The organism is Paenibacillus sp. FSL K6-1217 (assembly GCF_045040735.1).
Taxonomy (GTDB): domain Bacteria; phylum Bacillota; class Bacilli; order Paenibacillales; family Paenibacillaceae; genus Paenibacillus_AQ.
Genome location: NZ_CP150271.1, coordinates 3,628,029 through 3,685,699 on the forward strand (window position 1 = coordinate 3,628,029; position 57,671 = coordinate 3,685,699).

Below are 57,671 nucleotides of genomic sequence, written 5' to 3' on the forward strand. Positions count from 1 at the left end.
GATATCGCGCGCATTTTGTTGAAAAAAATCGAATGCCCCCGCACCTAATTCCCGCTTCACCACCCCGTAAGCTTCGCTTAATCCAAAGGGACGGTGCACAGAATCATGCGCATCTGATGCAACAATATGCACGGCATGCTGCCGGCATAATTCGAGCGACAGCTTCTGCAGCTTACTCCCGAAGACGCCGGCTATACTCTGTGCGGTAACCTGTCCCAGGGCACCAAGCTCAATTAACCGCAGCAGCCTGGATGGGTCAGCGGCAATCTCTGCGTTGCGCTCCGGGTGGGCGATAACCGGCACCAGTCCCTGGATCACCAGCTCATGGCAGGTCTCTTCCATACTGCGGGGCACCCGCGAGGAGGGCATCTCCAGCAGAATATACCGGGAGCCGGCCAGCGTCAGCAGTTGTCCCCGCTCCAGATCATCGAGCAGATCTCCATAGATCCGGATCTCTTGTCCCGGCAGCACGACCAGCGGATTGCCTGCCTCCTGCAGCTTCGCATTCAGCACCCGCACCGCCGCTTCAATCTCCGGGGCCGGATTCAGGTAGGCTCCGTTCGCATGGTGGGGGGTTGCTACTACAGTGGAAATACCATCGTTATGGGCGTCAAGCGCCATGGCGAGAGCGGCGTCGTAATCAGCGGCTCCGTCATCCATGAAGGGTAGAATGTGGCTATGGATATCTATCATATGTTGTTTATCGGTCCTTTCGTAGAGGATATGTATAGTTTTCGCAAAAAAATACAACCATTTCACTAGGAAATGATTGCCATATTTTAAAACATTATCGTTTACGCTTCCAGCCGGAACAGCCGGTAGGCCGCCTCTGCAAGTCTCTCATCTACTTCCTGAATCACAGCTTCTTGCTGACTCCGGTTGCGCATATCGAGCAGTCTATTAATCTCTTGACGGAGCTGCTCAATCTCACATTCTACCGTCTGACGCTTGAATACAACCAGCATCTCTGCCAGTGAATATTTATGCTGATAGATCAGCTTGGTGCCGCCCGGCCTCACTTCCGAGATCCGGCGCACCGAGCCGCCTTCATAGTAATACATCATCGTAAGATCCTTATAAATCCGGTTTACGGTCCCTGTGCCCTTATACGTGAAGAATAATTTGCGGACTGCATTAATCAGATGAGGATTCACCACCCTGCAGGACAAGGAACCCATATAGATGCCGCCTTTGCGTTCAAAAGACAGATGGACCTCCTCGCCTCCGGCCTCCTCCAGCACAATCTCCTGTTCACCCGCGCCAAGTACCTTCACACGGTGACTGATATAGCTGGTATCGGCAGTCAGCAGAAACTGGTTCAGCTGAAATTCGGTCATTTGCATCGTTGCATTCACATATTCCATCGCCAGACGCTGAGCCATAAACATCCCTCAATTCTTAATGACTAACCCCTAAGTCTCGGAAGGCGCTTCGTGCTGCGGTTCATCCCCGGAATCCTGACCATCCGGTTCTGCCGGAAGCTCTTCTTCGGTGGGTAGAGTATGTCTATCGATAAGTTCCCATAATTCGTCTTTGCCAAGTCCAATCTCCGATGAATACGCAATGAAGCTGTCTCCCGGCAGCACACCGAGCTCCTGCTTCATTACCTTGATATGCTTCGGCCAGCGGGTCTTCGGAATTTTGTCCGCTTTGGTGGCCACAACGCAGAGCGGCAGATCATAGTGCTTCAGCCAGTCAAACATCATTTTGTCATTGGCGGTCGGCGGGTGGCGCAGATCCACGACCAGCAGGACCATCTTCAGCGTCTCGCGCTCCGCCATGTACTTCTCGACCATTTTGCCCCATGAAGCGCGCTGCGTCTTCGAGACCTTGGCGTAGCCATACCCCGGGAAGTCAACGAAATACATGCTCTCATTCACTAGGTAATAGTTCATATGCTGCGTCTTGCCCGGCGTCGAGCTGGTGCGGGCCAGATTCTTGCGGTTAATCATCCGGTTGATCAGAGAGGACTTCCCTACATTGGAGCGCCCTGCCAGAGCAATCTCCGGCAAGGCATCCACAGGGTATTGGTCAGGGCCTACGGCACTGATAATAAATTCGGCGTTGTTAACTTTCATAAGACTTCCTTTCTAATGCACACTACTGGGCGCTTCAATGCTTATTTCTGTATCTGAATCTGAATCTGAATCGCTGTTGATTCCTTCTGCATGGTCTACAAGCGCGTGCTTCAGCACCTGATCCATGTGGGCCACCGGCACGAACTCAACGTCATTACGGACACTCTCAGGAATGTCCTTCAGGTCGCGTTCATTGTCCTTCGGCATAAGAATCTTCTTATAGCCTGCGCGGTGGGCGGCCAGGGACTTCTCCTTAAGGCCTCCGATAGGTAACACGCGTCCGCGCAGCGTGATCTCACCGGTCATCGCAACATGCTTGGAGACATAACGCTTGGTGAGCGCAGAGATCAGCGCCGTGGCAATCGTAATCCCTGCGGACGGGCCGTCCTTGGGAATTGCACCTTCAGGAATATGGATGTGAATATCGTTCTTCTCGTGAAAATCAGGGGCAAGCCCCAGCTCTTCCGCCTTCGAGCGGGTATAGCTGAAGGCGGCCTGCGCCGACTCCTTCATCACATCGCCGAGCTGTCCGGTCAGTGTCAGCTTCCCGGTGCCCTGGACTACAGTCACTTCGATCAGCAGCGTATCGCCGCCGACCTCCGTCCAGGCCAGCCCAGTGACGGTACCGATCTGATCCTCCAGCTCTGCCATGCCATAGCGGAACTTGGAGGCCCCCAGATAATCCTTGATCTCCTCCGGAAGAATGCTGACGCGCTCCTTCTCATCCGAGACAATCTGCTTGGCCGCCTTGCGACAGAGGGCAGCGATCTGCTGCTCCAGATTCCGCACCCCGGATTCGCGGGTGTACTCGCGGACAATCTTCAGCAGCGTATCATCTTCGATGGACAGCTGCTCTTCCGCAAGGCCATGGCTCTTGCGCTGCTTCGGCAGCAAATACCGGCTGGCAATCTGCAGCTTCTCCAGCTCCGTATAACCGGGAATGAACAGCATCTCCATCCGGTCCAGGAGCGGACGCGGAATGTTGTGCACAGCATTCGCCGTGGTGACGAACATGACGTTCGACAGGTCGAACGGCAGCTCTACGAAGTGATCGCTGAACGTATTGTTCTGTTCCGGGTCCAGCACCTCCAGCAGGGCCGCCGACGGGTCGCCGCGGAAGTCCGCTGCCATCTTGTCGATCTCATCCAGCAGGAACACCGGATTGATGCTCCCTGCTGTCTTCATGCCCTGGATGATCCGGCCCGGCATTGCGCCGACATACGTACGTCGGTGACCCCGGATCTCGGCTTCATCCCGCACACCGCCCAGCGAGATGCGGACGAACTTGCGGTTCAGGGAGCGGGCGATGGAGCGGGCGAGCGAGGTTTTGCCGACGCCCGGAGGACCTACCAGACACAGAATCGGCCCCTTCAGACCCTTGACCAGCTTCTGCACAGCCAGGTATTCCAGCACACGTTCCTTCGGCTTCTCCAGACCGTAGTGGTCTGCGTCCAGCACCTCTTCCGCCTTGCGGATATCGAGGTCGTCTTCCGTAGCTTCACTCCAGGGCAGACCGAGCAGCCAATCCACATAGTTGCGGATGACGCTGCCTTCGGCCGAGCTTGCCGGCATCTTCTCCAGACGGTCGATCTCCTTCAGGATCTTCTCCTGCACCCGCTCCGGAAGATTCTTCTCTTCCATCTGAATGCGCAGCTCATCGGCTTCCCCGGCCCGGCCTTCCTTCTCGCCAAGCTCCTTCTGGATCGCCTTCATCTGCTCGCGCAGATAATATTCCTTCTGGGTCTTCTCCATCTGCTTCTTCACGCGCTGGCTGATCTTGCGTTCCAGCTCCAGCACTTCACGCTCATTATTGAGGATATCGAGCAGCTTCTCCAGACGCTTGCTGACGTCAATGGTCTCCAGGATCTCCTGTTTGTCCTTGATCTTCAGCGCCAGATGACTGGTGATGACATCCGCCAGCCGCCCAGGCTCCTCTATATCGGAGACCGCAGCGAGTGTCTCTGGCGTCACTTTTTTGGACAATGTGATGTAGTGTTCGAACTGGCTCAGCACGCTGCGCATCAGGGCATCGCTCTCCTGGTCCACATCCTCCTGCTCCGGCAGCACACGCGCCATCACCTCGTAGTACTCCTCGTTATCCGTATAATGAATAATCTCGGCACGCTCCACGCCCTCTACCAGCACACGAATCGTGCCGTTGGGAAGCTTCAGCATCTGCCGGACATTCGCAACCGTACCCACGCGGAAAATATCCTCTTGCCCCGGCTCCTCAATATTCACTTCCGACTGGGAGCAGAGCAGAATCAGATTATCTTCAACCATAGCTTTCTCTAGTGCCCGGACGGACTTCTCACGGCCTACATCCAGATGCAGAACCATACTGGGATATACAAGAAGACCTCTAAGCGGTAATAAAGGAAAACGACGACCTTTGGATTTACTTTGTATCATCGCTTTCGCACCTCCCATGGTTCATAAGTAGTGTCATATGCATTCATTCTAACAAAAGCCGCATGAAAACACCAACAACCCGTGTCCGCAATTGGCGTTATTGGTACGCTCACCCATCCGATTGTAGTATTCGCTGAACCTCCGTGTCCTATGCCGTGCGGCGGGGTTCGGTTTTTCGCATACATTTGGCACGCGCGCATCCAGAGACCCCGCCCCCTCCACTCAAAAAAATCCCCCGGCCGTTACCCGCCGGGGGATTCCAACACGCTATGTCTGCCTATCCGGGCATACTCTCGCCCGAAGCATCCGCCTTCAGCAGTGAAGGCGAGGAAGAGAAGGTCTCGCCGGACACGGCGGGCATTCTGATGTCTGCCGTATCCGCGCCGAACAGGTGGCGGAAGACTTCCTCCACGGTGTCTACCGGAATGACCCGCAGCGCGCCGAGATCGGCGAACAGCGACTGCCAATTCTCCTTCGGGATCAGCACGGTAGTCGCCCCAGCCTGGAAGGCCGCCTCCACTTTGGCGACCACGCCGCCGACCGGCTTCACGCGGCCATGGATGCCGACCTCCCCGGTGATCGCCACCGTGTTGTCCACCGGCAGCTGCCGGATGGCGGAGACAATGGCCACCGCCATGGCAACCCCGGCGGACGGGCCGTCAATCGGCGTCCCGCCCGGGAAGTTGATGTGCAGGTCATACCGGTCCGGCTCCAGCTTCATGGTGCGCAGGACCGTCAGCACATTCTCAATCGAGCCCCGGGCCATGCTCTTGCGCCGCACGGTGCGCGAGCCTCCGCGGGTCTCCTCTTCATCGACTACGCCGGTGATATTCAGCCTGCCCGGGCCGTTAGTGGCGGGCGCGGCTGAGACCTCAATCTCAAGCAGGGTGCCCATGCCGGGCCCATAGACGGCAAGACCGTTCACCAGCCCGACCTGCGGGGCGGAAGGGATCTTGCGCTCCGTCCGCAGCGGCAGCTGGCTGCTGCTGGCGACCCACTCCACTTCCGCTGCGCTCAGGGTATCCCGGCCTTCGGTCAGCGCGAGACCGGCGGCCAGCTGAATCATATTCACCGCCTCGCGGCCATTCGTGGCGTATTGCTGCACGACTTCCACTGCTTCGGGGCTTGGCTTCAGCCCGATCTTCTGGACGGCATCCCGGCCGATTACAGCAATCTCCTCCGGCAGCAGCGGACGGAAATAAATCTCCATGCAACGCGAACGCAGCGCCGGCGAGATCTCGTCCGGCGAGCGTGTCGTGGCTCCGACCAGCCGGAAATCGGCAGGCAGGCCATTCTGGAAAATATCGTGGATATACGCCGGTGTATTGCTGTCCTCCGAGTTATAATAGGCGCTCTCCAGCAGCACCTTGCGGTCCTCCAGCACCTTCAGCAGCTTGTTCATCTGAATGGGATGCAGCTCGCCAATCTCATCAAGGAACAGAATGCCGCCATGCGCCTTGGTTACCGCGCCCGGCTTCGGCTGCGGGACTCCGGCCACTCCCATGGCCCCCGCTCCCTGATAGATCGGATCATGCACGGAGCCGATCAACGGATCGGCAATCCCGCGCTCATCGAAGCGCGCCGTAGTGGCATCGATCTCAGTGAACTTAGCATCACGCTTGAACGGAGAGAGTGCATTCTTCTTCGCTTCCTCCATGACCACCCGTGCCGCCGCCGTCTTGCCCACACCAGGCGGTCCATAGATAATGACATGCTGCGGATTGGCGCTGCAAAGCGCGGCCTTCAAGGCGCGCAGTCCGTCCTTCTGTCCGACAATATCATCGATGGAGGCCGGACGCGTCTTTTCCGAGAGCGGCTTGGTCAGTGAGATCATCCGCATCTTGCGCAGCTTGTCCAGCTCCTTACGCGATTCCCGGTCCACCGCTGTCTTGTTCGTCTTCTGTCCCCGCAGCAGATTCCAAAAATAAACGCCGATGACCAGCGCGAAAAAGAGCTGCACGACCATCAGCAATATACTTAGTTCCATAGGTCACCCTCCTGTATCCTTGCGTCTACCTGCTTCTGTATTCAACTACTACTAGGTAGTATAGCCGTTTCAATCATTCGTAAACTCCTGCGGCAAAAAAACAGAGCCCGCGCCGCCCTGCCGTGCCGTCTATTGCATATGATTTTCCACAACCGGAGAGACTATACGCGATGACAGGAGGCGAATTCATATGACACAACTAGAGAACGCAGGCTCGCCGCAGGAGAAATTGCCGGACTCTCTGTCCACTTTTATAGAGGGAATCCAAGTCCGTCTGGGTACAAGCACAGATATCATCTACCGGTTCATTACACTGGGGACCTTGTCCGCAGTAGTTATCTATATTGAAGGAATGGCTGATCCGCAAGCCCTGATGATGGCCATTCATGAAGATGCCGGCTATTTCAATGCCCTCAGCGAACCTCAGCCGGAGGTCTGCCTGAAGCTGCTGCAGGAACGAACACTCTCCCTAGGCAAGGTTGGGGGGATCACGAATTATACGGAGATCGAGACGGAGCTCCTGGCCGGCAACTCTATCGTATACATTAACGGAAATGCACAGGCGCTGTCTGCCGGTACAGAAGCGCTGAAGCAGCGTGCGGTGGAGGATGCCGTCTCCCAATCCGTGGTCCGGGGCCCCCGTGAAGGCTTCACCGAATCTCTCCGGGAGAACAGCGCTCTGATCCGCCGGAGAATCCAGAATCCCAAGCTGCGGGTGGAACAGCGTAAGCTTGGAACGCAGACCCAGACCAACGTCGCGGTGATGTATATCGAAGGCAATGCCGATCCCGAAGTGCTCCAGGAGCTGCGCAGACGGCTCGATGAGGCGAAGCTCGATAGTGTGCTGGAGAGTAACTACGTTGAAGAGATGATTCAGGACCGGCGCTATAGCCCCTTCCCAACCGTTTATAATACAGAACGCCCCGATGCTACCGCCTCCGCACTGCTGGAAGGCCGGATCGCCATTCTGGTAGAGGGCACCCCGTTTGTCCTGGTGGTTCCGGCACTAATGGTTCAGTTCTTTCAGTCCAGTGAGGATTATTACCAGCGGAGTGATTTTGCAAGTCTGGTCCGGCTGCTCCGGTTCTTCTGCTTTGCCATCGCTCTGCTGACCCCTTCCTTCTATATTGCGATCACTACCTTCCACCAGGAGATGATTCCCACCACCCTGCTGATCAGTCTGATCGGACAGCGCGAGGGGATTCCTTTTCCGGCCTTTCTGGAAGCCTTCATCATGGAGATTACGTTCGAGATTCTGCGTGAGGCCGGCATTCGTCTGCCCAAATCCATCGGCCAGTCTGTGTCCATCGTCGGTACACTGGTAATCGGACAAGCGGCGGTGGATGCAGGACTCGTCTCGGCGGCCATGGTCATTGTCGTATCCATTACAGCGATTGCCAATTTCGCCCTGCCTGCCTTCAATGTAGGAATCTCCGTGCGGATGCTGCGGTTTGTCCTGATGGTGATTGCGGCCTCTTTCGGCTTGTTCGGGATGATTATTGCGCTCATTATTCTGGCCTTACATCTATGCAGCCTTGAGTCTATGGGCATTCCTTATATGACCTCCTTCGCCCCCATCCGCTGGCAGAGCCAGAAGGATACGTTCATCCGCTTGTCCCGGCGCACTATGAAAAAGTATTTCGGGCAGAATTAGCAGGGTGACATGAACTCTCTTAACGAAAGGAGTGCTCGCCATGTGGAGAAGATTCCTGTGTATCCTTCTGATCATAAGTCTTATCCCGCTCAGCGGATGCTGGAGCCGTAAAGAACTGAACGATCTGGCCCTCGTCATGGCACTCGGCATTGATCTCGTGCCGGAAGGCTATGCCGTGACTGTCCAGGTGATGAATCCCGGGGAGAGCGGCAACCAGAAAGGAGGTGCCTCCGGGGGGATGCCCGTTGTTACGTACCAGGCTATGGGCAGAACCGTTCCCGATGCGCTGCAGCGTATGCTAAGCGTGACTCCGCGTATACTGTATCTGGCTCATATCCGTGTGTTGGTGATCGGGGAAGCGCTGGCCCGCAGCGGGGTCAGTGATGCGCTGGACTTCATCTCACGGGACCATCAGCTGCGTACAGATTTCTTCCTGCTGGTGGCCAAGGATTCCAAAGCTTCGAAGATACTGGAAATCATCACTCCCTTCGAGCATATTCCTGCGAACTCCCTGTATTCTTCTATATTGGCCTCCCACAAGAAATGGGCTGCTACCGGAAAGGTTACTCTACAGCAGTTCATTACCGAGCTGGAACGCGGCGGCTCCAACCCCGTGATGTCCGGCGTGCAGTTGAACGGGGACTTGCAGGACGGAGGCTCCGTGAACAATGTGGATAGCATCCGCCCGAAGACCCTGGTCCAGCATGCGGGAATCGCTGTATTCAAAAAAGACAAGCTGGTCGGCTGGCTGGGCGAATCCGTCAGCAAGACGGTCAACTATGTTCTGGATGAGGTAGACTCTACCGTCAGCAATGCGCCCATCCCCGGAGGCGGGCTTGCAGGCTTCATACTCACCGGCTCAGACAGCACGCTGGATGTCCGGATTAATGCACAGGGCAAGCCTGAATTTACGGTGAAACTCAATATGCAAGCCAATCTGACCACGATTCAGGGCAGGATTGATATGAACAATCCGGCCAGCATCGAAGACCTCCAGAAGAATATAGAGGAGCGCTTTGACCTCAGGCTTACACAGAATATCCGGGAAGTTCAACAAAAGTACGGTACTGACATCTTCGGCTTCGGCGAAGCCCTGCACCGGAAGTATCCCCGGCAGTGGCGTACGTACCGGGAGCATTGGGATGACAGCTTCAGAACCGCCAAGGTTAATGTACGCTCTAACGTTGTGATCCAGCGCATTGGTTCGGTCATCCAACCTATGAAACGGGAGATGGAGGAAAAATGAATTGGAACCTGATTCTGCTGTTCTTCCTGTTGTTTGTATTGATCCTGAAGACACCTGCTGTAATTAAGCTACGTTCACCGCGGGATGCGGCTGCTTTCTATGGCGTCTGGAGCCTTACTGTTGCGGTGACCATACTTGACATGGCAGACCTGCCCCAGTTCAGGCCGCTCGACTGGGTACGCAGCCTTATGCAGCTTCTGACCTGAATAACTTCAACAAGAGAGGGAGTGCATCATCAGTGAAGGATCGTTCGGGGATTTCCTTACGGCAGTTCTATATCATGACCTTTGGACTCACCATCGGGACCTCCATTCTGGTTATCCCGAGCGGACTTGCGCATACCGCCAGAGAGGATGCCTGGATCGCCGCACTGTGCAGCCTCCTGATCAATCTGGTTATGGTCGTACTGTATCTCGCGGTGGCCCGGCTGTATCCCGGCAAAAACCTCTATGAAATGCTTGAAGCCGCCTTCGGCCGGTGGCTGGGCAAACTCATCTCGCTGCTGTATCTGTTCTATTTCCTGATTCTCACCGGCACACTGCTCGGCGATCTCGGGTTCTTCATGACCAGCGAGATTCTGCCTGAAACCCCGGTTGAGGCGATTCAGATCGTCTTCCTGACCGCTGCCGTAGTGAGTGCCAGCCTGGGGATCGTCGTACTTGCCAGAGTAGGGGAATTACTATTTCCGTGGGTGCTGTTTCTGTTCCTGATTCTTGTTCTGGCCCTGATCCCGAAGATCGAATGGAATCATATCAAGCCTGTCCTGGAAGGGGGCTTCCGCCCCGTGCTGCTTGCCGCCTATCAATCTTCCATGTATCAGGAGCTTATTGTGCTTTTGACATTCCTCCCCCTAGTCAAGAAGCCGCGAAGCGGAGAGCGGGCCTTTCTGCTCGGTACGTTCGGAGGCGGCGTGATCCTTACCGTCATCGTGCTGCTCAGCCTGCTTATTCTTGGTATTGAACAGACGGAGAATAGCACCTTCCCCGCCTATGCACTCGCCAAAACGATTAATATCGGGAATATTCTGCAGCGGGTTGAAGGGATTCTGATTACGATTTGGGTGCTGACCTTTTTTATCAAAATCTCTTTGCTCTACCTCTCGATCCTGAAAGGACTGCAATCCGTCTTCCATCTGAAGAAGCAGGATTATCTAATCTATCCCCTGGCTGTATTGTTCGTCATCATCGCCTGGAATACCTATATCAACACCGTGTACGTCAATGAAATTATTGCAAAGGTATGGGGGAATTTCTCGTTCATCTATCTGCTGTTGCTTCCCTTTCTGCTCTATGTACTGACTTTGCTGAAAAAGGCCATCCGCCGGATTCGCCACAAAAAACGCCCCGGTGCAAACGTCTGATCGGACAGACTTCTGCATCGGGGCGCTTCAAACTTAGATTATTAAGATTAATTAGTGCAGGATTCGCTAACGTATTCGCACGTTCTGTTAATTCCCGCTGTCCGAATTGCTGAGCGCAACAGCCGGAGCCAGTCCGGCGTGCTTACGCCCGGGAATCTCACCCGTCTCCTCAAAGTGGGCCACAATGATGTCGATTTCCTTCTTCAACTCGTTGACCAGCTCAGCCTCGGGCACCTTGCGGATCATCTGACCGTAACGGAACAGCAGCCCTTCTCCGCGCGCACCGGCGATGCCGATGTCCGCTTCCCTGGCTTCCCCCGGACCATTCACCGCACAGCCGAGGACGGATACCTTAATCGGCACCTTCAGCTTGGAGATATACTCCTCCACTTCGTTCGCTATCGAGAAGAGATCAATATCCAGGCGTCCGCAGGTCGGGCAAGAGATCAGGGTAGCAGCATTCGAGATCAGACCGAAGGTCTTCAGCAGCTCACGGGCCACCTTCACTTCCTCCACCGGATCAGCACTCAGAGAGATCCGCACCGTACTGCCGATGCCCATGGAGAGCAGCGCACCAATCCCGGCCGAGCTCTTCACTGTTCCGGCGAACAGGGTACCGGATTCGGTAATCCCCAGATGCAGCGGATAAGGAATGACCTCAGCCGCCTTGCGGTAAGCCTCGATAGCCATCGGCACATCCGACGCCTTCAGCGATACGATAATATCGTGGAAGTCCAGCTCTTCCAGAATGCCGATATGGTACAAGGCACTCTCCACCATGGCATCCGGTGTAGGATAACCATATTTCTCCAGCAGGTGATTCTCCAGTGAACCGGCATTCACGCCGATACGGATGGGTATCCCCTTCTCCTTACAAGCCTTAACTACAGCTTCAACCTTGTCACGGCGTCCGATGTTACCGGGATTGATCCGCACCTTATCGATGCCGTTCTCAATCGCCAGCAGAGCCAGCTTGTAGTTGAAATGGATATCCGCTACGAGCGGGATATGAATCTGCTTCTTGATTTCCTTAATCGCTGCTGCCGCTTCTTCATTGTTGACCGTTACACGCACCAGCTGGCAGCCGGCTTCCTCCAGCCGCAGAATCTCTGCTACAGTTGCCTCGACATCAGCGGTCTTGGTCGTACACATGCTTTGGATTGCAACCTCGTTGTTACCCCCGATAATCACTCCGCCAACATTGACGGGACGGGTCTGGTGTCTCAGGAACATGATTTTCTCCCCCATAACGATCAAAGCTCCACCCTCTCCGCTCCCGCAGGTCATGCGGGAGTGAGGGAGAAAGTGGAGACCCTGAGCTGTATTGTTAAGCCGTGTCAGGCTTGGTCTTGCCGCCTGACTTACGCGCTTTCTTCTTTTTTCTTATCCTTCTTGAGACTAAGCTCCGGCAGGGACTTCTCCTGGACGACCTTCTCAGTAATGACACAATCTCTAATGTCATCGCGGGAAGGCACCTCGTACATCACATCGAGCATAATGCTCTCGATGATGGCACGCAGTCCACGGGCACCGGTGTTGCGCTTGATCGCTTCCTTGGCAATCGCTTCAAGGGCAAGCGGCTCGAACTTCAAGGCTACGTTATCCATCTCCAGCAGCTTCACATACTGCTTCACAAGCGCATTCTTAGGCTCGGAGAGAATACGTACCAATGTGCTCTCATCAAGCGGCTCCAAGGTCGAGATGACCGGCAGACGGCCGACGAACTCAGGGATCAGACCGAACTTCAGCAGGTCTTCAGGCAATACCATAGACAGGTATTCACCGGCCTTCAGATCCTTCTGTCCTTCAACCGCAGCGTTGAAGCCGATGACTTTTTTGCCGATACGGCGCTTGATCATCTGCTCCAGTCCGTCGAAGGCACCGCCCACGATGAACAGAATATTCGTAGTATCGATCTGGATGAATTCCTGATGCGGATGCTTGCGGCCGCCTTGCGGTGGAACCGAAGCTACCGTACCTTCCAGAATCTTCAGGAGCGCCTGCTGTACACCTTCACCGGATACGTCACGGGTAATGGACGGATTCTCGGATTTACGCGCTACTTTGTCAATTTCATCTATATAGATAATGCCGCGTTCAGCCTTCTCCACATCATAATCCGCCGCTTGAATCAGCTTCAGGAGAATATTCTCAACATCTTCACCCACATAACCGGCTTCCGTAAGGGAAGTGGCATCTGCAATGGCAAAAGGAACGTTGATGATCTTCGCCATCGTCTGCGCCAGCAGGGTCTTACCGGAGCCTGTAGGTCCGAGCAGCAGAATGTTGCTCTTCGTCAGCTCCACATCTTCAATCTTGCTCTGGCTGTTCACGCGCTTGTAGTGATTGTATACCGCAACGGAGAGCGATTTCTTCGCCTGCTCCTGGCCGATCACGTATTGATCCAGAATATCACGGATTTCCTTAGGTTTCGGAATATCCTTCATATCCAGCTCTTCTTCGTGGCCAAGCTCCTCTTCCACAATCTCCGTGCACAGCTCGATGCATTCGTCACATATATAAACGCCAGGTCCCGCTACGAGCTTACGAACCTGCTCTTGTGATTTGCCGCAAAAGGAACATTTCAACTGCCCTTTTTCATCATTAAATTTAAACATCTTACCACCCCTTTAAGATATGATCGGTGAAGAGAGTACCTGGTCAATGAGCCCGTATTCCTTCGCTTCTTCCGCGCTCATGAAGTTATCGCGGTCTGTATCCCGTTCGATTTTGTCAAGGGGCTGACCTGTGCGCTCTACATAAATCTGATTCAGCTTCTGTCTCGTCTTAAGAATCCAGTCGGTATGAATCCAGATGTCGGACGCCTGCCCCTGAACGCCGCCGAGCGGCTGATGAATCATGACTTCACTGTTGGTCAGCGCATATCTCTTGCCGGGCGCTCCGGCGGTCAGGAGCAATGATCCCATACTGGCTGCCATCCCCACACAAATCGTTGAAACATCCGGTTTGATATATTGCATCGTATCATATATACCCATGCCGGCTGTAACAGAACCACCGGGCGAGTTGAGGTACAAGTGAATGTCTTTTTCGGGGTCATCTGCTGCCAGGAACAGCAACTGCGCAATAACCAGATTGGCGACATCATCGTCAATCGCACTGCTCAGGAAGATGATGCGATCCTTGAGCAATCTGGAATAGATATCGTATGAGCGTTCTCCCCGGCTTGTCGTTTCCACAACCATTGGTACCAGACTCATGCCACCAACCTCTTTTCTCTATACAGATTAGTCTTTCCGTTTCAGAAATATTTTAACACGTTCAAAGCGGGATGTCATTTATTCACTGTGCCATTAAACCGCATTGCTCGTGTGCATGCCATTATATCGCAATTCCGCGGACAATGCCAATTGACGGGTTCGTGATATGTACTACCAAACGCCCGGCCCCCGATAAAAATAAGGCACGTAACAAAAACTTACGTGCCTTATCAAATCTCTATGGAGGCTAATGGATAGCCGTTCTAGGTAAAGGATAGAAGCTTACTCAGCGCTTGCTTCTTCTGCAGGTGCTGCCGGAGCTTCAACTTCCACACTGCTCTCAATGAGGAACTCAATCGTCTTGCGCAGGGAGATCTCATCGTTCAGGCTGTTCAGGGAACCGTTGGCTGCCAGAATGTTGCGGATTTCTTCAGGAGTACGCTTGTAAGCTTCAGCCATAGTAGCCAGCTCTTGCGTCACTTCTTCTTCCGAAACTTCGATCTTCTCTTCCTTGGCAATCACTTCCAGAACAAGGTTGTTGCGGACGCGCTTCTCAGCATCGCCCTTCATTTGTCCCTGCAGGTCTTCACGGGTCTGTCCGGAGAAGCTGAGGAACATATCCATGTTCATGCCCTGCTGGCGAAGACGGGTATCGAAGTCACGAACCATGTTCTCCACTTCGCTGGCGATCATGGCCTCAGGAATTTCCACTTCAGCATTAGCTGCTGCTGCGTCAACTACTGCGGATTCACGAACACTCTTCAGTTCTTCCTGCTTGCGGGATTCGAGCTGTGCCTTCAGGTCTGCCTTGTATTCTTCCAGGGTGTCGAATTCACTAACATCCTTGGCGAATTCATCATCCAGCTCAGGAAGCTGTTTGCGCTTGATTTCGTGCAGCTTCACTTTGAATACAGCAGCTTTGCCTGCCAGTTCAGCAGCGTGGTAAGTCTCAGGGAAGGTAACTTCAACATCCTTGAAGTCCCCAGTGGACATGCCCACTACCTGCTCTTCGAATCCTGGAATGAAGGAATTGCTGCCCAGCTCCAGGGAGTGACGTTCAGCCTGTCCGCCTTCGAATGGAACGCCGTCAACCGAACCGTCGAAATCAATTACAGTGATGTCGCCGTTCGCAGCTTCCCCTTCTTCGATTACAACAAGCTCAGCGTGACGCTCTTGCAGACGTTTCAGTTCAGCATTCAGCTCTTCGTCAGTAACTTCTGCCTTCTGTACTGGAACTTCCAGACCTTTGTACTGGCCCAGCTTCACTTCAGGCTTAACTGTGATCTTCGCTTTGAAGATGAACGGCTGGCCCTTGGCGAATTGCTCGATGTCCACTTCAGGACGATCTACAGGGAAGATGTCGGTCTGTTCAACCGCTTCACCGTAAGCTTCAGGAAGAAGAATGTCGATGGCATCCTGGTACAGGCTTTCAACACCGAAACGGGATTCAAAAATCGGCCGCGGCACTTTACCTTTACGGAATCCAGGTACGTTTGCTTTCTTTACCACTTTATTAAAGGCTTTGTCGAGTGCTGAAGCAACGCGTTCTGCTTCGACTTCGACTTCAAGAACTCCAAGGTTCTTCTCTATTTTTTCCCAAGTTGCTTTCATAATATACTTTTCCCTCCAAAAATAGGTTACATTTTTACTTAATTAGTCCAACATTTCACGCACAGAATAACCACTATATTATATACAAGATTACTTTATTTATCAAGTAGAGAACTCTTCACGAATCCCCTGAGTGAACGGTAGGCCCCCTCAAACTGGAAGCGCATGCTGTCCGTAATGCCATACATGCCCCGTGTTTCCTCTTCTTTGCGGTTCCCGTTCAGGCTCTCCGACACCATCTGGTGCAGGGCTCCGGCCCAAATATCAAGCTGCGAATACTCTCCGTCCAGCAGCTTGCGGTAATCCGCCGTCCCGTAGATCGACATAACGAACTGCCCCCACAGCTCCTGGGCAAAATAATACAGCGTCGGCTCATGCACCTCCGCCTGCTCCGCCACCCGTTCCAGCACCTGGCTGATCTGCGGCGGGAAGTCATCGCTGTGCAGCGGCACGGTCTCGATCTCCACCTCAGTGGCCTCATGGCCCCGGCTCAGCCGGATTGCCCCCTGTGCCCCTCTGCGCCGCAGCGTCTGCAGCGTGCGGAATTGCAGGAGCGGATGCACCTCGGCCTGCTGAAGCCAGCCGGTCAGCGCTTCATCTACGCTGCTCCCCTCCAGATAGGAGAGCTGCTCCAGCGCCAGCACTGTCGCTTCGGACAGCGGTTCATTCATGACCCGCTTCAGCAGCTTATCCGGGTAATCCGCATCCTCCTCCAGCTTGGCTCTGGCCAGAATCCGGGCCATATCCTCTTCCCCCAGATCCATCTCCTCTGCTTCATGGGCACCATTCCCGTCACCGCCCTGTGCAGCGTGGGGGAAGGCTGCCACCAGCCAATCCAGCAGCGACTGCCATTCCTCGTAGTGCCGCTCTTCCTGTCCCTGGCACTGCAGCAAAAAACGCAGCAGCTCCATCGCCTCCCCGTAGCGTTCACTCTCCAGCATGACCGTGAGCTGTATCTGATAGTAATCCAGTGTCTTCGGAAACAGCACGATGTTCTCTTTGGCGGGGGAATTGAATTGATTCATGAGGGCACCTCCTTTTCTCCGAACTGTAATCGTCCTGAACCTTGATCAATTGTAGATTATAGCATATCCCAGTGCCGTTTCAAAAAAAACAAGTTGAAAAAGTTAACTATGTATGATAACATAATTTTTGCTTGCTTTTCAGTCAACCATCATGTCCCGGTAGCTCAGTTGGATAGAGCATGCGCCTTCTAAGCGCACGGTCGGGGGTTCGAATCCCTTCCGGGACGTCAAAGAAACAGCCTTCCTTCGGGAGGGCTGTTTTGTCGTTCGGAGGGGTGAGAACCCTAGGCGCCAGCCAGGGACGTTGGAGCATACGCTTCGATAGCATTACTTCGCAATCAGCCCGAATGGGCTGCATCCCTTCCGGGACGTCAAAGAAACAGCCTTCCTTCGGGAGGGCTGTTTTGTCGTTCGGGGGGATGAGAACCCCTAGGCGCCAGCCGGGGACGTTGGAGCATACGCTTCGATAGCATTACTTCGCAATCAGCCCGAATGGGCTGCATCCCTTCCGGGACGTCAAAGAAACAGCCTTCCTTCGGGAGGGCTGTTTTGTCGTCCGGGGGGATGAGAACCCCCCCTTTTTTATTTTGAGTAGGATCAACGGTAGCACTTGGGTGAACGCTGCGTGAACGGACCGTTGTTCCAATCGCTGTGTTTTCCAGATTTTTTTCATTCCCCTAAGCGGTGAAAATCTGGAAACCAAGGCGAACGCTGCCGCTTTTACACAATCGTTCCGTCCTCTCCGCTGTTTAAGCGGCAAATGAATCTTCAAATAAACCACCACTCCGTGATAGTGGAAGATGAGAACCATACACGCACCCTGCACGAACTATGCACGACCTATGCGGACTGGAGATCCCTTATTTCGGCGGATCACGCCTATCCGCAGGGACATGCGGACTCAGGAGCCGTTAAGTAACCCGGTTTTCCGCTTTTTCAGCTCGAATGAACAGTTTAACGTCCTCTGAGTCCGTTAATCGCAGAAAAGTTGGTTTTTTCGACGAATAGCGGCCCCTCAGTCCGGACACTCCGCAGGCGGCTGCATGACTATTTGTTCACCTTAACCGGCTGCCTGTGTAGGATGCCTGAGTAACAGCGAACCCTGCGCGACCTATGCGGACTGGAGATCCCTTATTTCGGCGGATCACGCCTATCCGCAGGGACATGCGGACTCAGGAGCCGTTAAGTAACCCGGTTTTCCGCTTTTTCAGCTCGAATGAACAGTTTAACGTCCTCTGAGTCCGTTAATCCTGAAAAGTTGGTTTTTTTCGACGAATAGCGGCCCCTCAGTCCGCACACTCCGCAGGCGGCTGCATGTCAATCCCTTCACTTGTTCAGTACATATAAATCCCTTCACTTACTATAATTTTGACTGGAACTGCAATGCGGACACTTCTCCGGGAAGTAAATCCCATCCACCCGGTAGCAGCTAAAATCAAGGTCATCGAATACAAACGGAAGGCCGCATTCCGCACACTCCAGCACAACAGGATGGCGTGCGCGTTCAATCAGCGACTGCGCACGTTCCTGCAACAACTGCTCCCATGCGCTCTCTTCCAGCCGGTCACACTCTTGCAGCTCTGCAATAACCTTCCGGATCTGCACCTGTAGCTTCGAGTAGGCTATAGATTGCCATAGCAGAGCAGCCTGTTCTTCCAGGATATAGCTCTATTCTCCCGTTTGCATCCGTCTCAGCGTCCCCGGCGGCGGTTGCCCAGCCACAGCGGAAAGCGGAACATAAAGTTGATCAGCAGCACGACAAACACCAGCACAGCCGCTGACTTATCTGCGATTTGCCGCGCATCCTCGACAATGGCCTCAGACTGTACGTACCACAGGTGTACAGCCAGGGTCTCGCCCGGCGAGAACAGGTTGAAATCCCACATCTCGCCGGAGGTGCTGAGTCCGGCGGTCAGGATAATGACCGCCGACTCCCCGAAGGCGCGTCCGGCCACAAGGCAGACGCCGGTGACGATGGCCGGAAGGGCGACCGGCACGACCACCTTGCGGATGACATGGAACTTCGTCATGCCGAGGGCATAGCCGGCTTCACGGATCTCGCCGGGAACCGCGCGCACCGCCTCCTCCGTGACGCGGGCCAGCATCGGCAGATTCAGCAGCGCCAGGCTGACACCCCCGCCGAGGATCGTCAGGCCGACGCCGAAGTACTCGGCGAAGATCGCCAGGCCCAGGAGGCCGAACACGATGGACGGCACCGAGGACAAGGATTCCACGCAGATGCGCAGCGCACCCGTGAAGGCATTATCCGGCGCGTACTCCGCCATATAGATTCCTGCACCGATCCCGATCGGAACCGAGATCAGGAGCGAGATGAACAGGATATAGAAGGAGTTGAACAGGACGGGTCCGATCCCGCCGCCGGGATCGATCTCCTCCGGCTGCTTGAGCAGGAAGTCAGGTCTGAGCGCAGGCAGGCCCTTGCTCAGAATGGTGAACAGCAGCCAGAAGATCAGCAGCATAACCAGAGCGCCCAACGTATAGAAGCCGATGGTCGCCAGTTTATTACGCCGCTGGGCTCTGGCCGTGTGGCGTGTACGTGTGAATCCGTTCATCAGGCATCCCTCCGTTTGCGGCCCAGGAGCCGGATAATCAGAATCAGCACAAACGAGATGAGCAGCAGCAGGAAAGCCATCATATGCAGGGAGTAATTCCAGGTGGAATCGAATTCCACGTTGGAGATCTGCATGACGATATTACTGGTCAACACCGAGGTGGGCGCGAACAGGCTCTTCGCCAGCTGCGGCGTATTGCCGATGACCATCACCACCGCCATGGTCTCCCCGACTGCGCGGGTCATGCCCAGGATGACCGCCGAGATGATTCCCCGGCTGGCAGCGGGCAGCACGACGCGCATAATGACCTGAAGGCGGGTGGAACCGAGCGCATAGGCAGCATCGCGGTATTTGCGCGGAACAGCCACTATGGCATCATCGCTGATCCGGCAGATCGTCGGCAGGACCATCAATGCCAGCACAAGGGCGGCGGCGAGCAGTCCGTCCCCCAGCCCCTCTCCGCTCACTCTGCGCAGGAAGGGAAGCAGCACGGTCAATCCCAGGTAGCCGTAAACAATAGAAGGAATACCGACAAGCAGATCCAGCACGGGACGGATGAAGCTCTTCAGCCACTTCGGCGCAATTTCCGCACAGAGCACAGCCATCCCAACTGAGATAGGCACGGCAATGACCAGGGTCAGTGCGGTGAGCGATAATGTATTTACAATGAAGGCGGCGGCGCCGAACATCTCCTCTTCCGGCGACCAGTTGAACGAGAAGAAGAAGTCCATAGGCGAGATTTGGCCGAAGAGCAGCAGCGCCGTTTTGCCGATGAATACAATAACTAGTCCCAGCACAAGACAGAGCGCAAGGATGCTGAATAAGAAATAATATCGCGAGATGCTGTTGCCCAGCAGATGTCTGCGGTGCCGCTTGGTATTATGTTTAACTTCCTCAAGGCTTGTCTGTGCCTTAGCGGTCAGGCCATGAACCGGTGCCCCCATACTTTCCCTCCTGTAAGAGGCCAACCCCGTAGTTCCCGGAGCTGGCCGCTGTTACCTATCAATCTATTGTCTTATGAGCGTGTCAATCTTAGTTCTGCATGGAAGAGATCGGAATGAATTTAAGCTTCTTGAGCGAGCCCTGCTGGAATTTCTTGCTCTGTACATATTCAATGAATTCTTTGGTCGCGCCGCTCGGCTGGCCTTTCGTCATATAGTAGCCGTAAGCCCAGATCTTGTACGAGCCGTTGATCACATTATCCGTAGTAGCTTCGACACCGTTGAACTTCACAGCCTTGATATCCCCGCCGGTCACATAGACAAGGTCGATGTAGCCGATAGCGTTAGGAGTAGTGCCTACCGCTGTTTTCATGTCGCCGCTGGAGCCTGTTTCCTTGTAATTCTTCTCTTTCTTCACGATATCTCCACCGCCCAGAGCCTTGGCCTGATAGTTAACGCGGGTACCGGAGCCGAAGGCACGGGTGATCACTACGATATTCGCATCCGATCCGCCGACTTCTTTCCAGTTCGTGATTTTACCGGCGTAGATGCCTTTGAGCTGCTCTGTAGTCAGGTTATCTACTCCGACATTCTTATTGACGATGGTTGCAAAAGGAATCACCGCGACCTTGTTCGCCACCTGTCCGTCAAAGGCCTTGAAGCCCGGAACATCCATGCTCGCATCCCAGTCGCAGGCTCCGATATCGGCAATCCCTTTCTTCACGGCCTGCGGCCCGGTTACGGAGCCTTTGCCGGAAGCGGCGATCTTCACTTTAGGATGAAGCTTCTGGAATTCCTTGGCGGCCTGCAGCGTCAGCGGAAGCAGGGCTGTAGATCCGTTAACGGTGATTTTACCCTTGAGGCTGTCCGCCGCTGCGGCTACCCCTGCAAAGGATGCGGTAACCGCGATAACCGCGGTGAGCGCTGTAACTGTGAATTTTTTGAACATCTTCATATCTGAATTCTCCTCCCGGCGGTGTGCGCCGATATATGTTGTTATTAATTAGCAGCTACAGGTGAGCCTGACAGTTGCAGAGCTTTGCCATTCTGGATGACCATTACCTTGCCGTCGCTGATTATTGCCAGCTTGCTGCCGTCTGCCGAGACCGCCACTTCGGATACATCTTCGGCTGTCCGGTACAGTTCAACCGGAGCTGCGCTGCCTGCAATCGAGTAGATTACAGTGCTGCCGTCAGTTGTAGTTCCGGAGACAACGAGGCCCGTGCTAACCCCCGTGGACCAGTTCACCTCAGCTCCAAGAGCGATATCTGTGCTTTTCCCGTCTGCGGCAATCAGCTTCAGGGTGTTGGCGGCATTGCCGTCCGCATCTGCGCTCAGGTAGGCCACGCTGCCGCCCGCAAGAATCTCAGGATACAGCTTGTTGTCAGGCGTAGTCGTCAAGGCTGCCGGTTTAGCACCTTTGGCAGTAAGATCCAGCTTATAGAGCTGCTCCCCGGCCTTGCTGAAGTCTACGGTAAGGGAATCCTCTGTGCTGTCGGCATCATTCTTCGCGGTACCGGTGATGTTGACAATGTACAATGCACTTTTGCCGTCATCCGATATACGAAGCTCCGATTTGTTCTCTACTTTATCTTCTAGCAGAGTCTTGACCTCTCCGGTCTCTACCGAAATCTGCGCCAGCTTCTCCTGCTTGTCGCCCTGGACGAAATAGAGCGTCTTGCCGTCGCTGGACCATACGATATCTGTCTTCACGCTGGTGTCCTTGCCGAGCGGGCTAATTAAGCCGGTGGACAGGTTGATCAGCTTCAGCTGGCCTGTCTCATCGCTGAAGGCGCCCCACTGCTGGTCGGCAGAGACTGCGAAATCCACCGCACCTTCGCTGGAAGAGAACAGTTCATAGCTACCGGGAGTCTGGGTGAATTTATAGAGCAGTGCAGCTTCCGCGTCGCTCTGGTTGGCGATCAGGCCGCCGTCGGCACTCCAGTGAAGGGTATCGAATGAACCGGCCGGCCGGGCGAAGCTCAGGATCGTGTGGGCATCGGGCTCCAGCTCCCCGCCAAGCGCCGTAACCAGCTTCGTCAGCTCCACGTAGGTTTTGCTGTTGCGCACTACCGGAGCCACTGTGAATTCCAGGGTTTCGCCATCGGCCTGATAGCTTTTCACGCCTGCCTGGATCTGCACACTATGTAGACCTTTGCTGTCATTCAGCTGGATTCCGCTGCTGCTGTGCACAAGTCCTGCTCCCAGCTCTGCAGCTACCTGGCTCAATGAATAGAGCTTGTACCCGCCGCTGTTGATGGTGCTGAGTGTAACCGGCGTACCGTTGATGCTCCAGGACATGCTGCCCTCTACGGCTGCGCCTGTCTTCACAGCTGCGGCACTTACTTGGCTGCTTGTCGCCAGAACACTAACAGCTCCCCCTGTTACAAGAAGTGCAGAAGCCAGAGCCGCGCCGATCCATTTACTATTCTTCAATTAGATTCACCCTTTTCCTATAGGTAACTGCTAATGTTATTTTCGTCTACGAGTGTCAATTCTGTTGCGCAGGAATGTTATGGAAATATTAACTGTAAAAATAATTACAAGCTCAAACGGAAGAAGACCCGCCCGGGAAAGCTCCCGGACCGGCCTATTGTAAAAACAGTGTTAATTCATAATCCACGTAACGATAATCTCATTCCCGCCGCCAGGCGATTCCGAGGGGCTGCCAATAATAGAATACGAATAGGAGCCGTTCACTTTGCCGTTAATCAGGAGGTTGCGGCTGTCCACAATCTCTGTCCCGCGTTCCAGTTCCTTCTCCCTAACATACTTCTGATATGTAGTGCCAAGAGCGGCCATACTCTCCTCCGTCTGATAGATCAGCATGGAGGATTTTTTCCCCTCGGACAGCTCACCTTGGGTATAAGTGATACCCGCCCCTTCAGGAATCGGCAGATCCTCCGGCAGATATTGCTGCGCCTCGGTCTTCTCTTCTGCCAAGGTATGAAAGTTTCCGCCACCGGCCCGCTTGTCTGCATCGCCGCAGCCGCTGAGTACCGCCCCAGCCAGCAGCACTCCCAGAGGAAGGAGCAGCTTATGTCCTGCCATCATTCCACCGCCTTTGATGAATTTGGGTTATGGGTTATAGATGCCGGTAAACATAGAATGTACCCTTTATTACCCGGATTACGGGTGGCATTAACGGATAATCCTTACAATTTTATTTACTTTTTAAAATAGTTTGCACGGCTCAAGAAAGAGATTTACTTTTGAGCAGGATATCATTAATATAATGAGTGAGCGCTCACTCATTATTGTGGGAGATGGAGGAGATTATGATGGAACAAGGAACGCCTGTGGTTGCGGTTACGCATGTGAACCGGGCTTTTGGCAATACAACAGTGTTGAAGGATATTACATTTCAGGTGAATCAGGCAGAGACCTTCGGCATTCTGGGGCCTTCCGGCTCCGGCAAAACGACGCTGGTCAAGCTGCTTACGGGCATTGACGAAGCGAGCTCCGGCGAGGTCAGCGTGCTGGGTGTGCGGATGCCGAAGCTCGCCATGCTCCAGCAGATCGGATATATGGCCCAGTCGGATGCGTTATACACCGAGCTTAGCGCCAAGGAGAATCTGGAATTCTTCGCCTCCCTCTACGGCTTGAAGGGCGGCGACCGCACACGGCGGATCGGGGATGTGATGGAGCTGGTGAATCTCCAGGAGCACCTGCGGAGGCGGGTGGATCAATATTCCGGCGGCATGAAGCGCCGCCTGTCCCTGGCGATTGCCCTGCTGCACGAACCGCCGCTGCTGCTGCTGGATGAACCGACAGTCGGCATCGATCCGGTGCTGCGCCAGTCGATCTGGAAGGAGCTGAAGGCGCTGAACCGCAAGGGAACCACGATTGTTCTGACCACGCATGTGATGGATGAGGCGGAGAAATGTGACCGGCTGGCGATGATCCGGGACGGCGTTCTGCTGGCGGCTGACACTCCGGCCGGACTGCTCCAGGCTACCGGCAGCGCCAGCATTGAAGAAGCTTTTCTCTGCTATGGAGGTGTACGGCGATGAGAATCCGGGCCATTACCCTGAGAATTCTGCAGCAGTTCCTCCATGACCGGAGAACCATGGCGCTTATGTTCATAGCGCCCCTGCTGGTGCTAAGCCTTATGAGTCTGGTGTTTGGCAGCAAGGTGTATGAGCCGAAGATCGGCTTGACTGGCGGTGCAGCGGCATTCACCACAACTCTCGAAGCCGGGCAGGCTGAGGTTACCGGCTATGCCGATGAAGAAGCCGGGCAGGCCGCCCTGAAGGCGGGAGATATCGATGCTCTCCTTACAATGAAAGGAGACGTTCCCGCGGTTGTTCTTGAAGGCAGCAACCCGGCGGCTAACCGCGCGGTGATCATGGCGCTGCAGGAAGCTGCGCAGAGTCTCCGGCCGCAAGCGCCCGGCGGCGGGCAGCTTCAGCCGCAGATCAGCTATCTCTACGGCGCGGAGGATATGAAGACGATCGACCGCTTCGGCCCGATTATGATCGGGGTCTTCGTCTTCTTCTTCGTCTTCCTGATCGCCGGTGTCTCCTTCCTGCGCGAACGGACAACGGGAACGCTGGAGCGTCTGCTCTCCACCCCGCTGAAGCGCTGGGAGATCGTCACCGGATATGTGTGCGGCTTCGGCATCTTCACCGTCTTCCAGGCCCTGCTGATCTCCTGGTTCTCCATTCAGGTACTGGGGATTATGATGAAGGGCAGCTTCGGCTACGTGCTGCTGATGACGCTGCTATTGTCGATGTCGGCGCTGACCCTCGGCACCCTGCTCTCGGCGTTCGCCGCCAATGAGCTGCAGATGATCCAGTTCATCCCCCTGGTCATAGTGCCGCAGATCTTCCTGAGCGGATTATTTCCGCTGGATACCCTCCCGCTCTGGCTGCAGCGTATCGGACTCGCCACCCCTATGTACTACGGCTCACAGGCGTTGACGGATATCATGGTACGCGGCAAAGGCTGGAGTGATATCGCATGGGATGTCTTCATGCTGATCGGCTTCTCCCTGCTGTTCATGCTGCTCAATGTGCTGGCTCTGCGCAAGCACCGCAGAATGTAAAGGATGAACGGGCTATGATACACTAAGAGGAACTGCAAGAGTCTGGAGGTTCTATTCATGGAGAATAACCCTGCTGCTGAAGAGGAGCAGCTGGAGCAAGATCAATGGGTCCAGGAGCTGCTGGACCTCAGCGAGAAGGAGCAAGTCACGCCGAAGCAGCTGGCCATTCTGCGGGCGGCAATTGATGTTTTTGCAGAGAAGGGATTCTCGGCAGCTGCCACCAGCGAGATCGCCCAGAAGGCAGGCGTGGCGGAAGGAACAATCTTCCGTTATTACAAAACCAAAAAGGATCTGCTGCTCGCCATCGTTGTTCCCACCATGAGCCGGATGATCGCCCCGTTTGTGCTGCGCAACTTCAGCGGTGTGCTGGATGTGCCGTTCGAGAGCTATGAGGCCTTTCTGAAGGCCTTCATGCTCAACCGGCTGGAATTCGTCCGCAGGAATCTTAAGATCGTCAAAATTCTGATTCAGGAGATTCCTTTCCAGCCTGCGCTGAAGGAGCAGCTGACCGAGAATATATTTGAGCAGGTTTTGGCGCGTGTAACTGCAATTACTGAGCACTTCAAGGCGCAGGGTGAGGTCATTGATGCTCCTACCCCTGCGATCATCCGCTTCACCATCTCGGCCATTATCGGCTATCTGCTGGTCCGCCTGCTGCTGATGCCGGATCAGGACTGGAACGATGAGGCCGAGATTGAACAGACCGTAAGCTTCATTCTGCACGGGATCGGCGGGGCGGAATCATCTTCAGGCACAGCATAACCCGGAAGGGGCAGCTTAGACAGAAGCAATCGAAGGAAGTGAGTATACGTGGGTTATCAGGTGCCGGAACGGGTAATCAAGCTGCTGTGCGGCAGCGCCGCTTTTGACCAGGGGGCGGCCTATTATCATGCCCATAAGGTGGACCTTGTCTATACGGAGCATAACGGGGAAGAGGAATATTCCAAATACCGCGCTGAGGTTCATGGGCTGGAAATTCATGAAATTTCGCTGATTATCGACAGTGACGGGGATGTGCAGGGGGAATGCACCTGCCCGGCTTACTATCACGGCGGCCCCTTCTGCAAGCATATTGCGGCGGCGCTGGTGACGGTGCTCTACCGCAGCCGGGCTGCTGGAGCTGGACAGGCTGCGGATGCTGGCGGCGGTGACACGGAGGAGACTTATACCGGGGAGACAGACAGGCTGCTAACACCCCGCAGCGCCGGCTCATCCGGGGATGAGCGCCGGGGACAGGGCGGGGACCGGCAGCTGGTGAGCAGCATGCTCGGAATGTTCACCGGAGGACGGTCACGGCCCAGCGGTGCGGGTACATATATCGACCTGCGGACACCGCTCCAGGTCGAGTTCATCTGCCGGCCCTTCAGCTTCAGCTTCGGGAGCACAATGCTCGGGATCGAAGTGAAGCTTGGCCCTAAGCGGCTCTATATCGTGCAGAAGATCAGAGCTTTTCTGGAGCAGGTTCACCGGGGTGAGCCTTTTGAGTTCACAGCGCATTTCAGCTATGATCCCGCCCTGCACAGCTTCTCCAAGGAGAATAATGAGGTTCTGCAGAAGCTGATCGAGATCATGCTGAATGAAAAGGTCTACCGCAGCCTCGCCGATCCGTACGCTTCCCGCAACGGCCCTCCGGGGAATGACCGGCTGCTGCCGGTGGCCCCTTTTTTCTGGGAGAGTCTGTACCCTGCGCTGGAAGCGGCGCCTGCCGTCCGCCTTCAGCATGGCCAGCTCCTGGTGGACCGCTTGGCTGTGTCAGAGGAGCCGCTGCCGCTCAGCTTCCAGTTCGATCAGGCACAGGAGGAAGGCTACCGGCTGGATGTCCGGGGGCTTGAGGAGCTTACAATTCTGGAGAGCTATGGGCTGGTGCTGACCAAAGGCAGGCTGCTGAAGCTCCCGGCGCAGGAATGCGGGCGTCTCTCCGAGCTGAAGCGGATGCTCAGCGGCAGCCGGCGGGACAGCCTTGCGATTGCGCCTGAGCAGATGGAGCCCTTCATGGAAGCGGTCATCCCCGGGCTGAAGAAGCTTGGCCGGGTGAGCATTGCTGACACGATTGCGGACCGCATCGTCCAGACCCAGCTCCAGGCCAGACTCTACCTGGACCGGGTGAGGGACCGGCTGCTGGCCGGGCTTGAATTCCAGTACGGCGGGATTGTTATCAATCCGCTGGAGGAGAAGGCGCATGAGCGGAGCAGCGAGGTCATTCTGATGCGGGACGGGGAAGCGGAGCGGCGGATTATGGACCTGATGGCGCATGAGTCCTTCTCGCGGACAGAGAGCGGATATATCATGCGTGACGAGGACGGGGAATTCGACTTCCTGCACCATACCATCCCGCTGTTGGAGCCGCTGCTTCAGGTCTATGCGACCACTGCGGTCAAGCAGCGGGTGCTTACGGAGCATGCAGCGCCCAAGGTCAGCCTGAGCTGGAACGAGAAGACCGACTGGCTGGACTTCAAGTTCGCCATGGAGGGCATCACGGAGAAGGACATTACCCAGGTCCTGCAATCCCTCCAGGAAAAGCGTAAATATTACCGGCTCCCGGACGGGGCCCTGCTCCCGCTGGATACCGCAGAATTCCAGGAGATCATCGCTCTGATGAACGAGCTTGGCGTCCGCAGCGCGGATATCCGCAGCACGGAGTTCTCCCTGCCGCTGGTCCGCGCCCTCCATCTCCATGCGGGAAGTGTCCAGGGGGATACCATCCAGACCGGCCGCTCCTTCCGGCGGCTGCTGGCCAACCTGGCGAGTCCCGAGAATCTGGACTTCCCGCTGCCGGAGAGTCTCGCTCCTGTGCTGCGGGATTATCAGCAGTACGGCTTCCAGTGGATGAGGACGCTGGCCCATTACCGTTTCGGCGGGATTCTGGCGGACGATATGGGCCTTGGCAAAACACTGCAGAGCATCACCTTCCTGCTCTCTATGCTGGCCGACATCCGGCAGAGCGGCGTGCCTGCACTTATTGTGGCACCCGCCTCCCTGCTCTATAACTGGCTTAACGAGCTGAAGCGCTTCGCCCCGGAGATTCAGGCGGTCATTGCGGACGGCAGCTCCGGTGAACGCGGACGGACCTTACGGAACAAGGCCGGGCATGATGTCATAATTACCTCGTACCCGCTGCTGCGCAGGGATGTGGATATGTATGCCAAGCAGTCGTTCCATACGCTCATTCTGGATGAAGCGCAGATGATCAAGAATCATGAGACTATGACCGCGCAGGCTGTCAGACTGCTCCAGACCCGCTACCGCTTCGCGCTGACCGGAACACCGGTGGAGAATGCGCTGGAGGACCTGTGGTCGATCTTCAGCGTCGTCCTGCCCGGATTGTTCCCCGGGAAGAAGGCCTTTCATGACCTTCCCCGGGAGACTGTCGCCAGACGCGCCCGCCCCTTCCTCCTGCGCCGCCTTAAGAGTGATGTGCTGAAGGAGCTGCCGGATAAGATCGAGTCTCTGCAAGCCTCCGAGCTGCTGCCGGAGCAGAAAAGGCTCTACGTCGCGTACCTCGCCCGCCTGCGCAAAGAAGCGCTCAAGCATCTGGACAGCGACAGCTTCGGCAACGGCCGGATCAAGGTGCTTGCCGGACTGACCCGGCTGCGCCAGCTATGCTGCCATCCGGCCCTGTTCGTGGACGGATATACCGGCGGCTCCGGCAAATTCGAGCAGTTGCTGGAGATCATCGACGAATGCCGCAGCTCCGGCAAGCGGATGCTGATCTTCTCGCAGTTCACGCAGATGCTGGGCATGATCGGACGCGAGCTGGCGCTGCTCGGTATTCCGCATTTCTATCTGGACGGACAGACCCCGGCCTCCCGGCGGGTTGAGCTGTGCAGCCGCTTCAATGAAGGCGAGCACGACCTGTTCCTGATCTCGCTGAAGGCGGGCGGCACCGGCCTTAACCTGACCGGTGCCGATACGGTCATTCTCTATGACCTGTGGTGGAATCCTGCGGTCGAGCAGCAGGCTGCCGACCGCGCCCACCGGATCGGGCAGAAAAAGATAGTCCAGGTGATCCGCCTCGTTGCCCAGGGGACGGTAGAGGATAAGATGTACGAGCTTCAGCAAAAGAAGAAAAACCTGATTGACGAGGTTATCCAACCGGGGCAGGAGGCACTGTCCAGCCTGAGCGAGCAGGACATCCGTGAGATCCTTTCGATCTGACCTGCCACCGGTCGTAGCCTGTGCGGGGCAGTTAGCGCGGGGGATGCATGGGTCGTGCATCCGTAGCCTGGAGCCGGAGGGCTTGGCTGCATCTGCTCCTCCGTTCCACCTCCGGCTGTTATCCGAGTTTGCCAGAATGCCCACTGGATGCCTGCCGAGGCTTGCGATCTGGTATAAATAAATTCAAACAGGGACTCTCCTGAGCGGTTACGCCCCGGGAGGTCCCTGTTTGGTTATCCATCATAATGTTCAGATGTCACACACAAATAATCTATTGTTGTATTTGATCTTGAGAGCCTAATTTCTCATGTGTAACTACACGGTGCGCAGCCACCAGCTGGCCGGTGGAGGATTTGCCCCATACTGAGATTCCGATCTCATCTTCTTCCGCAGCATCTGCCGTTAAGAAAACAAACTCATACGCATCCAGGTCAGCAAAATAATTCTTGGTCACCACTTCATTCGGAGCAATATGAATAACCTCACTTACATAAAGCGTCCTTGTCGCTCCCAGCACATATCCCTGAATGCTGAGGGAGGAGCCTCCCGCCGCATTTCGCTTCGATATTTTCACAGTTACAGTCTGCGTGGGTCTGACTCCGGAAATAGCGTTATTTTCAATAGGACCTGTCGATAGAATCGCCATCTTGTCTTGTCCTCCCTTCAGAATCAAATATGAGTGCCACAGTTATCCGGTGCTTCACAACGATTAAATAATAATCGCATAATATTTATATTCAGGCTTCGAGGCCGTGGTGTGGACTTGATGGACCCATTCACCCTTTTTTTAAGCTGCGCATATCTTTTATTAAGGAAAAACCGCCCATGCTGCGCTTTCCCGTACGAACGCCGAACGGAAGAAGGGACTCCCATGCCCCCTCCAGGAAAAGGTAAGAAGCCCGCCGCCAAAAAAACACCCTCCAGCTCCAAAACCCAAACGCCAAAAGGGCTTGAATTTGCCGTTGCCGCACTTCTGTTGACCGGCAAGCTGAAAGTTGACTCTATCCAGATGTACACGGACGCATCGTTGTTCGTCAGTCTGGTAGGCAAATATAAGACGTTAAGTGATCTAAGCAATGACAATGTAGATAAGCTGGTCAGCTTCCTTGATGATAACAGCAGCCTGACGCTGAACGAGATCATGACCGCTTTGAAAAAGAAAGCCGAGAACTCCTGAGCACACAGACGGAAGTGAAAGTGAGGGTACGGGGCTATGGACAGTTTTGACGGAGAAGGGTTCGCAGGTGGACTCCTGCTGATCATTGTAATTCTGCTGCTGATTTACGGGTCAACGGACATCAAGAATCTGACAGGTGCGCCCAGTGACGTGTAACTTTTTACTGTAGAGCTCTTGCTTTCTGTCAGAAATTCGCTATACTGGTACAAACCCATATGGAATCGATGACCGGGAGAGTAATGGTCTTATATCTAGTCCCCAGCGAGCCGGGAAAGTGGAAGCCGGTACAGAGTAGAACCATGAAGCGCACCCGTGAGATGGACTTCTGAACCTGAGAGTAGGAAGCCCCGGCCGAGGACCGTTAACCTGTAAGGTGGCTGAACCGTAAGGCTCAGCAACGAGAGTGGTACCGCGAGCGCACAAGCCTCGTCTCTTAGGAGATGAAGGCTTTTTTTTGTCGTTATCCTATTCAGGAGGTTGTTATTCATGCCAATGCTAAGTGAGCTCATTCAAGAAAGTCTGGAGCAGTCTGTTCAGAAAATCGCCCTCACCCTGGGCGTGCCCGCCATCGCTGAAGTACAGATTGCCCTGGAGCAGCCGGCGAGTGCCGACCACGGGGATTATTCCAGCAATATCGCCATGCAGCTCGCCCGCCCCCTGCGCCAAGCTCCACTGGCTATCGCCGGGCTGATCGCCGCCGAGCTAGAAGCTTCGGGCTCTGTTCACGGATTGGTGTTGAGAACCGAGGTGGCCGGACCGGGGTTTATTAATATGTATCTGGATTGGCAGGCCTGGGCGCGGGCAAAAGAGGATTTCACTTTCACGCTGCCTCAGGGCAAGATGGGCCAGAAGGTGATCGTCGAGCATACCTCCGTCAACCCGAATAAAAGTTTACATATCGGCCACCTGAGAAACTCCTGTATCGGGGATGCGCTGGTCAGAATACTGCGGGCGACCGGCCATACCGTTGAGGTGCATAACTATGTGGACGATCTTGGCAATCAGCTGGCAGATACCGTAGCCGGCCTGCTGAATGTTCCGCTGGCGGGCGAGCATGTCCGGTTCGGGGACTACTGCTGGGACATCTATGCCGAGATCAACAAAACGTACGCGCAGCAGCCGGAGATGGTACAGAAGCGGACTGAGATTCTTCATGCGCTGGAGGAGGGCCATGGCAACACCGCCTGGATCGGTAACCTCGTCGCCGGACAGATCGTGAAAGAGCATGTGGAGGAGATGCGGGGGTTCGGCATTGACTACGATTTGCTGGTGTGGGAAAGCAGCATTCTGAAGGAGGGCTTCTGGTCCTCGGCCTTCGAGCTTCTGTCGCAGACGGAGGTATTCGTGCAGGAGACAGAGGGCAAGCTCGCGGGCTGCTGGCTGCTGAAGCAATCCGCCGAAGATCAGCCCGCGCAGGATACCGGAGAAGAGCATCAGAAGGATAAGGTGCTGGTGCGCTCGAACGGAATTCTGACCTATACCGCCAAGGACATCGCCTATCATCTCTGGAAGTTCGGACTGCTGGAGAAGGACTTCAGCTACAGCGAATTTCAGAGCGGGCTGTGGACAACCGGCTTGACCGGCCAGGTTCTGCATTTTGGACGGGCGGACCAGGTGGTCAATGTCATCGATTACCGGCAGGAGTATCCGCAGGCGATGGTGAAGCAGGCGCTTCAGGCACTCGGATTCGGAACGCAGGCAGACGCGCTGCATCATGTTAGCTACGGAGTGGTCTCGCTGAGTCCCGCTTCTGCGGCCGGGCTGGGCATTGATACCTCCAGCGGCAAGAATTCCTACGCCATGTCCGGCCGCCAGGGAATCGGGATCAAGGTGACCGAGCTGGTCCGGCTCATGGAGGAGACGATCGAATCCACCCGTTCGGACAAAAACGGCCTGTCCAGCCGGCTGATCGCCACCGCTGCCATCCGTTACTACCTGCTGCGCTTCAATCTGGGCACCGAGATCGTGTTCGACTTCACGCAGGCGATGGAGATCTCCGGCAACACCGGCGTCTACCTGATGTACGCCTACGCCCGGGCGCAGCGCGTGCTTAGTAAGGCCGCTGCAGCGGATGGCGGGAGCAGCGTTGGCGGGAGCGGCGTTGGCGGGAGCAGCGTTGGCGGAAGCAGCGTTGGCGGGAGCGGCGTTGGCGGGAGCGGCGTTGGCGGGAGCGGGAGTGGCGGGAGCGGACTGCCGCCCTTCCCGGCTCAGCTCGCAGCGGCTGAGCTGGCCCTGCTAAGGCAGCTCAGCCTGTGGCAGGACACACTCTACACAGCCAGCCGGGAGCTTACGCCGAATACGATCTGTAACTACGCCCACAGCCTGGCTTCGCTCTTCAACAACTTCTACTCAGCCTGTCCGATCCTTAAGGGCGAGGAAGCTAGCATCGCCTTCCGCCTCTGGCTGACCCGCAGCTTCACCAGTACGCTGGGCGAGGCGCTAGATGTACTAGGTCTGCCTAAGCCGGAGCGGATGTAGACTCGCCGAGTCCTGATCGTCTTGAGAACAAAGTTGCCCTAGAGGATGAATCAGCAGGAACTTATGCGGTCCATGCAGCTTGCACCGCTAATCCTCCCTCTCCATCCGCTCACTTCCGGGAGCATCCTGTGTAAGGAGGTGCACTTCTGCACCTCATTTCCGCATTTCGCCCGCATCTGGTGAATTCAGGTGCACTTCTGCACCTCATTTCCGCATTTCGCTCGCATCCGGTGAATTCAGGTGCACTTCTGCACCTCATTTCCGCATTTCGCCCGCGTCCGGTGAATTCAGGTGCACTTTTGCACCTCATTTGCCCATTTGGTCCGCATCCGGTGAATTCAGGTGCACTTCTGCACTACATTCGCTCATTTGGCCGCATTCAGTACATTCAGCGACAGTTGGTCCATACTAAATCGAGCACTAAGATCACTTGGGGATGAATGGTTTTGAGCTTTTTGGAATGTTTATGTATTTCGCATCCCGCTTAAACAGCGGAGAGAACGGAACGATTGTGGAGAAGCGATAGCGGTCGCCTTTGTCTCCGGATTTTTACCGATTAGGGAAATAAAATAAAATCTGGAGACAACAGCGATCGGAACAACGGTCCGTTCGCGGAGCGTCCCCCCGAGCGCCCACGTTAATCCTATTCAAAATCGTCCCGGAAGGGATACAGCCCATTCGGGCTGATTGCGAAGTATTCCTATCGAAGCTTATGCTTGGGCGTCCCCTCGCTCTCGCGCCGGGTTCTCATCCTCCGGACGACAAAACAGCCTTCCCGAAGGAAGGCTGTTTCTTGTTGACGTCCCGGAAGGGATACAGCCCATTCGGGCTGATTGCGAAGTAATGCTAACGAAGCGTATGCTCCAACGACCCCGGCTGACGCCAAGGGTTCTCATCCCCCCAGACGACAAAACAGCCTTCCCGAAGGAAGGCTGCTGTTTTGACGTCCCGGAAGGGATTCGAACCCCCGACCGTGCGCTTAGAAGGCGCATGCTCTATCCAACTGAGCTACCGGGACATATAGGTAACGTTGTACCACTTCAAAAACTTTTAAATAGATATGTATTAACGCAACGTTATTCATTATACCTGATTCAACAGAATTATCAAGACCAAACTCTTCCAGTAAAGAAGCTTTCCGTGACCGCCTTACACGGAAAGCCTCCTGCTCTATGGTCAATCAGGGAAGCTGCCGGAAATGCTCACCCAGCTGCTCCTTCAGATCGCCGAAGATCAGCAGCTCGCGCTGGAACTTGGAGCGTTCATCCTCCGGGGTCATCACCGTGCTGCCGGTGAAGCCGCTGACCGTCACATCCGCGAAGGCATCATGCAGATTGTTGTCGAACCAGTCGGTTGCAGTATCCGCATCATTCGTCAGAATCCGGACAATTTCATAGCCCTCCTCACGCTGATCCTCAACAATATACACCAGCAGCGCCGAATCGCCCACAGCTCCAGGCAATACGCCAACCTCTGCGCATGGTGCTCCGTCGTAGTCAGTCATTCTGCGGATTTTGGCGTCTTTAATGTAATACACTTGTCATCATCCCTCCTGGCAAATTTCCCTCTCCCCTAGTGTTCGGATAAGGACATACATTTTATCCCTTCAATCGGCATATATCTGTATTACTTGGCAAAAAAGAAAGGACAGACAACAATCGCACAAAAGAGAGGATGAACCAGACATGTGCGGAATAACCGGATTTGTCCAGTGGCGCGGTGATCTTACAGGGCACTCGCAACTGCTCGTCAGAATGACCGAAACGTTAGCCAACCGCGGACCGGATGCAGCCGGAACCTGGATTTCAGGACCTATTGCCTTTGGACACCGCCGACTCAGCGTCATTGATCCCGAGAACGGCGCACAGCCGATGATTGCCCGCCATGACGATAAGTTGTACGCAATAGTATATAACGGCGAGCTATATAATGCCCCTGAGCTGAAAAAAGAGCTGAAGCAGCGCGGGCATCATTTTCTCACAACATGCGATACTGAGGTTCTGCTGCATGCCTACATCGAATGGGGGCCGGACTGCACGGAGAAGCTGAATGGCATCTTCGCTTTTGCCGTCTGGGACAGCCTGCGTGATCAGGTGTTTCTGGCCCGTGACCGCCTGGGCGTGAAGCCATTGTTCTACAGCCAGGTCGATGACGTCTTCGTCTTCGGGTCCGAACCCAAGGCGCTGCTCCAGCATCCCCTCGTCCAGCCGAAGGTCGGACCGGAGGGCCTGGCCGAGATTTTCATCATCGGTCCGGCGCGGACTCCGGGACAAGGGGTATACAAAGATATATTCGAGCTTCGCCCCGGTCATGCCATGATTTACAGCCGCAGCGGAATTCGCAGCTATGCTTACTGGAAGCTGGAGAGCGTCCAGCATACCGATAACGTGGATGAAACAGCGGCGCGGGTGCGCGAATTGCTCCAGGATACCTTAGAGCGCCAGCTGGTCTCCGATGTTCCGGTCTGCTCGCTGCTCTCCGGCGGACTGGACTCCAGCGCCTTGACTGCGCTTGCCGTAGATTATTACAAGCGGACCGGCCAGGGCCGGGTCGATACCTTCTCGGTCGATTATGTAGACAACGACAAACATTTCAAAAGCCATGCCTTCCAGCCCGGAGCAGACGGTCCCTGGATTCAGCGGATGATCGATGAGCTGGACACGAACCATCACTTTATCGCTTTTGACACACCGGAACTGGTAACCGCACTGGATAACGCCCTGTACTCCCGCGATTTGCCGGGGATGACCGATGTGGATTCCTCTCTCTATTTGTTCTGCCAGGAGATTAAAAAGAAAGCAACCGTAGCCATCTCCGGCGAAGCAGCAGACGAAATCTTCGGCGGCTACCCCTGGTTCCACCGCGAGGAGATGTTATCTTCCGGGACGTTCCCCTGGTCGGTAGCTCCCAACATGCGTGCGAGTCTATTGTCGCCGGAAATGAATGAATGGATACGTCCGCTGGAATATTTGGGTGACCGTTACAGCGATGCTGTGGCTGAGGTACCGAAGCTTGACGGCGAGACCGGCAAACAGGCGCAGATGCGGGTGATGTCCTATCTCAACATAACCCGCTTCATGCCGACGCTCTTGGACCGCAAGGACCGGATGAGCATGGGCGTAGGCCTGGAGGTGCGCGTTCCTTATTGCGACCACCGGCTGGTGCAATATGTTTTTAACATCCCATGGGAAATTAAGATGGTAGGCAACCGGGAGAAGGGGATTCTGCGCAAGGCGCTGGAGGGCGTACTGCCGGACGATGTGCTCTACCGCAAAAAAAGCCCATACCCCAAAACGCATAACCCTGCTTATCTGAACAAGGTGCGCTCACAGGTACTGAGCATTCTGGACGATGCTGCCTCCCCGATTCTCCCGCTCATTGATCCGGCCAAAATCAGGGAAATCGCCGCATCGCCAGAGTCCTCGACCAATCTGCCATGGTTCGGCCAGCTGATGTCCGGCCCGCAATTATTCGCTTATCTGGCTCAGGTCAACCTGTGGCTGAAGACATACAACGTCACTATCGGCTGAGGTAGCTGCGAGACAAACCCCACAAGTAGAAACAGCTTCGCCGTCCTTTTAAAGGACGGTACCGTTTCAGCGAGAAATAGAAGGATAATGTATAGCGTGAAACATATACATTCTTCTATTTTAATAAAGATCTCACAGTTCTGAACACTTCCTCAGAACCGTGAGATCTTCTTCATTATTGTGTAAGCTTCGCATCCGCCAGCCACTGCTGCAGCAAGGAGAAATCGTCGATTTCACCCAGTCTGATCTTGGATATCTCTCCCTCTTCATTAATAATGAAGGTAGCGGGAAGCGCATGGACTCCATAGGCTGCCGAGATTGTACCGGTAACATCAATCGCGACAGGGAACGAGAACCGGTGTTCATTCAGATATTCAGATACCGTGCCCCTCGATTCTCCAACATTGATAAACAAGGTCTCGATCCGGGAATCCGGGGACTGATGCAGCTCATTCAGCAGCGGCATTTCCCGCACACAAGGCTTGCACCAGGACGCCCAGAAGTTGAGCAGCACTCTCTTCCCCCGGTAATCTGCCAGCTTCACCTTTTCACCAGACAGAGCCGTCACCTCAAAATCCGGCGCAGCAGCTCCTTCTGCAATTCCTTCAACCCGCTCCTGATTGGAATGATCTATGAATACCCAGACGATTGCCGCGGCAATGACGGCAACCAGCAGCAAAGCCACCCTTCTGCGCCGCCTCATGACAACCCCAGGCTATGGTTAAATGCAGCATACAAGGAACCATATTCCTCACGGAAGTTCTCTGTAGGTCCTGTACCCACATTTCTGCCCTGGCTTAGGAACACAATCTGATTGGCAGCCTGATCGGCTATTTCCAGCTGATGTGTCGAAAAGATAACGGTATGTCCCTCTGCCCTGATCCCCTGAAGCAGCCTGACAAATTGATTCATCCAGAAGGGGTCAAGCCCGTTGGTCGGCTCGTCCATAATCAGCAGCGGCGGTTTGGCCAGCAGCGCTTGGGCGAACAAGACCCGCTGGCGCATGCCTTTGGAGAACGTATTTACCAGCGCGTTGCGTTTGTCCTCAAGACCCACCAGGGCAAGCACTTCCTCTACCCTGGCTTTCCGTTTGGGAACCTTACGAAGCGCTGCCCAGAAGGTCAGCGTTTCTTCTGCGGACAGGCCCTGTGCGAACTGATAATCATCCGGCATATAGCCTATTTGAGCGGAGAACGCCTTGCGTGATTCCCTCCAGCGCAGACCCTTCACGGTAATATCACCCGCTGTCGGCTGGAGAATACCGGCAAGCATCCGCAGAACCGTGCTTTTGCCTGCCCCGTTCCCGCCGCATAGGGCAAGGATACTGCCGCCCGGAATATGAAAGCTGATGTCTTCAACAAGCACCTGCTTTCGTATAACCTTGGAGACCCCCTCTACCTGAACCAGCGGATTATCCACGCGAGCGCCCCCTTTCCCATATCCAATAGACTGACAGGATGGATAGCAGTATCCAGAGGAGACATACCCCCAGAAACAGCAGGGAGCCGCCCGAGTTCCCAATCCATTCTACCCATTGATAATACTCTGGTCCCAGCACAGAACCTCCGCCCAGCTTAATGACCACGAATAGACGGACAAGCTCGGCCGGGTTAAGGAGGGTGAACACCACCAGCAAAGGTTTGACCCAGAGATAGGGCACCAAGCCCAGACCGGCGATCAGAAAGCTCGGCCAGCCGATCACAGCAAAGAACCACAGGGCGACAGAGATCGTCAGGGCCTGCCAGCGGTTGCGGGACAATGATCCGATAAACAAAGCCAGGGTCAGAAACAATAATACCAGTCCTGCCGAGAATGCCAGGAACATAAAATAGGTCGCAGAATCAAAGGCCACGCCAAGTAATCCGCTGACCAGTCCCATCAGCCCGTATCCAAAAGCAACGATGATGAGCAGGACAACAGCAAGTCCCGTATATTTGCCCAGCACAAAGGACATCGTCCCGATAGGATAGGTGGATAACAGCTGCCAGCTGCCCTCCTCCTTTTCCGAGGTCAAGGAGAATGAGCCCAGAAACAGTGTCATGAGCGGCAGCAGGTAGAGAATCAGGCTAAGCATGGAACCTGTGACAGCTGTGTAGCCTTCAACCACATTCTGAGCATTAATCAGCAGCAGGCTTAAACTGAACGTACAGAATAGACCCAGGAAGGAATACGCCCACGGATTGCGGAATCCCATCTTTATTTCTCTGCGGGCTATTTGCAGCAGGTCTGCCATGCTTACTTACCTGTCTCTTTATCCATATTCATGCCTTCCTGATCCTCAGACATATGTCCGTCCATATGACCTTCCCCATCCTGCATATCCATGTTCATACTGTCCGTATTTTGTTTCCATTCATGGGAAGCTAAATCGCCGGCAGCCAGTACAGTCCCTACACCCTGCTCTTTTACAAAAGCTTCCGCTGCCGTCTTATCCTTAAAGCTGATTACTCCATAGGCCATCGGCGTGCGCAAAGACTCATCGTAGACATAGCTTGCCTTGCTGAATTCAATCCATTCCTTGTTGTTATAGTCCCGGACAAAATCCATTCCGATGTTCTCGGTTCCGTTCTTGTTCTTCCACTCATTCATGCAGCCGATATCATCGAACTTGTAGGTCTTGCCGTCCTTGGTGGTCAATTGTGTAGCAAAAGCATCATCCTTGACCTGCATATTGCAAATGACACAAACATCAACTTCTTCATTAATGGCTACGGGTTCATATTTCTTCGCTCCACAGGCAGACAGCATTATCAACACTAACATCAACAATACACCTGTACTCCATCGTCTCATAATCGCAATACCCCCAGATAGATGATTGAAATCACGGATAAGAACAGCAGCAGCCAGCCTGCAACCATGACCGTTCCTTGTCCGCCGCCTGTTTGCCCCTCCGAGGCTGCGCCTGCCGTCCATTCCATTAACGGTGACGGGTCTGTTGACCACTGGCTTTTACCGCTTGTGTACATATCACTCAGGAAGCTCATACCCGGCGACTGAAAAAAAAGCTGGTAGGACGCATTGCCGGAGACCAATTGCTGATAGAACGGATTGATCGCATACGGAAGATCACTGACGCCATCCCCGGTCAGATCGAGTCCCGAAAAAGCGTCCCAATAGTTCTCCTTCAGCTCATTATCCCTGCTTCCCGTCGCCTGGGCCTCGATAACATTAGCTACAAACCCGTTCCGCTGAAACCGGTTCCCTTCCGCATCTTCAAACTGAATTCCGATATAGTTCCTGAGCACAAGGTTATTCTGCAAGGTATTGTCTGAGGATTGCTGCATATAGATCCCTACACGGTTACCTTCAACCACATTGTTCACAATACTCGAAGTCTGCACATCATAGAGTAATATCCCTTGGGAATGAACATTCCGGCTCTGCTTGCGAAAAGAGTTGCCGGACACCACCACATCGGTCACGCCCATAATCATCGCGCCGGTAATATTGTATTCTCCGGCATTATTAGTGACCGAAGATCCATTAATGTACATGCAGTGGACGCCGTAGCGCAAATAGGAGAGCTTGTTCTGATCTACAACCGTATTGGGGCTGTTCTCCAGATAGATGCCATCGCGCAGATAAGAGATTTCATTCTCTCTAATCTCAGTGCCGTGAGCGTTGTAGAGGTCGATGCCGTTGCCTCTTGTGCCGGGTGCAGTCCCCTGCGGAATGAACCAGCGGATCTTATTCCCCGTAATCACTCCACGGTCTGCTTCCCGGAGTACAATTCCGAAGCCCGCCGTATGGATGGCCAGCCCCTTCAAGACGACCCTATCGGCTTCGACTTGTACTGCGGCAGCTTCCCCGTCAAGATTCTGCTGAATATTCAGATTCTCCAGTTGTACGCCATCTGCCTGAATCAGCACGGCAATCTGTCCGTCCGCAGCGGTGTTCATCAGAGTGGCCCCGTTGTTGCTTCCGTTAATCGTCAGCCTTTTGTCAATGTGAACCGGACCCAGGTACGTTCCCGGAGCGAGTGTAAGGGTCTCACCGCTGCGGGCCGAATCAATCATCGGCTGCAGCGGAACCGCTTCCGCCTTTGCCCTGGCATTAGCCGTGCCTCCATAGTCAAGGGCTAGGCAGAGCAAGACTGCCGCGATCACGAACCAAGCTCTGAAGCTCCCTAAGCGATGAGATCTTTCGTATATAAGCATCGTTCCCCCCTATGGATGGATTGCTCTCTATTCTATTATTTCCAATCAAAATAGGGCCTATAACATACGAGTAACCGCTATCATTGCGGACTACCCGCTTTGAATACGCTTTTAGTGTAAAGAAAAGGAAGCTCCGCGCCTATAGCTCAATGTAGCTATCCCCGGGGAGTAAATGTGTCATTTCTGTGAGGATTATCACATCCATTCCGGAACAAAGCTATCCTTGTCTCCGCACAAAAACAGCGGCCCTCATGAAAGAGAACCGCTGCTTTTAGCATAATCAATCAGTAGCCTGGCATTGAAACGCTTAGAAATTGAAGTTATCCGGGTCCGGGCCGAAGCGGTGGTTCTGATTCAGGTCCTCAATGGCCTTAACATCCTCATCGCTCAGTGTGAAGTCGAAGAATCCGGCATTCTCGATGATCCGCTCCGTATGAACCGACTTCGGAATCGTAATGACACCCTGCTGCAGATCCCAGCGGAGGACAATCTGCGCTACCGTCTTGCCGTACCGCTCCGCCAATTCCTTCAGCAGCGGCAGATCCAGATTACCCTGCATGAGCGGACTCCAGGCTTCCAGCTGGATATCATGCTCCCGTGCATATTTCAGTAATTCACGCTGGGTCAGCAGCGGATGGAATTCCACCTGGTCCACTACCGGCACCACGCCGCTGTCCTCGATGATATCCTGCAGGTGATGCGGCTGGAAGTTGCTCACCCCGATGGATTTGACCAGCCCCTCCTTTTGCAGATGGATCAGCGCTTTCCAGGTTTCTGTATATTTGCCCGCCACCGGCCAGTGGATCAGATATAGATCAACCTGCTCCAGGCCCAGCTTCTTGCGGCTGACTTCAAAAGCTCTCAGTGTTGATTCGTAGCCTTGATCAGGATTGCGGACCTTAGTGGTAATAAACAGCTCTTCCCGGGGGACTCCGCATTCACGGATCGCCTGTCCCACACCCTCTTCATTGTTATACCCGGCAGCCGTATCAATACTGCGATACCCCGTCTCCACCGCAGATTTCACTGCATGGATCACTTCCTCGCCGTCCTTGGTCTGCCATACGCCAAGGCCCAGCCATGGCATCGTGACGCCATCGTTCAAGGTAGGCCCGCCTGTAAATGGTGCGTTCATTTCACTCATATGGATACCCTCCAAGCCTAATTTGAATTCAACAAGCTTCCTTAACCGTATTACCGCTCTCATAATCATCCAATTGCGAAATCAGTGAACCGGATAGCCCATAGGTTGCCAATATGTGTCGATTGTATGCCCCATATGTATTAAAAATGGAGTACAGCCCATTCTCGGCTGTACTCCATTTCATATCCGCTTATTTCTTGTCGATCAGCTTGAAATCGTCAAAGTGGAACTCCGGTGACACGATGCAGGAGACCAGCGCCGGCTCTTCACCGAGCGGACGGGCTGCCTGCCATACACCCGGAGGTATCACAACCTGCGGCTGCTGGCCCGCCGCGATATCCAGACCCAGAATGACTTCGGTTACATTCTCAGGCGCTGCGCCGCTGCCTCCCAGACTGAGCACAATCGGGCTGCCGGAATGATACAGCCAGATTTCGGAGGACAGCACAGTGTGCCAATCCGAAGTCTCGTCAGCATGAAGCAGGAAATAAATCGATGAAGCTGAGGCCCGCGGCCCCGAATAAGCCTCGCCCAGCGTGTCCCGGGGAATTTCAAAGGGAGAATTCCAAAGTCTCTTGTACCATCCGCCTTCAACGTGAGGCTGCAGCCCCAGCGTTTCTACGAGCGGAGAAATTTCTTTTTGCGTCATCGGATCTTCTCCTTCAAGTTCTGCACGGCGGCAAAACAGTCTTCATAAGCAAAGGCTTAAAAGGTACGGAGTACCTGCTAAGCCTTGGCCTGATTGTGCTATTAACTGTAACGGAAACTGCAGCGATTGTAAATTGTCTTCCGCTTATTTGCCTTCTTTGCTTGCCTTGAATACTTCGGCAATCGCGCCCAGGCTGCCCAGCGTCTCCACCGCACTGGTCGGCAGGAATATCTTGTTCGCCGGTCCCTTGGAGATGTCAGTCAAGGCTTCAAAGGACTGATAAGCCAGTACTCTTTCATCCAGTCCTGCGCTGGCGATCATGGCAATCCGGGCTTTCTCCGCCATCGCCACGGCTTCGATCGCCTTGGCCTGGCCGAGGGCTTCCAGCTCCTGCGCCTGACCGAGACCTTCCGCCTGACGGATACGGGCTTCCTTATCCCCTTCGGCCTTCAGGATCTTACTCTGCTTATCCCCTTCGGCACGGAGAATCATATCCTGCTTGGCGGCTTCCGCCTCCAGGACAATCGCACGCTTGCTGCGCTCGGCCTTCATCTGTTTGTCCATGGCTTCCTGAATATCGAGCGGCGGCTTGATGTCGATCACTTCGACACGCTCAATGCGCACGCCCCACTTCTCTGTCGCTTCATCCAGCGCGAGACGGATGTCGGAGGAGATTTTCTCACGGCCGGACAAGGTTTCATCCAGCTCCAGCTTACCAATAATCTGACGCATGGTGGCTGTGGAGATATTCCGTACCCCATACACATAATCGGAGATCCCGTACGTAGCTTCTTCCGGGCCAACCACCTGATAGAAGATAATCGTGTCAATCTGAACCTGCACGTTATCCTTCGTAATTACCGTCTGTGGCGGTACATTAGCCTGTTGAATCCGCAGGTCATGATAGACCCGCACCTGATCAATTACCGGAATGAGAATATTCAGACCTGGTGTGAGCAGACGGTGGAACTTACCCAGACGCTCTACCACTCCAACTCTTTGCTGCGGGACAATCTTGATCGTCATTGCGATAAATACTACGACAACAACAATAATAATTCCGATAATTATCAATTCCATTAGTACATATCCCCCCATCGTTCTACTTCAATAATGGTCGTGCTTCTTCTTACTACAATTACCTGCTGACCCTTGCCCAGTGCCACTGTAGAGGTTGCACTCCATGTATCGCCGCCAATCTTGACCTGACCGTAACGGCCCGGCTCAATCGGTTCGGTTACCAGACCCTGTCTGCCGATAATCTCGGTCCCGGTATCCTTGAAGCCCCGCGCATGGCGCAGCCGCTCAGACAACGGCTTGGTGAAGAATGTCAGCGCCAGAGCTAACAGCGAACCCGCTACGACCTGCAGCAGCCATGCATCCGGGAGTACAAGCGCAACCAGTGCAGCAGCCAAGGCCCCCAGACTAAGCCATAATAAATAGAATGTAAACGTAAACATCTCTACAACAAATAAGACGCCAGCGGCAATCAACCATAATACCCACATACTCATTGGTGAACCCACCACCTTCCGCTATATACTACTATAACGAAATAATCGGCATCACGTTTCACAAATTTTTTGAAGCCGGGGCCGCCGCCTGTCTCTTCATTATATTTCAGCCTATGGAAGCTTATGAACCACAAGATGAATACAGGACGGCTAAATTGTATTTAAACATAAATATCTCCAATCGAAGCGAAAAAAACTCGTTGATTCAATTCCGGTACCGCGAAATCCTGTTTCCAAAACCTCCAAGGAACGGAATGCGCTATAAATATGGTGCCAGCTACCGCGCCGGGACTGGAATGGAGAGGGGCGGTGCGTGGCGGATCAAGCAAGTGGATTTAATACATCTAAATAAGATATATTGTGGCACCTACAGAAATTAGTTGGAGAAACAACACTTAATCGGCCCCGTTTCCCATGAATGGGTAGCGTTCGGCGGATTAACTGTACTTTTTCCAACTGTTCGCTCTAAGCAGCGCATTGGGGCACAATTAAGTGCCTTTTTTCCAACTCTGTCCGCTGGCACTTCCCATCTATAAGCAGGATCGGCTGCGGAACAGCCTATTGTAAAAAGCACTTAAAAACGGTGCCAGCATAGAGCCGGCACCGTTTCTCCATCTATGGCTTAGGCATAGTCAGGCCCTGCGGTCGGATTCCTGCGGATAAGCGCTAGCACTGAATGCCCTATATCCAGCCTCCTCCCGCCAGGCCACTGTCCGCTCCGCCTCAGTTCAGCTTCCAGAGCGCAGGCGTGACATTCGGTTCCCAGCCGGCAAGGGCGGTGTGCGCCTGCAGGCAAGTGTAGGATTGCCCGCTGTAAGTTACGATACTGCCGACACTATAAGCGGTTCCCGCCGTCCAGGCAGCTGCGCCCGGAGTAACTGAAGGAACTGGCGTCACTACAGGCGTAGACGTTGGCGCTACTGTCGGTGTGGCCGAGGGGGTTACTGTCGGTAGTGGCGTCACGGTCGGCTGCGGAGTCGCGTTCCCGCAAGTTCCGATTACCCGCCATACCCCGGAGGCACCGCTGAGGTCCGGCCGTTCTCCTTGTGTCCACCACTGGGCTTGGTACAGCAGTCCGCCGTAAGAGACCTGCTGGCCTTGCGTGTAGACCGCAGTGGAATTCCATGCCGCCGCCGAGCATTGCCCCGGCGTTGCCGTTGGCGCCACGGTTGCGGTCGGCGTGGCTGTTGGTTGCACCGTTGGCGTTGGCGTCACGGTTGGCGTTGGCGTCACCGTTGCAGTCGGCACCGGCGTAGCCGTTGGTGTCACCACTCCGCCGCCCAGCTCTGCACTGAGCTTAGTCTGCAGCGTCTTGTTGCGGTCCCCGCTGGTCTCCCAGAACATCGCTCCGGCCAGGCCCTTGGTTTTCAGGTAGCTGGCTTTGTACCCGATGGATTCGGCGTCATCATAGCTGATGAAGGTCTGGTTGGATGCGTTATAGAGATAAGGGACCTTAGAGGTGTTGTTCCAGTAACGGGTATAACCGTTCTTATTGATATAATTCGCTTCCAGATCGCTGAAATCATAGTTGCCCTTCTCCCAGGTTCCGGTGGAGGAGATCCCGGCTGATACCTGATATTGTCCGTTGCCCGCAGCAGGGGCACCGCCCCAGCCCCGTCCGTAGAACGGCATACCCAGCACCAGCTTATTAGCCGGTACGCCTGCACTCAGATAGCTGGTCACCGCCTTGTCGATATTATAGTTCAACGGCTCGGTTAATCCCGATGAAGCGGCCGCCGGATCATAATACAACGGCGCATTGTGGCCGGTAGTGGGGTTCCAGCTGCCGTTGAAGTCGTAGGTCATAATGTTGATCCAATCGACCACAGAGGCGATTCCGCTGAGATTGTTATTCTGGATATAAGTGGGGCCTGCACCCGAGGCAATGGTCAGCAGATACGTTTTGCCGTCAGCAGCTCCGGCAGCATTCAGCTTCTCCCGGATCTTCTGGAGCAGCAGAATGTAGTTCTGCTTATCCTCAGGGCGGTAGCTGTTGCCCGCAAGTCCCCCGCTGACCGGGTATTCCCAGTCAAGATCGACGCCGTCCATCTTGTATTTGCGGATGAAATCCACCGAGGAGTTCGCGAACACCTCGCGGGTTGCCGCCGTGGCAGCGACATCCGAGAAGCGGTTGGACCAGGTCCAGCCCCCGACAGAGATCATCGTCTTCAGGCTCGGATTCTTATCCTTCAGCTTCCAGAGCTGCTTCAGATTCCCCTTGATCGGGTCATCCCATTTGTCATCGCCGAAGCTTTTCTGGGCATCGATCCAAGGATCGCCCAGCACTACGGTGCCGTTGGGGACGCTGATCGCCTGTCCCTGCTCGTTCTGGCAGGACCAGGTGACCGGATTCGGTCCGGTCGGATCGGGATTGCCGTGCATCCCGTTCCAGCAGATGTCGGCAAAGGCATAGTTGATGACATTCATTTTGCCGGGATCGATATCCGTTACATTATAAGCCCGCCCGTAGGCGGCCCATGAAGCATAGTAGCCGACAATCTTGTAGTTACCGGCTGCATCAACAGTTCTGCTATTTGCACCAAAAGCCGAAAAAAGTGTAAGGAAAAGGACTGCCGCCAAGCCAAGCACAAAGGATTTTCTTTTGATAAAGGCCATTTCGTGATTACCTCCCCGGTTCAATGCGTAACCTGTAAGCCTGCTTCATGGACATACATGCGCCTCTGCCATCAAGGATATTAAGTGACCGTTCTTCCCTTGCCGCGAATGAATAAGCTCAGCGTTCACCTCCCGGTCCCGATTGACCTTCCCCCTGTGAAACTATTAGATTCCTGGCAGTCTATAAATTCTGATATCTTCAAAAAAAGCGCAGTTCAGCAGCATACGGATCACTCGATCCGCTGCGGTTGCTTGTCAATTAGTACATACAGAGTGGTTACATTACGGCTGTTAATTGCGGCTATTAGTGGGGGGATGCAGGGTTTGCGAAGGGGTGTAGTCAACTCTTATTCTCATACAAAGCCTGAGGTAATACTAGGGATAAATTTCCATAAACAAGGGGGATTATTATCTAAAAAAACAGAAACAGCCCCAAGCATAATCTGCTTAGGGGCTGCTTCCGGGTATTTCTAAATCTTCTATTGTCCGCCGCTCTGCGCGGCAGCAAGCTTCTCGGTCAGACGCCGCAGCGCCGTCCCCCGGTGGCTGATCGCCTGCTTCTCCTCAAGCGTCAGCTCAGCCATCGTCTTCTCATACTCAGGGAGATAGAACAGCGGGTCATAGCCGAAACCGCCGCCGCCCGCAGGCTCCGAGGTAATCCAGCCTTCGACCGTACCTTCAGCCGTCCATTCCCGGCCGTCCGCCGGATCATAGAGTGACAGGGCACAGACGAACCGGGCGGGGCTCAGCAGCGGCTGTCCGGTATCCTCTCCCTGCTTCAGCCGCTCCAGCTCGCTCATCAGCTTCAGATTATTCGCCTCATCATCCGCCGCCTCACCGGCATAGCGGGCCGAGTACACGCCGGGGCTTCCGTCCAGCGCCTCAACGCAGAGGCCGGAATCGTCTGCAAGCACGGGCAGTCCAAGTGCGTCCCCTACGGCGCGGGATTTCTTGAATGCATTCTCGGCAAAAGTGGCCCCGTCCTCTACCACATCGGGCAGGTCCGGGTAGTCATACATGCTTTTGACAGTGAGTCCAAGGGGAGCAAAGGCATGCTGGAACTCGCGCACCTTGCCTTTGTTCTTCGTCGCAACAATCAGCATTCCGCTGCCGGACTTCATCCTACACCTCTTGGCCGGTCTGGCCGGAAGGGATTTTGAGCGCGATGGCGCCGAGGACTTCTTTTTGCACAGCGATCAGCTCGTAGATCCCCTTCTCTCCGAGACCGAGCAGCTGGTCCAGCTCCTGGCGGGTGAACGGCCGCTCTTCTCCCGTGCCCTGGACCTCGACAAAAGCGCCGCTGCCCGTCATGACCACGTTCATGTCCACCTTCGCCTTGGAATCCTCTTCATAGTTCAGATCGAGCAGCGTCTTGTCGCCGACAACCCCCACACTGATGGCTGCCAGGTAGTCTGTAATCGGGAAGACCGTCAGCTTATTCTGGAGAGCAAGCTTGTTCATGGCGAAGGCCATCGCTACAAAAGCACCCGTGATCGAAGCCGTCCGCGTGCCCCCGTCCGCCTGAATCACATCACAGTCCAGCGTGATGCTGCGTTCGCCGAGCGCCTGCAGGTTCACCACCGAACGCAGGGCCCGTCCGATCAGACGCTGGATCTCCATGGTCCGCCCGGTCAGCTTGCCGCGTGCGGCTTCCCGCTGGTTGCGGGTCTGGGTCGCCCGGGGAAGCATCGAATATTCAGCGGTTACCCAGCCTTTCCCTTGTCCTTTCAGAAACGGCGGAACCTTCTCGTCCACGGTTGCCGTACAGATGACTTTGGTATCTCCCATCTCAATGATGACGGAGCCTTCTGCATATTTGTTAGTCTGGGTCGTTATTGTCAATGGCCGGAGCTGGTCCTCGTTGCGTCCGTTTGATCTCATCTTTTCTGCCTCCTACATCGTATAGCGCGAAGTTTGTGTATACATTCATCCTTATCTTATACGCAGAAACGGGTGCCGCCCCCTATGGAAGAGAACGGCACCGCTGCTCCTGACCCGTTATGCGGATGAATAATACTTTATTCTATCAAAGAGTAGGCACAAAAGCATCTTTTTACCCCTGCGGGTTCATTCTACATTCTACAAAGGCAGCTCGTTCACATATTCCGGCGCCGAGACCGGCTGGCCGTAATCGACGTTATTGGTGCCCGTAACCGTATCCTTGCCGTTCAGGCGGATCTGCACCAGTGAATCGTCTGTATTCTGGGCCACCGTCAGCACCACCGACTCCAGCATCTCCTCGGGAATGCTTGTGCTGCCATCGAACATGTCATCGGTCAGCGACACGGTAACCACCCCGTTCTGCCCTGCCTTCACGGAATCGACCACCGTTCCCTGTGTCATGACCATCTCCAGGCCGTTCTCGGACTGTGGTCCGGCAATCAGCTCACTCAGGGCCGCCTTCACCGTATCCCCGCCAGCGGGTACAAAGCGGGTCACCGGAACATAATACTGATGGCCGCCATCCTGTGAAGCTGCTGCGAAATAGACCGTGACTGCGCTGGAATTCATCATCAGTCCATTATGCTTCGGCAGGTTAATCCCCATCGTACGGGACAGCGGGCGGTCCAGTGGGGTGCCCTGCAGCGGCATTTCGTTCAGTTTTTTGCCATCGACCCAGAGCTGTACTCCCTTGATGTCATCCTGACCGGTCAGTGTCCAGGTAAGCGCCTCAAGGATTTTGCGTTCATCCGAAGGCTCATAGTCGTTAAATGCCGAGTTGAACTCAACAATCGCCACATGATCCTGGCCGATAGACACTTGGTTCACTTTCGTCCCTGCGGGCAGTACGCCCTGGAAGCCCTTAGGCAGTGCAGACGCGTAATCCCCCTTGCTGACCAGTGCCTTGAGGGAATTCTTCAGCATGGCTGTGTCTTCGCTTTTGGGAAAAGACAGAGCCACCGGAGCCAGCAGACCGTTCTGATCCTCCAGATACACAGTGGTCCGCTCCCCGGCTACAGCAGGCGCACCGGTATCCTTCACCCCGGCGGGCAGATCCGTCTCATCCATGGAGACCGGTCCGAATACCCCGGTATCCAGCGTATCTTCCCCGCTCACTTGCAGCATTTGTGCTTCTACGGCGGCGGGAGGCGGGTCCACAGCGGCGGATTCTGAACCGAACAGACTGCAGCCGGAGAGCACAAGCGGAACGGCCAGCAGGCAAGCCGCAGACGCCCCGCGGAGGTGTTTCACAGGTTTCATCAATCTTCATTACCCCTTTCTAGCGTTAAGATCAGTTTGTACTGCTATGTATACGAGCCCTGTGTCCAAAAAATAACAACAGCTTATCCTAAATTACAGAAGTTCTGCCGGAACCCCTTCTTGGCGGCGGACACTGCTGTGTTCATCCAAGTTCAGCCTGCTTGCCGGATACAAATCCGGAGGTTTCTGGACATCGGTCTGCCGCTTGCGTACAATTTAGTACATACCTGCTAATTCAACCTACTCACGAATGGAGGACTTCTCATGACTGATGCCAAAATTCCTTACAGTCTCAACAGCAAGGCCGTTGCCGAAGCCACCCGGTTCTGGCTGCACAAGCGCGGAGTCACCCTGGAGGAGATTGCGGAGCTTGTCATGCTGCTGCAGAAGAAATACTATCCGAACCTGACCATGGAGGAATGTATTCATAACGTCGAGATGGTACTCAGCAAGCGCGAAGTGCAGAATGCGGTCCTGACCGGCATCCAGCTGGATGTGCTGGCGGAGGAGGGCAAGCTGTTCTCGCCGCTGCAGGATATGATTGAGAATGACGAAGGATTATATGGGGTCGACGAGATTCTGGCCTTCTCTATCGTGAATGTATACGGCAGTATCGGCTTCACCAACTATGGTTACGTGGACAAGCTGAAGCCGGGCGTGCTGGAGAGGCTGAATGACAAAACCACCGGCCAGATCCATACGTATCTGGATGATATCGTCGGTGCTGTAGCCGCTGCGGCCAGCAGCCGGATCGCCCACCGTAAGCAGGCGGAACGGGAACAGGAGCTGGGTCTGCCGCACGCCCCGGAGGATGCGGAAGAGGCTGCACGGCGCAGTCCGCGGGAGAGCACGGAGCCGGAGTAAGCGGAGCTTTATATTCATAAAGGGAAAGGTGCGAAGTGTACATGAGCTATTCGTTCGTAGTGGAGCCGCCGGCTGTCCAGGAGTTCGAGAGTGAGGATGAGCGGATTGAGCGGTGCAAGGAATGGAATCTTCTGCCCGGTTCAGCCACCCGGGTCAAGACTTATATGTACAAGCGGCAGGGCCTGACCCTGCCTTGCGAGATTGTGGGGTTTGTCGATCATCAGACAGTGGTCATCCAGTTCGAGAATAAGCAGCAGCATTGTATACACCCGGCCTACCTCAAAGAAATGCAGACCGCCAGCTTCGGGCAGCGCGCACAAGCGGCGGCGGATGCACGGGCCGAGGAATCGGCAGAATCTGCCGGCGAGACTGTGATGGAGGATGCGGCGGTTGAGGCCGGTGAGGCTGCTGGGAAGGGCCTTCGGAGCGCCAATGCTGCGGAAGGTGCGGGAAGTGCTGAGGCTGCGGAGCGTTCAGGGAGCGGGAGCGCTGCGGAGCTTGCAGCTCCTGAAGAGAAGCCGCGCAAGCCAGCCGCCTCCAAAAAGAAGCCCGCCCTGCAGCTGCCGGAAGACAAGCTCAAGGTTACAGCGGTGGTCAAAGAATTCACAACCGTTCCCAACCACTTCTCGGATAACGATGATGAAGTTATTATCTATGAAGGCATAGCAATAGAAGGGCATGATCTGGCCATTGAAGAGGTCTGGTCCAGCCATAGCGCCACGCTGAAGAAGCTGGAGCTTAAGGAGGGCGACCGCGTATCTTTTGAAGCGAAGATCGTGGCCAAGAAGCTCACCCAGCACCCGGTGAAATATAAAATCAACAACCCGTCCAAGATGAAGGTCATTCAGCCGGATGCTTAGAAATGGGGGATAGCCACAGGCCGCTGGACGACATGTGCAGAACATGATCTACTGCAGGGCGTCCAGCGGCGGCGGTCCCATCTGATTGCGCTCCAGGAGGATACTAATATCCTCTACCAGCTTTTTGGCCGAACAAGGCAGCGAGTGTGAAATCCACCATTCCATGACTCCCACCACGGCCGAAGCCATGAATTGCAGCAGCATGGCTCTATTCATTCCCCGGTTCACACCCTCCATATCAATCTGCTTGTCCAGTCCCTCGATCAGCATGACGTTCAGACGGGTTCTGAAGGCCGAAATACCGTTACTGTTAACCAGTATAATGAAGACGCCCGCATGGCGCTCCAGATATTCAGCCGTACGCAGCAGCGGACCGGAAGTGGTGAAATCAACATTCTCCTGGGTACCCATACAGCGTTCACGCAGTTCCGTCATTTCCTTCTCAATACACTGATCCAGCAGATCATACTTGTCCACAAAATGCAGATAAACCGTACCTCTGCTGACATTGGCCCGCGCGGCAATCTCATTCACCGTTATCTGTTCAAAGCCCTTCTCTTCCATCAGACCCAGAAAAGCCTTAAAAATAGCCTCCCGCGTCTTCCCGATCCGCCTGTCCACCGCCATCCCCTGCCCATCTCCTTCATCTCAGCTGCTAAGTTTCTAACCTTCTGTTAGTTGAATTCATTATATTTAACAGTTGTTAATAAATCAACAGGTGTGTAGAATTCAGAGGCATTTGTGCTCTTCATTCAGACTGCACTGTTCCTCCGAGCCGGCCTAATCCACAGCCGAGAACAGCAGGCTGCCGCCGGGCCCGGCCTCCGTCTCGGCCGCCCGCCCCCGGCGCACCAGCTCGGCCAGGTGGGCCAGCGCCTCGCTCATGGCGAACCGCATCTGGTGCGCTGTCGCGACCCGGCTGCGGAACAGCCCCTGGCAGACCGCGAACCCGCTCTGCGGTCCGCCTGCCAGCAGAGCGGCTGTAGTATCCAGCCGCTCCTCATGGTGCCGGAGCAGGCTGTCCGCCCGCGCCGTGAACCCCGGGAACGGTTCCCGGTGGCCCGGGAACGCCAGCGTAACCCGCAGGCTGCGCAGCTCCTGCAGCCCCTCCAGGAACGTCCGCAGCGGCTGAGGGTCGCTGCCAGGCTGCAGGCCGACATTGGGCGAGATCTGCGGCAGCACGGCATCGCCGCAGAGAATCTGCCCGCTGCCGCCGTGGTAGAACGACACATGCCCCGGCGCATGCCCGCCTGTGAGGAAGGGCTGCCATTTCCGGCTGCCCATCACAAACGGCTCCGCGGCATTGATATAGGTGACCTCCGGCTGCGGGGTCACCTCGGGCAGGAAGCTATCCAGGTGCTCCCGGATACCAAGCAACCACTCCTCCGGCATCCCATGCCGCCGGAACAAGAGCGGCAGCGACTCATTCAGAATCGCCTCGTCGCCCCAGGCCAGACCGGCTTCGGCATGAGCCCGCTCGCTCATCCATACCCGCGCTCCGCTGCGGGACTGCATCCAGCCCGCCAGCCCGTAGTGGTCGGGATGATGGTGGGTCACCACAATATCCCGCACCTGCGTCCAGGTCAGATCCATCGCCTCCAGTACCTCCTGCCAGGCAAGCTCGGCAGCCGGTGTATGCGGACCTGGATCAACAACCGTAACCCTGCCGTCCTGGTCCGGCAGAAGATAGCTGTTAACCTGGCGCAGCGGCAGTCCCATCGGCACGGATACCCGGACAACTCCGCCCTCCCAGGCTTGAATGATCTCCTTGTCCAATCTTCCGTCGCCTCCTCTAAGTCCTCTCCCCGACGCCATCTCTAAGGTCTCGCTCCCATAAAGATCATGCGGGCAGAGGATTCAGCGTCATATTCCTCTTCATCGTAGCCGCCGTGAACGGTGTCCAGCCGCAGCCCGGCGGCGCCAAGCATTCTGCGGAAATCTTCCAGCGTGTAGAGCTTCACCCGTTCCTGGCACTTGCGGGCCGGAGCGCTCCCGGCCTTCGAGGTTAGCAGGATCTCCTTCTTCACATACCCCTCCTCAATCCGGCGGGATTCGTCAATCCGGACATCTCCGTCCTCCCGGACCGAATGGGGCACCAGATGGCGGATAACGTAGGCCGGGTTGAGAAAATCAATGATGAACTTGCCTCCCGGCTTCAGCATCCGGCAGATCTCCTTAAGCACCTTAATCTGCTCTTCATCCTCCTCAAAATACCCGAAGGATGTGAACAAATTAACCACAGCATCGAAGCCGCCTGCAAGCGGAAGCTCACGCATATCCGAGTGCAGCCAGGTTACCTGCTCTGCCCCGGCCTGCGCGCACGCCTCACGCAGCAGCACCTCCGACAGATCCACGCCAGTCACCTCATACCCCGCCTCTGACAGAGCCAGCGAATGACGGCCCATCCCGCAGCAGAGGTCCAGCACCTTGGCTCCCCGGGGCAGGCCAAGCCACTCGATCATGCTCTCCACCTCATGACGCGCACCGCTGAAGTCCCTGTGTCTGTATACGATCAGATAATCCTCGCCAAAACATTTCTCGTACCACTCACTCATCTCTCTCCTGGCTCCCTCCACACCCCGCTTCACCCCACGGGCTTATCCCTGTCTCTAATAACGCCTATTGTACCGCCTTTTCCTGTAGAAGCCCAGCGAAGTCACAGACCTGCAACACATAATATTTTATTTAAATTATAGGAACAGGATCACTGCGCGGATAAAAAATATTTTACTGCGCCGCGCATATGTATTCAGTTTTTCGCATATCCGGTTTTTCGCTCGCATAACAAACAGCAGTCCCGGTGCTCACGCCGGGACTGCTCCGCCTCTATCGGTTTGGTTATGCGGAACCTGTATCTAACCGCTGGAGATACACGCGCGCTTCATAAGGACGGAGCTTCAACTGCCTCAGGTCCTCCTCCTTGGCAGGCGGATAATTGGAGATCAGCAGCTCCAGCTTCTCTGCTGCCTGATATTCCTCCGGCAGCTCAAATACCGGATCATGCCCGAAGAAATTCAGAATCACGAGCAGGCGCTGGTCCTCCAGCGTCCGGGTATAGGCATAGATTTCGAGATGCTCCTCCAGCAGCAGTCCATATTCACCGTAGACGATGACCTGATGCTTTTTGCGGAGCTGGATCAGCTTCTTATAATAGTTATAAATGGAGTCCGGGTCCTTGACGCTGCTGGCGGCATTGATCTCCCGGGAGTTCGAGTTGACCCTGATCCACGGAACGCCTGTGGTGAACCCGCCCTCCTCCCCATCATCCCACTGCATCGGAGTACGGGCGTTGTCGCGGCTCTTAGTATGAATAGCAGCCATGATGTCGGCTTCGGGAACACCGGCGTTGCGCTTTTCCTCATAATAGTTCAAGGTCTCCACATCCCGGTAATCATCGATCGACTCGAAGGCTACATTGGTCATGCCGATCTCCTCACCCTGATAAATATACGGCGTGCCTTCCAGCATATGAATGAAGGTGGCGAGCATCTTGGCTGACGGAATCCGGTAGAACAGGTCATCGCCGAACCGCGAGACCGAGCGCGGCTGGTCATGGTTACACAGATAGTTGGCGTTCCAGCCCCGGTTATGCAGGACAGTCTGCCAGTCGGTGATGATCCTCTTGAGATCGGTCAGCTTCCAGGGCACGACATCCCATTTCCCGCTGCCCGGTGAGGCGGCATCCAGATTCATATGCTCGAACTGAAAGGTCATATTCAGCTCACGGCGCCCGTCACCGACATAATCCAGCGCCTCCTCCGGCCCGAGGCCCGAGGTCTCCCCTACCGTCATAATATCGTAGTAATAGAGCACCTGATCATGCAGATTCTGCAGCAGCGTATGCACATGGTCAAGATTCGAGAACATGTCATAGGCACGGACGGTTGGCGTTCCGCCGGGATTCAGGGCATCCGGGTAGCCCTCCGCCTTCACGATATGGGCAATCGCATCGAAGCGGAAGCCGTCCACTCCTTTTTTGAGCCACCACGCTACCATCTCATGCAGCTTGTCGATCACCGCCGGGTTCTCCCAGTTGAGATCGGGCTGGAACCGGGAATACAAATGCAGATAATATTCGTCCGTCAGGGGGTCCAGCTCCCAGACCGAGCCGCTGAAGTAGGATTCCCAGTTGTTCGGCGGACCGCCGTTTTTACCCTGCCGCCATATATAATAGTCCCGCTTGGGATTGTCCTTCGAGCTTCTGGATTCGATGAACCACGGATGCTCATGCGAGGTATGGTTAAGCACCAGATCCATCATCAGCTTCATGCCGCGGGAATGCATCTCGCGCAGCAGCTCATCGAAATCCGCCATCGTGCCGAATTCCTTCATAATGTCGCAATAATCGCTAATATCATAGCCATTGTCATGGTTCGGGGATTTATAAATCGGGCAGACCCAGATCACATCCACGCCAAGGTCCTGCAAGTAATCAAGCTTCGATAAGATCCCGCGCAGATCTCCAAGCCCGTCGCCGTTTGCGTCCATGAAGCTGATCGGGTAGATCTGGTAGACTACGCTCTCTTTCCACCATTTGGGGTTCATTTCAGTTTCCCTCCGCTCCTGATTCCTGTTGTGTAAGACATTAATATATCTTAACCATACTGGCTGAACCGAATAACAATTTATTCTAAAAAGCATCTGCACTCCAGTCATCCCGTTAGATGCCCCTTCGATCCCCTTGCCGCAAAATAAAAAGCAGGATTCCCTGATCAGGTCTCCTGCCTGCTGTACAAATCCGTCCGATATCCTGCGGTTCCCCCGCTTAACCGGCTACGCCAGCTGCTTAATTACAATGGATGCATTGACGTTGGCCTGCGTCCCTCCGGCCAGCGTCTGCAGTGTAACCGCAGCTGCCGAACTATGATTTCGAAGTGTCAGCACATCGCCTGATGATAGTGCGATGATCGCCTGCCCCGTATTCTGCTGGGTGCCTGCACCCGATCCATAGACTGTTCCCGGAACCTGTGCCCCGTTCACGAATAGGGCAAACTGGCTGGGCTCCACACCCGAGACCGAGAAATTAACCTCATAGATCCCGGCATTGGTCACCGAAATTGTAGTTGTACCAGGGGCATGTGTAATTCCGGGGGTAAGCAGTCCATTCGTATCAAAAGACACATCTGCCTCAATCGGCACTACCTGCGCACCGAGGTTATATACGTAGCCGAACTGGGCGATTCCGCCAGCCGCTCCTGTGGCACCGGTTGCCCCCGTTGCCCCGGCTGGACCCGCAACTCCTGTTGCACCCGTCGCTCCCGCTGGCCCCGCCTGGCCGATGGCTCCCGTTGCTCCAGCAGGCCCCGCCGGGCCGATGGCTCCCGTTGCTCCAACAGTCCCCGCAGGGCCGGTAGCTCCCGCCGCTCCAGCAGGCCCCGCTGGCCCGGCAGCTCCCGTTGCTCCGGCTGGTCCCGCCGCACCTGTGGCTCCCGCTGCTCCGGCTGGTCCCGCCGGGCCTATAGCTCCCGCTGCCCCGGCAGGGCCCGCCGGACCTGCCGGTCCGACCCCGCCCAACGCACCGGCCGCACCTAACGCGCCGGCTGCGCCCGCAGCTCCGAGAGCCCCTTGGGTACCGGCTGCGCCCAGCCCGCCGGCGGCTCCAGCCGCACCCAACAGCCCGGCCGCACCCGCAGCTCCACGGGCACCTGCGGCACCGGCGACGCCTGCTGCTCCAAGTGCTCCTGCGGCGCCGATTGCCCCCAGCGCCCCTGCGGTTCCCTGTTCGCCCAGCGCTCCGGCTGCGCCCGCAGCGCCGAGCGCACCTGCTGCACCTGCGGCACCCGCCGTTCCCAGTGCTTCAACAGCGCCTGCCGCGCTTAAGGCGCCTGCCGCACCCGCTGCCCCCAGCGCACCTAAGGGTATATTGACGCGGACAATTTGCTGTTTGACGATAATTTTCTTGCAGCCGCATTGGTTATCCTTCCGTTTTCTCACAGGACGCTTCACTTTTGGCAGCGGGCATTCAGCAATCTCATCTTTGCAGCTCCGCTTCTTTCTCTTATGTTTGGTAAGACCCATGCTCAACACCTCCTACAGACTTTATGTATCCTACTCCGTTAACCCATAAAGAGCATGGACATTCACCCTGTAGGCAGGAATTTATTTTTGAAAAAAACAACTTATGCCCTCTCACCCCCCGTCCACCACTAACATATAATATTGCCGGAC

The 57,671-nt window shown here is 55.1% G+C and carries 49 protein-coding genes, 2 tRNA genes and 1 other annotated feature (1 of these 52 only partly in view); of the genes, 14 read left to right on the top strand and 37 right to left on the bottom strand.

Annotation, left to right across the window (positions count from 1 at the left end; translation table 11 throughout):
• From MHH28_RS15930 to lonB, 5 genes are all read right to left on the bottom strand, one after another.
• A protein-coding gene (locus MHH28_RS15930) for a tyrosine-protein phosphatase (protein ID WP_405116560.1) crosses the window boundary here: on the bottom strand, positions 1-693 show its 5' portion. Its footprint begins 90 nt before the window's first position; 693 of the gene's 783 nt are visible here — the first part of the coding sequence; the start codon lies at positions 691-693; its stop codon lies off the left edge, out of view.
• Between the two features lie 101 nt (positions 694-794).
• A complete protein-coding gene (locus tag MHH28_RS15935; protein WP_405116562.1) occupies positions 795-1,382 on the bottom strand; it encodes a non-ribosomal peptide synthetase module in 588 nt (195 codons plus the stop codon).
• Between the two features lie 30 nt (positions 1,383-1,412).
• Positions 1,413-2,078, bottom strand: a complete 666-nt coding sequence (gene yihA, locus MHH28_RS15940) for a ribosome biogenesis GTP-binding protein YihA/YsxC (protein WP_405116564.1) — start codon at positions 2,076-2,078, stop codon at positions 1,413-1,415.
• A 12-nt stretch (positions 2,079-2,090) separates the two neighbouring features.
• Positions 2,091-4,490, bottom strand: a complete 2,400-nt coding sequence (lon, locus tag MHH28_RS15945; protein WP_405116566.1) for an endopeptidase La — start codon at positions 4,488-4,490, stop codon at positions 2,091-2,093.
• A gap of 277 nt (positions 4,491-4,767) precedes the next feature.
• Complete coding sequence (gene lonB / locus MHH28_RS15950) at positions 4,768-6,477, bottom strand: ATP-dependent protease LonB (protein WP_405116568.1); 1,710 nt, start codon at positions 6,475-6,477, stop codon at positions 4,768-4,770.
• Positions 6,478-6,667: 190 nt separating this feature from the next.
• On the opposite strand from lonB, the gene MHH28_RS15955 reads away from it, so the two are divergent.
• Genes MHH28_RS15955 through MHH28_RS15970 form a run of 4 tightly spaced genes read left to right on the top strand, consistent with a single transcriptional unit; the run spans position 6,668 to position 10,737 of the window.
• A complete protein-coding gene (locus MHH28_RS15955; RefSeq protein WP_405116571.1) occupies positions 6,668-8,131 on the top strand; it encodes a spore germination protein in 1,464 nt (487 codons plus the stop codon).
• Between the two features lie 40 nt (positions 8,132-8,171).
• On the top strand, positions 8,172-9,377 hold the full coding sequence (locus MHH28_RS15960; RefSeq protein WP_405116573.1) for a Ger(x)C family spore germination protein: 1,206 nt from the start codon (positions 8,172-8,174) through the stop codon (positions 9,375-9,377).
• Positions 9,374-9,583: a hypothetical protein gene (locus tag MHH28_RS15965; protein WP_341348356.1), complete on the top strand. Its 210-nt coding sequence runs from the start codon at positions 9,374-9,376 to the stop codon at positions 9,581-9,583. Before MHH28_RS15960 ends, MHH28_RS15965 begins: the two co-directional genes overlap by 4 nt.
• 32 nt (positions 9,584-9,615) lie before the next feature.
• Positions 9,616-10,737 carry an endospore germination permease gene (locus MHH28_RS15970; protein ID WP_405116576.1) on the top strand — a complete coding sequence of 374 codons (1,122 nt, stop codon included), beginning with the start codon at positions 9,616-9,618 and terminating at the stop codon, positions 10,735-10,737.
• A gap of 87 nt (positions 10,738-10,824) precedes the next feature.
• On the opposite strand, the gene ispG is transcribed toward MHH28_RS15970, so the two are convergent.
• The 5 genes from ispG to MHH28_RS15995 all read right to left on the bottom strand — a co-directional run bounded on the left by ispG (position 10,825) and on the right by MHH28_RS15995 (position 16,594).
• A complete protein-coding gene (ispG, locus tag MHH28_RS15975) occupies positions 10,825-11,970 on the bottom strand; it encodes a flavodoxin-dependent (E)-4-hydroxy-3-methylbut-2-enyl-diphosphate synthase (RefSeq protein ID WP_405116579.1) in 1,146 nt (381 codons plus the stop codon).
• A gap of 128 nt (positions 11,971-12,098) precedes the next feature.
• Positions 12,099-13,355 (bottom strand): ATP-dependent Clp protease ATP-binding subunit ClpX, encoded by a 1,257-nt coding sequence (clpX, locus tag MHH28_RS15980; protein ID WP_405116582.1) that lies wholly within the window; start codon positions 13,353-13,355, stop codon positions 12,099-12,101.
• Between the two features lie 12 nt (positions 13,356-13,367).
• Positions 13,368-13,958 carry an ATP-dependent Clp endopeptidase proteolytic subunit ClpP gene (clpP, locus tag MHH28_RS15985; protein WP_340752026.1) on the bottom strand — a complete coding sequence of 197 codons (591 nt, stop codon included), beginning with the start codon at positions 13,956-13,958 and terminating at the stop codon, positions 13,368-13,370.
• A 282-nt stretch (positions 13,959-14,240) separates the two neighbouring features.
• The gene (gene tig, locus MHH28_RS15990; RefSeq protein ID WP_405116585.1) at positions 14,241-15,569 is read right to left on the bottom strand and encodes a trigger factor; all 1,329 of its coding nucleotides are present in this window, start codon (positions 15,567-15,569) and stop codon (positions 14,241-14,243) included.
• 95 nt (positions 15,570-15,664) lie between these two features.
• On the bottom strand, positions 15,665-16,594 hold the full coding sequence (locus tag MHH28_RS15995) for a hypothetical protein (RefSeq protein WP_405116587.1): 930 nt from the start codon (positions 16,592-16,594) through the stop codon (positions 15,665-15,667).
• Between the two features lie 153 nt (positions 16,595-16,747).
• Between MHH28_RS15995 and MHH28_RS16000 the strand changes: the two genes are divergently transcribed.
• Positions 16,748-16,821, top strand: a tRNA-Arg gene (locus tag MHH28_RS16000).
• A 1,126-nt stretch (positions 16,822-17,947) separates the two neighbouring features.
• On the opposite strand, the gene MHH28_RS16005 is transcribed toward MHH28_RS16000, so the two are convergent.
• From MHH28_RS16005 to MHH28_RS16030, 6 genes are all read right to left on the bottom strand, one after another.
• The gene (locus MHH28_RS16005) at positions 17,948-18,199 is read right to left on the bottom strand and encodes a hypothetical protein (RefSeq protein WP_405116589.1); all 252 of its coding nucleotides are present in this window, start codon (positions 18,197-18,199) and stop codon (positions 17,948-17,950) included.
• 86 nt (positions 18,200-18,285) lie between these two features.
• Positions 18,286-19,167 (bottom strand): phosphate ABC transporter permease PstA, encoded by an 882-nt coding sequence (pstA, locus tag MHH28_RS16010; RefSeq protein ID WP_405116591.1) that lies wholly within the window; start codon positions 19,165-19,167, stop codon positions 18,286-18,288.
• On the bottom strand, positions 19,167-20,111 hold the full coding sequence (pstC, locus tag MHH28_RS16015) for a phosphate ABC transporter permease subunit PstC (RefSeq protein WP_405116593.1): 945 nt from the start codon (positions 20,109-20,111) through the stop codon (positions 19,167-19,169). Before pstC ends, pstA begins: the two co-directional genes overlap by 1 nt.
• An 88-nt stretch (positions 20,112-20,199) precedes the next feature.
• Positions 20,200-21,063 carry a phosphate ABC transporter substrate-binding protein gene (locus MHH28_RS16020; protein ID WP_405116596.1) on the bottom strand — a complete coding sequence of 288 codons (864 nt, stop codon included), beginning with the start codon at positions 21,061-21,063 and terminating at the stop codon, positions 20,200-20,202.
• Positions 21,064-21,107: 44 nt separating this feature from the next.
• The gene (locus MHH28_RS16025; protein ID WP_405116599.1) at positions 21,108-22,544 is read right to left on the bottom strand and encodes a stalk domain-containing protein; all 1,437 of its coding nucleotides are present in this window, start codon (positions 22,542-22,544) and stop codon (positions 21,108-21,110) included.
• A gap of 171 nt (positions 22,545-22,715) precedes the next feature.
• A complete protein-coding gene (locus MHH28_RS16030; protein WP_405116601.1) occupies positions 22,716-23,159 on the bottom strand; it encodes a hypothetical protein in 444 nt (147 codons plus the stop codon).
• A 230-nt stretch (positions 23,160-23,389) separates the two neighbouring features.
• On the opposite strand from MHH28_RS16030, the gene MHH28_RS16035 reads away from it, so the two are divergent.
• Genes MHH28_RS16035 through MHH28_RS16050 form a run of 4 tightly spaced genes read left to right on the top strand, consistent with a single transcriptional unit; the run spans position 23,390 to position 29,310 of the window.
• Complete coding sequence (locus MHH28_RS16035; protein ID WP_405117134.1) at positions 23,390-24,121, top strand: ABC transporter ATP-binding protein; 732 nt, start codon at positions 23,390-23,392, stop codon at positions 24,119-24,121.
• Positions 24,118-25,155, top strand: a complete 1,038-nt coding sequence (locus tag MHH28_RS16040; RefSeq protein ID WP_405116602.1) for an ABC transporter permease — start codon at positions 24,118-24,120, stop codon at positions 25,153-25,155. Before MHH28_RS16035 ends, MHH28_RS16040 begins: the two co-directional genes overlap by 4 nt.
• A gap of 57 nt (positions 25,156-25,212) precedes the next feature.
• The gene (locus MHH28_RS16045; protein ID WP_405116604.1) at positions 25,213-25,917 is read left to right on the top strand and encodes a TetR/AcrR family transcriptional regulator; all 705 of its coding nucleotides are present in this window, start codon (positions 25,213-25,215) and stop codon (positions 25,915-25,917) included.
• 48 nt (positions 25,918-25,965) lie between these two features.
• The gene (locus MHH28_RS16050) at positions 25,966-29,310 is read left to right on the top strand and encodes an SNF2 helicase associated domain-containing protein (protein WP_405116606.1); all 3,345 of its coding nucleotides are present in this window, start codon (positions 25,966-25,968) and stop codon (positions 29,308-29,310) included.
• Positions 29,311-29,581: 271 nt separating this feature from the next.
• Here MHH28_RS16050 and MHH28_RS16055 read toward each other — a convergent pair whose 3' ends face one another.
• The gene (locus tag MHH28_RS16055; RefSeq protein ID WP_405116608.1) at positions 29,582-29,956 is read right to left on the bottom strand and encodes a hypothetical protein; all 375 of its coding nucleotides are present in this window, start codon (positions 29,954-29,956) and stop codon (positions 29,582-29,584) included.
• 225 nt (positions 29,957-30,181) lie between these two features.
• Here MHH28_RS16055 and MHH28_RS16060 point away from each other — a divergent pair, with 225 nt between their 5' ends.
• Both MHH28_RS16060 and MHH28_RS16065 read left to right on the top strand, forming a co-directional pair.
• On the top strand, positions 30,182-30,487 hold the full coding sequence (locus MHH28_RS16060) for a hypothetical protein (RefSeq protein ID WP_405116610.1): 306 nt from the start codon (positions 30,182-30,184) through the stop codon (positions 30,485-30,487).
• A gap of 215 nt (positions 30,488-30,702) precedes the next feature.
• Positions 30,703-30,924: a binding site (T-box leader), on the top strand.
• A 55-nt stretch (positions 30,925-30,979) separates the two neighbouring features.
• Complete coding sequence (locus MHH28_RS16065) at positions 30,980-32,965, top strand: arginine--tRNA ligase (RefSeq protein ID WP_405117136.1); 1,986 nt, start codon at positions 30,980-30,982, stop codon at positions 32,963-32,965.
• Positions 32,966-33,909: 944 nt separating this feature from the next.
• On the opposite strand, the gene MHH28_RS16070 is transcribed toward MHH28_RS16065, so the two are convergent.
• Positions 33,910-33,983, bottom strand: a tRNA-Arg gene (locus MHH28_RS16070).
• 162 nt (positions 33,984-34,145) lie between these two features.
• Positions 34,146-34,502 (bottom strand): hypothetical protein, encoded by a 357-nt coding sequence (locus tag MHH28_RS16075; protein WP_405116612.1) that lies wholly within the window; start codon positions 34,500-34,502, stop codon positions 34,146-34,148.
• A gap of 148 nt (positions 34,503-34,650) precedes the next feature.
• On the opposite strand from MHH28_RS16075, the gene asnB reads away from it, so the two are divergent.
• Entirely contained in the window at positions 34,651-36,495 is a 1,845-nt protein-coding gene (asnB, locus tag MHH28_RS16080) for an asparagine synthase (glutamine-hydrolyzing) (protein WP_405116614.1), read from the top strand.
• Between the two features lie 175 nt (positions 36,496-36,670).
• Here asnB and MHH28_RS16085 read toward each other — a convergent pair whose 3' ends face one another.
• The 13 genes from MHH28_RS16085 to MHH28_RS16145 form a co-directional block, all read right to left on the bottom strand.
• The gene (locus MHH28_RS16085; protein WP_405116616.1) at positions 36,671-37,180 is read right to left on the bottom strand and encodes a redoxin domain-containing protein; all 510 of its coding nucleotides are present in this window, start codon (positions 37,178-37,180) and stop codon (positions 36,671-36,673) included.
• A 14-nt stretch (positions 37,181-37,194) separates the two neighbouring features.
• Complete coding sequence (locus tag MHH28_RS16090) at positions 37,195-37,914, bottom strand: ABC transporter ATP-binding protein (RefSeq protein ID WP_405116619.1); 720 nt, start codon at positions 37,912-37,914, stop codon at positions 37,195-37,197.
• On the bottom strand, positions 37,907-38,728 hold the full coding sequence (locus MHH28_RS16095; RefSeq protein ID WP_405116621.1) for an ABC transporter permease: 822 nt from the start codon (positions 38,726-38,728) through the stop codon (positions 37,907-37,909). Before MHH28_RS16095 ends, MHH28_RS16090 begins: the two co-directional genes overlap by 8 nt.
• 2 nt (positions 38,729-38,730) lie before the next feature.
• Positions 38,731-39,258 (bottom strand): nitrous oxide reductase accessory protein NosL, encoded by a 528-nt coding sequence (locus MHH28_RS16100; RefSeq protein WP_405116623.1) that lies wholly within the window; start codon positions 39,256-39,258, stop codon positions 38,731-38,733.
• Positions 39,259-39,284: 26 nt separating this feature from the next.
• Positions 39,285-40,655, bottom strand: coding sequence for a nitrous oxide reductase family maturation protein NosD (locus MHH28_RS16105; protein ID WP_405116625.1), 1,371 nt, complete (start codon positions 40,653-40,655; stop codon positions 39,285-39,287).
• Between the two features lie 307 nt (positions 40,656-40,962).
• A complete protein-coding gene (locus tag MHH28_RS16110; protein WP_405116627.1) occupies positions 40,963-41,799 on the bottom strand; it encodes an aldo/keto reductase in 837 nt (278 codons plus the stop codon).
• 190 nt (positions 41,800-41,989) lie between these two features.
• Complete coding sequence (locus MHH28_RS16115; protein WP_405116629.1) at positions 41,990-42,448, bottom strand: cupin domain-containing protein; 459 nt, start codon at positions 42,446-42,448, stop codon at positions 41,990-41,992.
• Positions 42,449-42,592: 144 nt separating this feature from the next.
• Positions 42,593-43,528 (bottom strand): SPFH domain-containing protein, encoded by a 936-nt coding sequence (locus MHH28_RS16120; protein ID WP_083685599.1) that lies wholly within the window; start codon positions 43,526-43,528, stop codon positions 42,593-42,595.
• Positions 43,528-43,962, bottom strand: coding sequence for an NfeD family protein (locus tag MHH28_RS16125; protein ID WP_405116632.1), 435 nt, complete (start codon positions 43,960-43,962; stop codon positions 43,528-43,530). Before MHH28_RS16125 ends, MHH28_RS16120 begins: the two co-directional genes overlap by 1 nt.
• 723 nt (positions 43,963-44,685) lie before the next feature.
• The gene (locus tag MHH28_RS16130) at positions 44,686-46,578 is read right to left on the bottom strand and encodes a glycosyl hydrolase family 18 protein (RefSeq protein WP_405116634.1); all 1,893 of its coding nucleotides are present in this window, start codon (positions 46,576-46,578) and stop codon (positions 44,686-44,688) included.
• 479 nt (positions 46,579-47,057) lie between these two features.
• Positions 47,058-47,699, bottom strand: a complete 642-nt coding sequence (locus MHH28_RS16135) for an XTP/dITP diphosphatase (protein ID WP_405116637.1) — start codon at positions 47,697-47,699, stop codon at positions 47,058-47,060.
• Position 47,700: 1 nt separating this feature from the next.
• The gene (rph, locus tag MHH28_RS16140; protein WP_405116639.1) at positions 47,701-48,459 is read right to left on the bottom strand and encodes a ribonuclease PH; all 759 of its coding nucleotides are present in this window, start codon (positions 48,457-48,459) and stop codon (positions 47,701-47,703) included.
• Between the two features lie 198 nt (positions 48,460-48,657).
• Complete coding sequence (locus MHH28_RS16145) at positions 48,658-49,779, bottom strand: GerMN domain-containing protein (RefSeq protein ID WP_405116641.1); 1,122 nt, start codon at positions 49,777-49,779, stop codon at positions 48,658-48,660.
• A gap of 264 nt (positions 49,780-50,043) precedes the next feature.
• On the opposite strand from MHH28_RS16145, the gene MHH28_RS16150 reads away from it, so the two are divergent.
• Both MHH28_RS16150 and MHH28_RS16155 read left to right on the top strand, forming a co-directional pair.
• On the top strand, positions 50,044-50,643 hold the full coding sequence (locus MHH28_RS16150) for a phosphatidylglycerophosphatase A (protein WP_405116643.1): 600 nt from the start codon (positions 50,044-50,046) through the stop codon (positions 50,641-50,643).
• A gap of 41 nt (positions 50,644-50,684) precedes the next feature.
• The gene (locus MHH28_RS16155) at positions 50,685-51,503 is read left to right on the top strand and encodes a hypothetical protein (protein ID WP_405116645.1); all 819 of its coding nucleotides are present in this window, start codon (positions 50,685-50,687) and stop codon (positions 51,501-51,503) included.
• A gap of 48 nt (positions 51,504-51,551) precedes the next feature.
• Here the strand turns inward: MHH28_RS16155 and MHH28_RS16160 are convergent, their stop codons facing one another.
• From MHH28_RS16160 to MHH28_RS16180, 5 genes are all read right to left on the bottom strand, one after another.
• Positions 51,552-52,130, bottom strand: a complete 579-nt coding sequence (locus MHH28_RS16160; RefSeq protein WP_405116647.1) for a TetR/AcrR family transcriptional regulator — start codon at positions 52,128-52,130, stop codon at positions 51,552-51,554.
• Positions 52,131-52,283: 153 nt separating this feature from the next.
• On the bottom strand, positions 52,284-53,279 hold the full coding sequence (locus MHH28_RS16165; RefSeq protein WP_405116649.1) for an MBL fold metallo-hydrolase: 996 nt from the start codon (positions 53,277-53,279) through the stop codon (positions 52,284-52,286).
• A gap of 41 nt (positions 53,280-53,320) precedes the next feature.
• Positions 53,321-54,058: a class I SAM-dependent methyltransferase gene (locus tag MHH28_RS16170; protein WP_405116652.1), complete on the bottom strand. Its 738-nt coding sequence runs from the start codon at positions 54,056-54,058 to the stop codon at positions 53,321-53,323.
• A 283-nt stretch (positions 54,059-54,341) separates the two neighbouring features.
• On the bottom strand, positions 54,342-56,048 hold the full coding sequence (locus MHH28_RS16175) for an alpha-glucosidase (RefSeq protein WP_405116654.1): 1,707 nt from the start codon (positions 56,046-56,048) through the stop codon (positions 54,342-54,344).
• A 228-nt stretch (positions 56,049-56,276) separates the two neighbouring features.
• On the bottom strand, positions 56,277-57,521 hold the full coding sequence (locus MHH28_RS16180) for a BclA C-terminal domain-containing protein (protein WP_405116656.1): 1,245 nt from the start codon (positions 57,519-57,521) through the stop codon (positions 56,277-56,279).
• Positions 57,522-57,671: the final 150 nt, after the last annotated feature.

Bases quoted from the DNA above. Each gene is read 5' to 3' on its own strand.
- clpP (WP_340752026.1), bottom strand. From the start codon at position 13,958: ATGAGTCTGGTACCAATGGTTGTGGAAACGACAAGCCGGGGAGAACGC.
- MHH28_RS16105 (WP_405116625.1), bottom strand. From the start codon at position 40,655: ATGCTTATATACGAAAGATCTCATCGCTTAGGGAGCTTCAGAGCTTGG.
- MHH28_RS16145 (WP_405116641.1), bottom strand. From the start codon at position 49,779: ATGAAACCTGTGAAACACCTCCGCGGGGCGTCTGCGGCTTGCCTGCTG.
- MHH28_RS15965 (WP_341348356.1), top strand. From the start codon at position 9,374: ATGAATTGGAACCTGATTCTGCTGTTCTTCCTGTTGTTTGTATTGATC.
- MHH28_RS16040 (WP_405116602.1), top strand. From the start codon at position 24,118: ATGAGAATCCGGGCCATTACCCTGAGAATTCTGCAGCAGTTCCTCCAT.
- MHH28_RS16055 (WP_405116608.1), bottom strand. From the start codon at position 29,956: ATGGCGATTCTATCGACAGGTCCTATTGAAAATAACGCTATTTCCGGA.
- MHH28_RS16130 (WP_405116634.1), bottom strand. From the start codon at position 46,578: ATGGCCTTTATCAAAAGAAAATCCTTTGTGCTTGGCTTGGCGGCAGTC.
- MHH28_RS15995 (WP_405116587.1), bottom strand. From the start codon at position 16,594: ATGAATCAATTCAATTCCCCCGCCAAAGAGAACATCGTGCTGTTTCCG.
- MHH28_RS15955 (WP_405116571.1), top strand. From the start codon at position 6,668: ATGACACAACTAGAGAACGCAGGCTCGCCGCAGGAGAAATTGCCGGAC.
- MHH28_RS16135 (WP_405116637.1), bottom strand. From the start codon at position 47,699: ATGAAGTCCGGCAGCGGAATGCTGATTGTTGCGACGAAGAACAAAGGC.
- MHH28_RS16170 (WP_405116652.1), bottom strand. From the start codon at position 54,058: ATGAGTGAGTGGTACGAGAAATGTTTTGGCGAGGATTATCTGATCGTA.
- MHH28_RS16120 (WP_083685599.1), bottom strand. From the start codon at position 43,528: ATGGAATTGATAATTATCGGAATTATTATTGTTGTTGTCGTAGTATTT.
- MHH28_RS16020 (WP_405116596.1), bottom strand. From the start codon at position 21,063: ATGAAGATGTTCAAAAAATTCACAGTTACAGCGCTCACCGCGGTTATC.
- rph (WP_405116639.1), bottom strand. From the start codon at position 48,459: ATGAGATCAAACGGACGCAACGAGGACCAGCTCCGGCCATTGACAATA.
- MHH28_RS16095 (WP_405116621.1), bottom strand. From the start codon at position 38,728: ATGGCAGACCTGCTGCAAATAGCCCGCAGAGAAATAAAGATGGGATTC.
- pstC (WP_405116593.1), bottom strand. From the start codon at position 20,111: ATGGGGGCACCGGTTCATGGCCTGACCGCTAAGGCACAGACAAGCCTT.
- MHH28_RS16150 (WP_405116643.1), top strand. From the start codon at position 50,044: ATGACTGATGCCAAAATTCCTTACAGTCTCAACAGCAAGGCCGTTGCC.
- tig (WP_405116585.1), bottom strand. From the start codon at position 15,569: ATGAAAGCAACTTGGGAAAAAATAGAGAAGAACCTTGGAGTTCTTGAA.
- MHH28_RS15935 (WP_405116562.1), bottom strand. From the start codon at position 1,382: ATGGCTCAGCGTCTGGCGATGGAATATGTGAATGCAACGATGCAAATG.
- yihA (WP_405116564.1), bottom strand. From the start codon at position 2,078: ATGAAAGTTAACAACGCCGAATTTATTATCAGTGCCGTAGGCCCTGAC.
- MHH28_RS16160 (WP_405116647.1), bottom strand. From the start codon at position 52,130: ATGGCGGTGGACAGGCGGATCGGGAAGACGCGGGAGGCTATTTTTAAG.
- pstA (WP_405116591.1), bottom strand. From the start codon at position 19,167: ATGAACGGATTCACACGTACACGCCACACGGCCAGAGCCCAGCGGCGT.
- lonB (WP_405116568.1), bottom strand. From the start codon at position 6,477: ATGGAACTAAGTATATTGCTGATGGTCGTGCAGCTCTTTTTCGCGCTG.
- MHH28_RS16060 (WP_405116610.1), top strand. From the start codon at position 30,182: ATGCCCCCTCCAGGAAAAGGTAAGAAGCCCGCCGCCAAAAAAACACCC.
- MHH28_RS16155 (WP_405116645.1), top strand. From the start codon at position 50,685: ATGAGCTATTCGTTCGTAGTGGAGCCGCCGGCTGTCCAGGAGTTCGAG.
- MHH28_RS16115 (WP_405116629.1), bottom strand. From the start codon at position 42,448: ATGACGCAAAAAGAAATTTCTCCGCTCGTAGAAACGCTGGGGCTGCAG.
- MHH28_RS16065 (WP_405117136.1), top strand. From the start codon at position 30,980: ATGCTAAGTGAGCTCATTCAAGAAAGTCTGGAGCAGTCTGTTCAGAAA.
- MHH28_RS16035 (WP_405117134.1), top strand. From the start codon at position 23,390: ATGGAACAAGGAACGCCTGTGGTTGCGGTTACGCATGTGAACCGGGCT.
- MHH28_RS16030 (WP_405116601.1), bottom strand. From the start codon at position 23,159: ATGGCAGGACATAAGCTGCTCCTTCCTCTGGGAGTGCTGCTGGCTGGG.
- MHH28_RS16180 (WP_405116656.1), bottom strand. From the start codon at position 57,521: ATGGGTCTTACCAAACATAAGAGAAAGAAGCGGAGCTGCAAAGATGAG.
- MHH28_RS16175 (WP_405116654.1), bottom strand. From the start codon at position 56,048: ATGAACCCCAAATGGTGGAAAGAGAGCGTAGTCTACCAGATCTACCCG.
- MHH28_RS16100 (WP_405116623.1), bottom strand. From the start codon at position 39,258: ATGTTAGTGTTGATAATGCTGTCTGCCTGTGGAGCGAAGAAATATGAA.
- MHH28_RS16125 (WP_405116632.1), bottom strand. From the start codon at position 43,962: ATGAGTATGTGGGTATTATGGTTGATTGCCGCTGGCGTCTTATTTGTT.
- MHH28_RS16110 (WP_405116627.1), bottom strand. From the start codon at position 41,799: ATGAGTGAAATGAACGCACCATTTACAGGCGGGCCTACCTTGAACGAT.
- MHH28_RS16045 (WP_405116604.1), top strand. From the start codon at position 25,213: ATGGAGAATAACCCTGCTGCTGAAGAGGAGCAGCTGGAGCAAGATCAA.
- ispG (WP_405116579.1), bottom strand. From the start codon at position 11,970: ATGTTCCTGAGACACCAGACCCGTCCCGTCAATGTTGGCGGAGTGATT.
- lon (WP_405116566.1), bottom strand. From the start codon at position 4,490: ATGATACAAAGTAAATCCAAAGGTCGTCGTTTTCCTTTATTACCGCTT.
- clpX (WP_405116582.1), bottom strand. From the start codon at position 13,355: ATGTTTAAATTTAATGATGAAAAAGGGCAGTTGAAATGTTCCTTTTGC.
- asnB (WP_405116614.1), top strand. From the start codon at position 34,651: ATGTGCGGAATAACCGGATTTGTCCAGTGGCGCGGTGATCTTACAGGG.
- MHH28_RS15960 (WP_405116573.1), top strand. From the start codon at position 8,172: ATGTGGAGAAGATTCCTGTGTATCCTTCTGATCATAAGTCTTATCCCG.